Here is a 57,182-nt window from a genome sequence, read left to right on the forward strand (position 1 = left end):
CGAATCGGCAGGCGAGGCCGGCCAGCGGCACTGACGCCGGCACCGGCCACTGCCAGTGTCGGACCAAACAAGTCCTCGCCGACCACAGTGCGTCCATCCTTCCCCTTGCGCGCAAGCACCGGCGCCAGGGCCGCCTCAATGTTGTTCCATGGCATCCGGGTCGCCAGCACTGCGAGCGGATGCCGTAGATCAATCATCCCGTCCAAGCGGCTGCGAAAGAAGTCCGGTGTGCTCATCAGCAAGGCCCTCAAATCTCCCAGGATTTAAATCAGATTCCTATTCGATCTGGGAGTTCTGCACGCAGCACAATTCTTCCGACGCCTTGCTGCGCCTTACCCTTCAACATTCTGCAGGCCGGACTTACTAACCTTCTGCGTTTTTGCACGGAGAAGCGATGCCCAAGCCCCCATGACGATACGCATGATCAAAGACGTGTTACGACTCAAACACGAATCCAGACTGTCGCACGCCAGCATTGCCGCGGCGCTGCAAGTCTCCAAAGGGTGGTGTCCAAGTATGTGTCGCTGGCCGTTGAGGCCGGACTGGCATGGGACCAGCTACAACGCGACCTCGACGAGGCGGCGATCGCCGCCCGCTTGCTCCCAGCGCACGCAACAACGCCTACGTGCCGCCGGACTATCCCGCATCCATCAGGACCTGCGCCGCAAGGCGTCACGCTGACCCTGCTGTGGTAGGAATATGTCGAGGCTCATCCCGGCGGCGGCCGAAGGTCTGCAATGAGCCCTCAAAACAAGCAGAAAATACCGCGCTGCGTGCCGAAGTGGCCGCGTGGCGGGAATGTGCCGCCGCCAAGAGCGAATACCCTTTGAGGGGCAGCTCATTCGAGCCGGGCTATGCCTGCTGCCTGCTGCAGTAGACATCGCCACCTTTCAGCCTTCAGAAGACTGTGATCAATCGGGCTGCACCGACAGGCGGCGCAGGCCGATGCCGATCTTGCGTTGGTCGCCGCCGATTCCCAGTTCGTAAGGCGATCGGGGATTTCCTGCGGCAATCGTGATCTCCCTGGATCCCTCTGCGGGCGCGAAGTGCAGGGAGAATTGCTGCATGCGCGCAGTGGGCATGAAGGTAGAGGACTGTCCTCCGATGCTGACCATGACCGGATTGCCAGCGTTCGGGCCGAAAGCTTGCGCTTCGATATTCAGGACAAACTGCTTGGGTAGCGCGTCTGCAAAGCTCACCTTGACGGCGCGTGCTAAGTTGGCATCTGACCATCGTCCCCAGCTTTCGAGAATTGACAGCCCTTCCACGGAGGAGACGAACCTGGGCCAACCGGAGCGGCTGAAATCGATGCCTTGCTGCAGGGTGCCGCGATACCGCTCGCCGTCTGTGTCGGCGACAAAGTCGACGCGTTCCATGATGTCTTTGTCGCTCAGGCCGGTGAGGGAAGCGGCATTCGCGGGGTTGCTTGCCAGAGCGAAGAACGCTTGTTGCCCATCGTTGCTCACTAGCGTGGCGGGTTTGCCCAGCAACTGAGTCAGCTCTCGCTCAATTGCCGCTCCTTGATCGATATATCCGCGGCGGTCGATGTAGATGCCGGCGAATCCCAGGCTTTCCAGAATCGAGAGTTGTCGAGATGTCGGTTGTTGTGCCAAGGCGCGGAAGAAGAGATCGCCGGGGCGCCCTTTCATGCCGCCGTAGCTCCACTTGAGTGACGAGGAATGAAGGTAAGCCCGCCCCAAATCGTAAGTACCCAGCTTGTGCTGGTGTGGCACCTCGGGAAAACCGATATATGGCAACTGATAGATCATGCTCCCTTGAGGAACCTGCTTCTCAATGTTTGCCACGAACTTTGCGTCGTTCACCCAGGCCGCCTCGTTTGCCACGAGGCACGCGGTGCAAGCATTGGTCGTCTGATCCCATAGTGCCAGTGCGCATAGCGCGACGGCAATGATCGAGCGGCGAGGCGCGACTCGTGTGCCGAGATACTTGACGCCAATCATGGCGGCGCACACCGAGGTGAATGCAATGAAAATACTGACCCGGTTCCAGCCGCGGATTGCTGGACTGATCAGCAGGCTGAAGAGAGATGAGAATCCGCCGATCGTCGATGCCAGCAGTAGAACCAGCGTCAGGCCCGCAAGCACATGGAGCAGCCGTCCATCTTCCCCGCTGGGCTGCGGTATCAGCAGTCTTGTGAGAAGGAACAGCAGGCCAATGCTGCCAATGAGTCCAAGCGCCGCGAAACGGTTCTCGTAGACCAGCGGGAAACTGTTCGAATACTGGGCGTTTAATGACGCGAATTTCGGAAGGCGATGTTCGGGGCGCGGCAATAGCAGTTGCACGAGCTTGAGCCCGTGGATTTCGGCTTCATATGCAAAACGTTGCACGGCTTCGGGATTGGCTGCGTGCTTGCTGCGGTCCAGCAGATTCGGCGCGACGTTTGCGGCGATTCCGAGCGTCACGATACCGACAGCAAGGAGGCTAGGCAGGAGTGCACTAAATTTCCGGGTGCTGAGGCTGCGTATGATTCCACCACCCAAGAATGCGATCAAGCCGAAGAGCGCGTAATAGACACCAAAGCATGATGCAGCGAGCACGGCGCAGACATCTATGACCAGCGTGGACTGCTTTCCTTTCCCCTTCTTCCACCCAAACGACCCCGTGGAGATTCGGTATGCGTACCAGACGAAAATGGGCGCAACAAAGTACCAGGTGTAGAAGAGATGCGGCAGCCGCATGAAGTGGAATGGCGCGATTGTATAGATCAGGCCTCCGGCGAAGCTGAGGGTACGGCTCAGGTTGAACTTGCGCAGCACGAAATACGCTGCCAACGCGTTCAACGGAAAACCCAGCAGATAGTAGAAGTTCAGTGCCGCGGCTGGCCCACCGAATAACGAGCCGAGAATCTTGAGCGCCAGCAGACTACCCGAGTCCGGCATCGGGTAGTCATAAAGGGATGAGCCGAAGGGCGTGCCCATGAGGTCGGTGTGGTAAATCCACTCGTTCTCGATGACTCGCTTGATGACCGTGAGCATCAGCAGGCCGTCACCCTCGTAGATCAGCGGTACCCCAAGTTTGACAACAGGACCTCCAGCGAGCACCCAGCCGACCAGTGCCGTTACTAAAGTAAGCGCGATCGGCGTGATGAAACACAAGCGCCCCGCACTGGCACTTGCGGTGGCTGCCGATGAAGGTTGGGCAGTGAAGTTTGTCACGGCGTTTGTCTACGAAGAAAGTTATTGGACGGGGTTGGTGTGCTGTGTCTTTCCCGCGCGGGCAAGTGCTCCGCCAACACGCCCCATTTGGGGGCGGCAGGAAAAATTCTCGTCATCAGAGCCAATTTTTCTGAGCGAACACGTCTTATCACTCTGAACGCACCAATTCACGCGGCTTGTTCAGCATAGCCCTAACTGTCGGACTCAGGAGATAGCGGTGGCGATCGGGCTGCCGCGATGTACACACTCATCGGCACCGCCCGGCTCAATGAACCCGGAAGCGTACTTGCGCCATGTGCTGGGCCGCATCGCCGATCACCCCATCAATCGGATCGCCGAACTCCTGCCCTGGGCCGTCGCTGACGAACTGCCGTTCCTCGACACGCCCGCTCCCTAACTCCTGCTACGCCAACAGCGATTCATTCGATTGTGCTGACCGGGTCGTTACGCCTGCTCGGCGAGCCCGCGCAGTAGTTCGGCCTGGCGCCCGCCGTAACTCAATCACTCTTGGCGAGTCGCCAAAATGCAGGATGGCGGCCCTTGCCAGGATCTGCACGATGACTTCGGAGCCAATATTCGCCGCTAGTTTCACTCGATTGCACTAGGAATCAAAATTTATGCGTTCAGCTTCGATCACTAGGGGCATGTTCCGAACCTGCGTATGTATTGATCCTATGTATTCGCCAAGCAGTCCAATGAAAAACGTCTGAATTGCACCAAAAAAGAAAATACCAATCAGAACTGGGGCAATCCCAAGCTGAAAGGAGTCCCAAAAAATAAATTTAGCAATCAGAAAGCCGATAGCGGTAAATAGGCTGAGAATGGATAGGAGAAAACCACCCATGGCCATAAGTCGTAATGGCACCTTTGAGTGATTCGTGATTCCTAACATTGCTATATCATACAGCGTGTAGAAGTTGTTCTTGGTTATTCCGCGCTGGCGCCTCGGTTGCTTGAAAGGCACGGTTGCGATCGGAAACCCTATTTCACATAGCAGACCTCGAAAATATGGATAGGGATCCTGAATTTTTCGCAAAATATCGATGATGACGCGGTCGAAAAGACCTGCTCCTGTGGCATTTTTGACGAGAGGAACCTCCGATATTCTGGAAATAAACCGGTAATAGGTTTTCCGAATAACAAACATCAGGGGGGATTCTTCGCTCTCTGGCTTGACGGCCAATACGGTTTTATATCCATTTTCCCACGCCTTTAGAAACTCCGCTATCATCTCCGGCGGATCCTGCAAATCCGAAGCTATCAGGATGCAGGCGTCGCCGCTAGATTGTAGCAAGGCATGATAAGGGGACCTGATGTGACCAAAATTTCTTGCATTAATAATAACCTTAACCCGCTTGTCCCTGGCAGCAATTTCCCTGAGCTTTCCGACAGTGCCATCCGTGGAGCAATTGTCGATACAAATATGCTCGTACTCATACGGAAGCTTGGACATCACCTCAGCGATCCGCCGATGCAGTTCTTCGATATTTTCTTCTTCATTATAGCACGGTGTGACAATGCTTATCAGCTTAGTCATAGTTGAAAACAAATCGCTTATTTAGGATAAATGCCAGCGAAGCCATCGGAAGAATGAGAATTGCACCCCCGACGTAAGGGGTGACTTCGATGAGAGAAAATGCCTTGATTCCGGCTGCGTTCACTATGTAAACCACAACATAGGAGCCAATAAAGCGATATATAAGGCGGTTGTTGCGAGAGCCAAATACGAGGGCGCCAGTACTTTTGAAGTTAAAAATTACTCCGAAAATCGTTGCCAAGAACAGGGCAAAGGTGAAGTGCAGCCCTGCATACACAAGGACTGCAAAACACCCATATCCGAATGCGGAATTCAAGGCGCCAACGAAAAGAAATTTTACAAACTGGTGTTTAAGCAATTCGTGGCAAATATTCAATGTGAACTTCTGCACGGTTGGCTATATTCGTTTGCTTATCAGACGAACTTCGTTCAAAATACTATCCATTGAATTTCGCGTTGGATAGAATCCGAAAATCTCCGCTTCGCGATTCATCGAATAGTAATTCATCTTCACCCCGGTCGCGTTGACGCCTGCCGGTGCATTTCTGACTTCATACGCCAAACCAAACTGTTCTTTCAGTGCTTCCAGTAACGTCATCTTGGCTACTGGCGCGAGGGTGTAACAATCCACTACCTTATTCGAAGGGGGGGCCTCGAGAATGAGGGAGACCAATCGCGTAAAGTCGTCCGGTCCAATGTAGTCTCGTACAATATTGTCCGGCGAAGTAATTAACGTCTCGCCTGACTCTATCGCGCGCAAGAGATCTGTAATAAAGAATCGCGCTGAAGGATTCTGCGTGTGGCTGAAATAGCTGAATACCCGAACATCCACAATCGAGAGGGTCGGGTGTGCACGATGGCGGCATTCAGCATACAACTTGGCAACGCCATACCAGTCCTGCGGCTGGAGGTTGTTGATTGCAATCACAGCCCTGGTATTTGCGTCCACCGGCTCGGCAAAATTTGAACCGTACGCGGCGCCACTGCTCAGAAAAATGTATCGGCAATCTGGGTAGTGCCTTAAGTAGTCCATTGCCAGGTCGTCGTATTTCAATGTGACATCGAGGATGGACGCTCCCATTGCCGCAGCCGTGGCTGGATTGCCAACGCCGACGAAATTCACAATGGCGTCGAAACGCTCATCTATGTCGAAGGCGCCGAAGTCCGCAACGCTATGACGGTTCGACAAGCCTGCCCCCGCCAGCCAATGTTTCATGGTCTCTGGGCGACGTACAAACAATGCTAACTCGTGATTGCGTTGCCCAGAGAAGGCCAGCACCAGATCTCCCGCGATTTGGCTGGTGGCACCAAGGATAGCTATTCGCATAGATTCGCTCGAGGCAGGGAGGCGAGGTAATCGCGAATTCGTTGCTCAATTGCCTGGCGATCTAGTTCGTGTTCCTTCAGCAGATACTCGTAGGTACCGCAATGATGCGAAAAACGATCGCGAACGCCAATTCTCAGAATTCGTAAAGGTGCAGATTCTGATGCAATTTCACATATAAGGGAACCTAGGCCCCCCAGTATGGAGTGTTCCTCAAGGACTACGATTGCACGACTATTCTCGCAGATGGCGGTCACCTTTGCGCTATCAATAGGCTTGATGAAGGGAGCGCTCCAAACTGCTGCATCGGGGTATCTCTGCGCAGCGATATCCTTGGCTGTGCGCACCAGAGAGCCTGTGGCGATGAATGTGATATCGCCGGGTTTTCCGGATTTGACTTCCAATAACGCCCCGATCCTTGCTTCTGGTTCGGCAAGATGGACGTCGCCGCGGTCAGATTTCCCCATGCGCAAGTAGACGGCAGACCTTGATTGATACGCCAATTCCATGCAGGCACTTAGCTCGAAACGATCCGCGGGCGAATAGACCGACAAGTCTGGAATCGCTCGTGCACAAGCAATGTCCTCGGTGGCCTGGTGACTCGTACCCAGATGGCTATAGACAAACCCTGCTCCATCGCCGATGAAAACGACAGGCAATTTGTCGTGAGCCACATCAAGTTTTATTTGCTCGATAACCCGTAACGGTATAAAGGCACTTAGACCGTAGACGAAAGGCCTGAAACCGGCCCGCGCCAGTCCTGCGGCCATCCCGACCATGTTTTGTTCGGCAATACCTGCATTGATGTATTGCGCGGGACACTCTTTGCGGAAAGCATCGAACAAGGCATATCCATGATCCCCGGTTAGGAGCAGCACATTGGGGTCGGCTTTTGCGAGGCGAATCAGTGCGTCAGAAAAAGCAGCTCTCATTGTGCACCCCCGGCAACGGCGGATGCAGCCTGTGCATAGGTTTCCGCATTTAGGCGTGTGTAATGCCAAATATTATTGTGTTCCATGAAAGGCACACCTTTGCCTTTGACCGTCTTGGCAATGACAGCTTTTGGCGACCTCGAATCGCTTTTCCAGAGATCGGTGATCGCGCAGTCAATGGCAGTCTCATCATGACCATCGATCGTTACCGCTTCAAAGCCGAAACTCTCGAACTTGGATTGGATCGAACCAAGCTTGAGGACTTCCTGAGTACTCCCCATTGCCTGGAAGCCGTTCTCGTCCACGATGACCATGAAGTCCTTTAGCTCGTGGTGGGCCGCGAAAAGTGCTCCCTCCCAGATAGGGCCTTCATTTAGCTCGCCATCGCCCACCAAGGCATAGGTCTTTTGACCAGTGCCACGTAGCTTTGCTCCGGTCGCGAGACCTACGCCGACCGAGAAGCCGTGGCCCAATGAGCCCGAAGTCACTTCGAGACCTCGTATTCTTGAATCGGAAAGGCCTTTCAGGTCGCTGCCATCGGAAAAATACCGCGACAGTGCCTCATCCTTAAGCCAGCCCAATTCGTGCATGCAGGCGTACTGTGCCATAACACCATGGCCCTTGCTGAGCACGAGATAGTCGCGGCCAGGATCAACCGGATTGTTGCCCGGATACCGCAAATGGTTTCGATATAAAACCGCTAGGAGCTCAATAATTGAGAACGCACAACCAATGTGCACCGTGGAACCGGCATAGGCCATATCCAGTACTTTTTTTCGGAGTACACTGGTATCGAAGGCTTTCGTCGGGAGGCTCATTGGAGGCACCGCTTAAAAATTCACGCCCAAATAGGCTTCGATCTTGCTGGCGGAAAATTCCAGCATGTCTTGCGTCAGCGCAGGCTGCACGCCGATCCAGAACGTGTTGTTCATTACTTTGTCGCTATTAGTCAGCTCGCCGCTTATCCGGAAATTTCGTCCGATCATATAAGGTTGACGAACTAGGTTGCCAGCGAACAGTAGACGGGTGCCGACCTTGTTCTGGTCAAGATATTGAAGCAGTTCGACGCGAGTGACCGGAGCGTTTTCCTTGAGGGTAATCGGGAAGCCGAACCAGGACGGGTCTGAATTAGGGGTGGCTTTCGGCAGGATCAGAAATTCTTCGCATGCAGCCAGACGCTCCCTGAGGAAGGAAAAGTTATTCTTCCGCTGCTGGATAAAGGTAGGAGCCTTTGCGAGCTGCGCCAAGCCACAGGCAGCTTGCATATCGGTAATCTTGAGGTTATAGCCGAGATGGCTATAGGTGTATTTGTGGTCGTAACCTTCGGGCAAGCTGCCGAGTTTTTGGCAGAAACGGCGACCGCAGGTGTTGTCCTTGCCAGGCGCGCAATAGCAATCGCGGCCCCAGTCTCGGAAGCTCTCAGCGATCAGTTTGAGTTCGGCATTGTTGGTGAAGACTGCGCCCCCTTCACCCATTGTGATGTGGTGGGCAGGATAGAAGCTCAGGGTGCCAATGTCGCCGAAAGTGCCGACGAGCTGACCGTTGTACGTGGAGCCCAGCGCGTCGCAGCAGTCTTCAACCAGCCAAAGGTTGTATTTCTTGCAAAGGGCGGTGATGACTTCCAGGCTGTATGGATTGCCCAGCGTGTGGGCCAACATGATCGCTTTGGTTTTGGGGCTGATGGCAGCTTCGATCTTGGTGGCATCGATATTGTACGTGCCTAGTTCGACGTCGACGAAGACGGGCACGGCACCAAATTGCAGAATGGGGTTGACAGTGGTCGGGAAGCCAGCGGCGACACCAATGACTTCGTCGCCGGGTTTGATTGCGCGCTCACCGAGCTTGGGCGATGTCAGCGTGGAAAATGCGACCAAGTTGGCGGAAGAGCCGGAATTGACAGTGATAAGGAATTTGACGCCGAGGAAGGCGGCAAGGCGCTGTTCAAATTCGTCGTTGAAGCGACCGGTCGTCAGCCAACCGTCGAGCGAGGCTTCGACCATGAGTTTAAGTTCGGCGGCGTCGAGGACTTTGCCGGACGGCGGCACGACGGAGGCACCGGGCAGGAATGGCTGTGGGGCCAGCGCGATAGCGGCGTACTCGTCGACCAACTTGGCGATTTGTTCGCGGAGTGCGTGGGTATTGGCGTTTTGCATGGTGTTCTTTAGCTTTTGATCAATGTTTGATAGCCGTGGATCTGGGCGAGGGTCAGTTGGCGGATGTCAGTACCGGCTTGGCGTTGCTTTGCCCAGTCTACGATTAGCTTCAAAGCATCGTTCAGGCGCAGGATCGGCCGCCAATTAAGACGGCTTCGCGCCTTGGATACATCCAGCTTGAGATAAGTAGCTTCGTGCGGATGGTGGCCAGTGTCGATTTGCCATCTGGCGCCGTTACCCCACATCTCAGCCAGTTGCTCCACAATCCACCCAACTGGCTTGGCGTCTTCGTCGCTGGGGCCGAGATTCCAGCCCTCAGCGAAGGCGGGGCCTTGTTCGTGAAGACGCTCTGCCAGTATCAAGTAGCCTCGCAGAGGTTCCAGGACGTGCTGCCAGGGGCGGATAGCGTGGGGGTTACGAATGCTGACGATCTTGCCCTGTTCGAAGGCGGTTAGGATGTCCGGAATCAAACGGTCTTGCGCCCAATCGCCAGCGCCAATGACATTGCCAGCCCGAACAGTAGCTAGGGCAATACCGTGTTGAGCATGCGAGGTAGCGTTAAAGAAAGACGAGCGATAGGCGGCACTGACTAATTCCGCGCATCCTTTACTGTTGCTATATGGGTCATAGCCGCCCATGGGTTCGTTTTCGCGATAGCCCCAGACCCACTCCCGGTTCTCGTAGCATTTGTCGGTGGTGATATTCACTACGGCTTTGACGCCAGGCGTGTTACGCACGGCTTCAAACAAATGCACTGTACCCATCACGTTGGTGGCATAGGTCTCGACCGGATTTTGGTACGAATAGCGCACCAGCGGCTGGGCTGCCATGTGGATGACGATTTCTGGTTGAGCGCTGTGCATGGCTTGTCGCAGCGCAGGGAGGTCACGAATGTCGCCAATGATTGATCGCATGCCGCCTGAGACATGAGCCTCATCAAACAGGCTGGGCCGCGTTGGCGGCGAAAGGGCGAAACCGGTGAGCTCTGCACCGAGACTTTGCAGCCACAACGACAGCCAGCTTCCCTTGAAGCCGGTATGACCGGTAAGAAAGACGCGTTTGCCGCGCCAGAAAGCTGAATTCATTACCAGATCATCCAAGGAGCTTTGCCGGACTGCCAGAGTTCTTCGAGGTAATTTTTGTCGCGCAGGGTATCCATTGGCTGCCAGAATCCATGATGCTGAAAGGCCGCCAGTTGCCCATCTTCTGCCAATTGTTCTAAAGGCTCGCGCTCCCAGCTTGTATCGTTATCCTTAATTAGGTCGATTACCGCAGGCGAAAGAACAAAGAATCCTCCGTTTATCATCCCCCCATCGCCCTTTGGCTTTTCTTTGAAAGAGAGGACGCAATTGTCGGTATGGATGTCTAGTGCGCCGAAGCGGCCTGGCGGGTAGGTGGCTGTCAATGTTGCCTTCTTCCCGTGCTGTCGGTGAAATTCGATGAGCTGGCTGATATCCACATTGCTGACACCGTCACCGTAGGTGAAGCAAAACGCTTCCTCATTTTCGACGTATTGTCGGACGCGCTTGAGACGACCACCGGTCATGGTATTGTCGCCAGTATCGACCAATGTTACCTTCCAGGGCTCCGCATAGCGATGGTGGACTTCCATTTTGTTGTGCCGCATGTCGAAGGTCACATCCGACATATGAAGGAAATAGTTTGCAAAATATTCCTTAATGACATAGCCTTTGTAGCCACAACAAACGACAAAATCATTGATACCGTGTGACGAATAAATCTTGAGTATGTGCCATAGGATAGGCTTACCCCCGATTTCGACCATGGGTTTGGGGCGGGAACTAGTTTCTTCACTGATTCGGGTGCCGAGTCCACCAGCGAGGATCACTGCCTTCATTCCAATCTCCATTTCTTATTTTCGGTCTTCATTGTTCTTCCGCTCGTCAATCACATCTGTAGGAGCCAGCTTGGACCCGTGTGTGGGTTCGAGCATAACAACCACCGCAAAAGGGGCGGGAAGTCTCCGGAAAGACTGCATTCTAACCCGCAGTCGGGTGAGCGTCTTCCCTTATGTGGCTTATGCTGCGCGTGTAGGGCTTGGAAATCCTCAGATAGCGGAACAATGTTGCCGGCCAACCACCGACATACCCTCCCACACGCTTGAATTCCGGTTGCTTCTCCCGATCGAGCGGCTCAGAGGTGCACCATGCGGCAGCCTAAGAAGGTTGGTGAGCAAGCCGATGCCGAAGGATGGATATGCCTGACGGCCAACAACATTTGATTCCCGGGCGACAGGGACTGTAGACCCAGAGAGAAATCCGGGCGAGGCTCCTGCGGCACGTAAGACACGCCAACAAGCTTTGGCGCAAGTCCCGCTTCCATGACCGCATGAAGCGCTGGCAGCCTGCTTGAATAGTGGCGGCGAACACGCCGCTACGATGTGCACGCTCATCAGACCACGCTGAGGGGATCAGTCAAGAAGTGCGCCATGCACTACGTGTGCATTGCCGAATCCCATCAACTGCCTCCCAAGCTTGTGCGTTCGACTGGGTGGACCTATCAATGCCTCCTTACCCTCGCACGCGTTTTCAGTGCGGCTGATCGTCTGCGTCGTCAAATCAACATTTCCTCGGGAAGTTACAATTTAGCAGATGTTGGGGGTGAGGTTAAATTAGTGCATACTAACAAGTTTTCCAGGCTCCATGAGCGCCCGAAGCCATTCCCAATGAATGGAGTAAACCGACGGAGCAACTGGCAGAAAAAGTGGAAATGTGAGGGAGAGTGATCTGTTGTGAGACGCGTTGCTAAAGGAGTTTTCGATGTCCCTTGCCCGACCTGGGCCGCTGCAGCAATTGCGTTGGCCGTTGCGACCGCTTACCTCGCATACGTCTACCCGTTGGATTTTTTTCGCGGCATCGGATATTACTTTTCTGATGGAGACGCCAGCCAACATGTGAGTGGATGGCTCTTCTATGCGCGAGACAGTTTGCATTTTCCCCTGCTTCGCACTACGCGCCTAAATAATCCCGATGGCGTAAGCATTGCATTGACCGATAGTATCCCTCTGTTAGCCCTTCTTCTTAAGCCAATAAGTGGCTTGCTGCCCCAGGGCTTCCAATATATTGGTTTGTGGCATGCGGTCGCGTACCTAACCCAAGCACTAGGGGCTGCAGTGTTAATACGGGTACTCGGTTGTCGGACACTTTTTGCCGCATGTATTGCTGCTTCAGTCGCTGTCTCCTGGCCGGCACTAACAAATCGCCTAGGACACACGTCGTTGATGACCCACGGGCTGATATTGTTTGCCCTAAGTGCATATTTCGCGGGTGTCAAGGACGCGAGAAAAAGCGGGCTTGCGGCTCGGTGCTTGATTGGTTTGATCGGTCTTGCGCTGTTGGTACATCCGTACCTTATGGCGATGATTTACGCGATTTTTCTTGCCTACGTGCTCGACAAGCGAGTCGGAGGCGAGAGCTGGCGTGTACAAGGGCTGCGAGTCGCGGCATCGCTAGGCCTGGTCGGGGCTTTGATGTACCTTTTCGGCTATATCGGTTCGGCGGGTGGTGCGGGGGGGTTTGACTATTTTTCGATGAACCTAGCATCCCCCTTCTGCGGTGGCCTCTTTCTGCATTGCCAAATTGACGCCACAGGGGGGCAACAAGAAGGCTTTAATTATTTTGGTGCGGGAGGGCTCTTGATTCTGGCCGCGGGCACACTGTCATTCATGCGCAAGCGTCAGCCATTGGGCGTGAAAGTCAAGTATCCTTTTTTGATACTGATGGCGATGGTCTTGACTCTGTATGCACTCTCAACTACGTGGTATCTGGGAGATAGCAAGGTACTCAGATACTCGCTGCCATCGGTATTCAAAATCATTACTAGTTCGTTTCGGGCGAGTGGTCGTTTTTTCTGGGTGGTTGGATATCTCTTGATGTTTGTTATGCTGGCCCGCTTGCTGAGGAGCAAGGCGCGCCTAGTACCGGTTGGCGTCTTCGCAGTTGCACTCCCGCTACAGTGGTTTGACACATCCGCTATCCGAAACAATGTAATCAACGCGGTGCATCGTCCTGAGCAAGTGGACCGAAAACCATGGCCATCCATTCTGGCTGACGCGCGTCACTTGATTATGTATCCGGCATTTGGTTGTGGTCATGTAGGCGCAGAACAGTATCTGTACTTCCAAAATCTCGCGGCGCGACAGGGATTGACGTTCAATACCGGTTACATTGCACGACTAAAGAGGTCGTGCGGCGTTGCAGGGGCGGGTCTGCCAGCCGAGTTTGACTCTGATACGGTCTTTGTTATGCCCGAGAGCGAACTAAAGTTCATCCGGTTTGACCTACCCCCTGCTCTTGTGACGGCAGCCAAACGTGGTGAGTGTGCGGTGGTCGATAAGATTCTTGTGTGTCGACGCAAACTGCTAAAGAGCGTCGGCGAGATTAAGTGGGAGCGGGCGCCTGTCAACGGCCTGATGCTTGAGGAAAAGGCAGAATACGCAGCTAAGGAACTGCCTACCGTAGTAGGGCGTCTGGAAGGCGGGCGCATAGTCAGCGAACCCAGTCGAGCTGGTATCCTAAGTTATGGCCCTTATGTCGATCTTGCGCCGGGCAAATACCGGGCATCGATCGAATATTCGTGTTCGTCGGCAGCCGACGGTCAATGTGGTACCTGGGATGTGGTGGCCGATGGTGCCAATAGATTGCAGAAGGTTACCCAGGGCGTCCTGCGTGCGACCGATGGCTCTAGCGTTAGCCTGAGTGCGGATTTCGCATTCGAAAGGCCTTTACCCGCGCTGGAAATTCGAAGCATATACGACGGTGATGGCGTCATGGAAATTCATAAGGTCACAGTTGAAAGAAGGTTTTGAAAGATGACAATGATTTCGATCGTAGTTCCGCTGTACAACGAGGAGGCAATCGTCAAGCGCAATCTCCAGATCATTGCGCGTGAAGCTGAGGCAAAAGGCCATACTCTAGAGATCATTGCTGTCAATGATGGCTCTGCGGATGGCACGTGGGCTGAAATCTGTGATGCCGCCATATCCGATGATCGAATTCGAGGGGTCTGCTTCACTCGCAATTTTGGTAAGGAGGCTGCAATTCTGGCGGGATTGATGGAGGCTCGCGGGGACGGCGTAATCGTGATTGACGCAGACCTGCAGCACCCACCTGCACTTATCCCTGAAATGATCCGCCTTTGGCAAAGTGGGTTTCCGGTGGTGGAGGCGGTCAAAGCGAATCGCGGCAAGGAAACTGTGGCCAATCGTGTGTTTGCCAAGCTTTTCTATAAAATATTTCACAACTTATCTGAACTCGATATTGCGGGCCACTCGGACTTCAAGCTGCTTGATAGGTCCGTTGTCGACGCCTATATCAGGCTGCCAGAGCGCAATCGGTTCTTCCGCGGTTTGATCCACTGGGTCGGGTTCAGAAGTGCCCGTATTCCGTTCCAAGTGGCCGAGCGTGACATTGGTGGGTCTAGATGGAACAAACTTAAGTTGTTGAAATACGCGATCAACAACATTACCATGTTTTCCAGTTTTCCCCTGAAATCTATTACATGGTTGGGAATGTTAATGTTTGCTCTCGGAGGTATAGTGGGAACGGTGAGTCTGATTCAAAAAGCGGAAGGTACTGCGCTCGATGGATTTACGACTGTAAACCTCCTTATTATTATGACAAGCGGCATATTGATGGTGAGTCTAGGTATCATCGGCCATTATCTGAGTCGTATATATGATGAGATAAAAGGGCGCCCTCCCTTCGTCCGTGAAACTCAGAGGAAGGACGTTCAATCATGAATGCCCCATTGCTAGCTCTTGTGTCGGTGCTGTGCAACGTGGCGGCACAAGTAATGATTAAAGTTGCCGGACGCCACGGCGTTGGTAACGACGGCATGGCGTCCTGGTTTTCGCCATGGCTGTTGCTCGCCATTGCCCTTTATGGATCCAGTTTCTTGTTGACCGTGAAGGTATTCGCGGTAAACCCGCTTTCCATGGCGGCACCTTTGATGGCGGGCGCAACCTTTCTGCTAGTCGCGATAGCAAGCACGATTGTGTTTGGGGAAAGCATTTCGCTTGGCAGGGCATTTGGTATATGTCTTATCGTTGGCGGCATCTTCGTGCTCGCAAGAGGCGCGTAGGGCGGTTCGCGGCTGTGAGGGTCCTGGCGAACCGAGAGGCGTTGCTAGAGATTGCTACCACAGGCCTTGTCGGGAAGAACGTAAGCTCAGTAGACATGCAGCTCCGAGAATGCGGCCTGGAGAGAGTAACCAGACGCAATGTGGAAGAGCGTAAAACGCAGCCCTTCTCCGAATGGACCCATTATGCTGTCGGTTCCGACTTGAACGAGAATCGAAGATGCGGCGCGAGTGGGGAAAGTAAGCCGCCGCCGGAACCGCAGGTGGTCATCCAGACTCGGGTGGTGGACACACTGCCTGCGACTGAATGAGGCCAATCTACGTTGACAATGCGGACGAACTATCGGACGGACGACACCGCCAAGGCCATCTTGCCCCCCAACCGCGCTTGGGCGAACATCTGTGGCTGGAGGCTTAGGTCGAAGTGAAATCTTGATGTCGCTCAGCTTGGCACAGCGAACAAGAGTAGTGGCTGACTACGACACCTTCCCCGCATCGCCGGGCAGCCTGCGAGCGCTGGAAGAGGTCAGGATTTGCGCACGCCACACTTTTGGACGTGGCCGCTGGATGGGGTAGCGCGCTAAAATCCTTCCAAAAAAAAGCAAATGAGAGGAACGGGATGAGCTGCAATAGTTGCTGGTGTCCGTGCGGCCAAACGGAAGCTATGTGAGGCCGAGTAAATGACGGAATTCCTGTCGGATTTGGCAATGGCCCTGGCGGCTCCGTGGAAGGGCGTCGCAATTGCTGCGATTGCCTGTGGGATTGTGTGGATATTTGAGGTATGGAAGCCAGCGGCTGCAGATCCGGGCGCACACGGTAGATTGCATAATCTCGCGATGTATGCGGCGCTCTTGCTAGGTATGGCGGCGCTGGGTCCGCTCTATGGCTGGGTGGGGCTGCAACTACCGAATGTCGCGTTGATTGATCGGTTGTCCGTGCAGTGGCCGACGAATGGTTTTCTTCGTGCGATCCTGGCAACCTTTGTATATGCTTTCGTATGGGACTTCTTCCAGTACTGGAAGCACCGGGCCGAACACACTTTCCGCATACTGTGGATTTTTCACAGAACTCACCACGCCGATTCCGCGATGAACGCGTCGACTGCCGTAAGGCATAGCTTCGGCGGGCTCGTGCTGGGTTTCGTACTTGTACACATTCCGACCATGGTCATATGCGGTGGGGGGACTCTTGCCGTTTGCCGGTGCGATCGTACTTTTCAGCGGATGGGGTTACTTTAACCATGCAAATGTAAGGCTGCAGCTTGGGCCTTTAATGAGGCTGGTTTCCGGGCCTCAGCTTCACCGATTGCACCATGGGCGCGATAGCCACTACTACAATTCGAACTACGCGGCTTTCTTCCCAATCTTCGATTTGATTTTTGGCACGCTGCGACTCCCCAAGAAGCGGGAATGGCCCCAGACCGGTCTCAACAGCTTCCATCCGTCTGGTGGGTTGCTTGCTCATGTCTTCTTCCCTTGGAAAGACAACGAACGTGTTGAGCCGCGTGCGACGGATATGGAAACCGCTGCGGAGGGTAGAAGGCTGACATGACGGGCGGGCCTGCGAGAAGGGCCCATGACCGCCATCCTCAAGCGGACTTGCCGCGCCTGATCAGCGCGATCGCCTTCATATAGATATCTATCACGCGGCCCTCGCTGAAGCGCGCATCCATATCCAATCGTCCTGCCTTGCCCATTTGTCGCAGCGTTTCGTCTTCGCTTTGGCAAAGCTCGAGCAGGACTTTCGAGAGATCCTCTGCACTGCGTGGGCGGCACAGTCTTCCTGTTACCCCATCGCGCACGACGTCCCGGCATCCCGGCACGTCCGTGGCCACAATCGGCCTTTCCATTGAGGCAGCTTCAAGCAGTGTGCGAGGCACGCCTTCGCGGTACGAGGGCAAGACGATGCAGTCGGCCTGTGCGATGGCGCCTCGGACATCCGTTGCTGTGCCAAGATATTCGATGAGCCCTTGGTCCTCCCACGCCAGGAGTTGCGTCCTTGAAATGGCGCTGGGGTTCTCGACATCGGCGGGCCCGAGAAGCTGAAACCGGACTGTGGGATAGACGGCACGAATGCGGCGTGCAGCCTCGACATATTCACCGATCCCTTTGTCCCATAGCATTCGCGCAATCAGGAGGAAGTGGAATGTGTTGTTTTCTCTGGGCGGCCGCTCACCCGGTGTGTAGTGCTCGAGATCAATCCCCTCGCTGGGAAGCACAAAGGTTCGTTGCTCGCTGACCAAGCTCCGCTTGACGAATTCGCGACGGTCGTCTTCGTTGAGGAACCAGACTTGATAGGCTGAGCGCAGCGCCAGACGATACAGCCCGCGTCCGATTCGTGCGACAAAATTATTGTTGATGAAAACGAAGCCAAGCCCTGTTGTCACTGCAATACACGGGACGCCGGATAACCTTGCAGCCAGCGAGCCATAGATGTTCGGCTTGATCGTGTACTGAAACGCGCAGTCAGGTTTGAGTTGCCTATACAACCTGGTCAACTGGCTGAAACATTTCCAGTCAGCTAACGGATTGGCGCTTTTGGCCGACAGTGTCAGGGGGTGGAAGTCGCAGCCAAGTGCCTGTAATGCTTCAGAGCTGCGATCCACAGGTGCAATGACACTGACCTTCGCTCCGTGCGCGAGTAAAGCACGCACGACCCCGCCACGGTACTGCTGGACAGACCAACTCGAATTGGCGACGAATGCTATATGGGTGCCGTCCAGATGCAGCTTGCCGGGCTGATGGGCCACCTCTTCAAATCGCTTTGGTACCGCGTGGGCCGGATGTTCGTCAATACTGTTCAGCATCCTTGTCACATGCCAATTCGGCGGTCACACAGGCCCAATATGTTGCGGTTGTGCTCCGTCTAGCATTCCTGATTTCGTTGCACAGTGAAGGCAATAGATTTTAGCAGAACCCCAACAAGGGCCGTCTTGCGGGCCACTGTATCACCGCACAACGAGGAGAAGGCGCTCCGGGCCGCTACGAGCGATGTAGCAGCGGTATCGCTATCACCTCATGCAGCTTGCTTTACGGCATCAGGCTCCCGAGCCAGAACAACGAACCCCAAGCTCACAACAACCGCCAGTGCATTGGCCGCTATATATCCATAGACCGCGCCTTGCACACCATACTTGGGGATCGTGAACAGGTCGACAGCGGCAGTTGCGACCAACACGAGCAGCGATTTGCCTACCAGCCAAGCGGGCTTGCGCAGATGGACGGCAAGCAAAGCCAAGCCCGTATCCGCGAAGGCCAGTCCAGAGGCCATGGCGCCTTGCTGCAGAAGGCTCACAGTTGCCTCAAAACGCTCACCATACAGAAGTTGCACAATCCATGGTGCGCCGACAGCAATGAGGATACCCCCCACCATCCCGATCGCCGCCATGCCTCCCGCCACACGTGCGACGTTGTAACGCGCCTTGGCCAGGGTCGGCTGCGCATAGACCGCAAGCGGTGCAACCGCGCTCGCGATGCTGGTGGCCAGCAGGGAAAAATTGTCAAGTACCTGCATGCAGGCCGCATAGGCCCCAAGGTCGATCAACGGCACGCGGGGTTTCAGCAGCAACTGGTCGATACGGCGCGCGCTGAACAGCAGGATCATGCTGACCCAGAATACCGAGCCGTCTCGCACCAGGCGCACCAGCAAGTCACGATCAAACGAATTCCAGGTGCGCGGGCGGCGGCGGGCGTAGTACCAGGTGAGCAGCGTCGCTAGCAGCATGGACTCCATCGCAAACGCCCAGGCATACTCGTGGACGGCGTGCACTGCCGAGAAATAGAGCGCCGCGATCAGGGCAGCCTTGAACGCCAGCGCGGATAGGCTGAAGACCACGCCAGGGCGGTTGTCGGTGTGCGCCTGCATCCAGGCTGTCACGACGCCGAACGGCTCGCGCAGCAAGATGGAAATACCCAGAATGGCTGCGATATGCACGGTGGTGGTATCTTGCCCGGTCAGCACGCTGCTCGTGAGCAGAGCCAAGTAGCCAGCAATGGAGGCAAATGCACGCAGGCCGAAGGCATGTGCGATCAAATGGGACTGGGCATCCGGTGATGGATGCGCGACCAGCCGCGGCACAACAACTTCAGCGCCACAGATCAACCCAATCGACGCCGCAATCAGCACCAGCGACTGCGCATACTGAAAATGCGCAAAACCTTCCGGTCCGACGCCGCGTGCAATCAACGCCACGATGGCGATGCTGACAGTGATCTGAAGAGCCCGCTCGCCCAGCAGCCAGACGACGTTGCGCGCGATCTGCCTACGCATGGTCGGCCTTGCCGGAGGCGTGGGGCAGGGCGGCTCCCCGGCGCTGCACGAGCTCCCGGTACAGGTCGATCCAGCGCTGGGCGACGCTGGCCAGGCTGTATGCGGCAACAGCGTGGACGCGGCCTGCCGCGACATCCTGCCGGCCCAGCAGGGCCGCACGCATGCCGCGCGCAAGCGCATCGGTGTCGCCTGCCGGCACGATGCTGCCCGACGCCGCCAGCAGCGCGCGGATGCCTGATACGTCGGTGGCCACCAGCGGCGTCTCGCAGGCGAGCGCCTCGGCTACCACGAGGGGCAGGCCTTCGCGCATGGAGGACAGTACGAACAGGTCGGCGGCGTTCATCAGCGCCGGAACGTTGTCGCAGGGTCCGAGCAGCCGCACGGCGTGCGAAAGCCCGAGCGCGGCTGCGTGCTGTATCAGCGTTGCCTTCAGGGGACCGTCGCCGGCAATCAGCAAGCAAATGCCTGCGCCGGTCTCCGGATCGTCTGCCAGTTGGCGGAATGCTTCGATCAGGCGCCGCTGATCTTTCTCGTGAACCAGCCGGCCGACATTGAGCACGACCCTGGCATCGGGGCCGATTCCCAGTGCCTGCCGCGCCTGCACACCTGCCTGCGGGACGCGGCGGAACTGGTCCGTATCGATGCCGTTTGGCATCACGCTGATTCGCCCGGTCTTCGTGGCGCCGACGTCCAGCATGTACTGCATGCCTTCCGCGCTGACGTGGGTGGTCGCTGCGCACAAGCCATCGGTCAGCCGATACGCCAGCATGCGCAGTTTGCCTCCCTCGCGTGAGCTGTGCGCGGTGCAGAGGACGGGGATACGCGCCCCGCCGGCGCGCCGCGGCCGCAGCAGCCGAGCGAAGATATTGGCGTGGAACATGTGCGCATGGACGATGTCCGGTTGCCAGTGCCCCACCCACTTGCGCACGGAGTGCAGGGTGAAAAGGAATCGCAGCGGATCCTTGTGCAGGTCCACGCGATGCAGCATCACCTCTGCGGGTAACACTACCTCTTGAGCAAGTGTCAGGCTGATCACCGCCACCTCATGCCCGAAGGCAACGAACTGACGCGCGAGGTCCGCGACCTGGCGCTCGGCGCCGCCAAGCCGAAGTCCTGTCGTCAGCAGCAGGATGCGCATCTGGCGGGGAGGCAATTCATGCGGGCCACGCCGAGCATCTCAGCGCGCGCCGTAGCCCGTTAGCAGCGTGCGCATGGTCTTGCCGGCGATCAGCAGGTCCATTGCCATCGAGCAGTGCTTGACGTAGTAGAGGTCATAGCAAAGCTTGGTGATGGTTTCCTCGTGGCTCGCGGCATAGCCTTGCTGGACCTGCGCCCAGCCCGACAGGCCGGGGCGCACGAGATGGCGGTAGGGATAGAACGGGATCGTCTCGGAGAATGACTCGACCATCAAGGACTGTTCGGGACGCGGTCCGATCAGGCTCATGTCGCCCACCAGTACATTCCACAGCTGAGGGATCTCGTCGAGCCGGTACTTCCGGATGACGCGGCCCACACGCGTGACGCGGGGGTCGGAATGTGCAGCGAACTGGGCCTCGGTGTCCGGTTCATCGGCCATGCTGCGGAACTTCAGCATCGTGAACACCTTCCCGTAAAGGCCCACGCGTTCCTGGCGGAAGATGGCCGGACCGCTCGATTCCATGCGGATGGCCACGGCAACGGCCAGCCCGATGGGGATGGCCAGCGGCGCCAGCAGCAGCACCGCGGCGATATCGCCCAGGCGCTTGAATGGCGCATAGATGAAATTCTGTGCGTGGTCGTCCAGAAAGTTCTCGTCGATGTGCGTCAAGGCCAGGCGGCCGGTCAGCAGCTCCGCGATGCGTTCGACCGAATAGACGTGGACGTGGCTGAGCTTGTAGCGCGCCAGCGTCCGGGTGCGTTGCGGGTCGACAGCAGCGCTACGGTCCATCATCAGGCCCTCGCAGTCGGCTGCTTCCGCGAGCGTGTTGATGCGGTGGAACTCGGCGTGTGCGCTGCGCGCCGCGCCAGGCATCGCCAGCAGTTCATCCAAGTGTTCGAGCGCCTGGGGGTCGGTATAGCCGAATTTCGGTACGTAGCGACGCACGAAGCGGAGATAACCGCTCCACAGCCAGACCATTGTGATCGTCATGCAGAGCAGCATGGCGCCCCGCGAATAGTCGATGCGGAATACCGCGCAGGTGGCCAGAAGGATGGCAAAGGGAACCAGTGTCGCAAGCGCCACTATGCTGTTGCCTTCAACTGGCGGAATATAGATAGTGCGGTCCAGCAGCATGCAGGCGATGGCATACGGCACCACGGACATGCCGATGGTATTCAGGAAGATCTGCGTGACCCAGCCATGGCGTGTGGCTTCATGTCCCCCAAGGGCGGCCAGTCCGTAGAGCAGGAGGCCCAAGGCACCCCATGCGAGCATGCGGCTGCGGCGGCGGGTGGTTTCTGACGATATACGCGTTGGCAGCTTCATCTTGTGACGCTCGGCTGGCGCCAAGGTTTGACCAACTGGCTCTGGGGAGTACGACATACGGACGGGAACAGGCTGGCCAGGAACAAAGGCGCCGTCGGCACCAGAAATCGTTGGCCTGCAAGGCCGGGCGGGTCTGTCGGGGTAGTATCGGCAACGGGCATACGGCCACGAGCAAACCAGCGGAGCGCATTATAAACCCCCCGGGAAGCCGCCCTCGATTTCAAATCCGGCACAATAGCGGCTGAGTTGACTTTTTGCGACTGCGACAGACCGTCGCGCTGTCGCGTATATGGGAAAAAATATGGCAATCGACCCCTCCATTTTTAAAGCCTATGACATCCGCGGCATCGTGGGCAAAACGCTCACGCGCGAGGTCGCACGCCAGATTGGTCTGTCGTTCGGCTCAGCGGCTGTGGAACTGGGTGAGAACTCCATTGTGGTCGGCCGCGACGGGCGGCTTTCGGGGCCTGAGCTGATCGACGGCCTGGTTGAGGGGCTGCGCTCCGCAGGCCTCGACGTGATCGACGTCGGCATGGTCGCCACCCCGATGGTCTACTTCGGTACCAACATCGAGCTCAATGGCGTCCGTGCCACCTCGGGCATCATGGTCACTGGCAGCCACAACCCCCCCGACTACAACGGCTTCAAGATGGTCCTCGCCGGCCAGGCCATCTACGGCGAGCAGATCCAGGGCCTGAGCCAGCGCATTGAGGCGAGTGACTTCACCAGCGGTGCAGGCACCTACCAGAAAGTCGATGTGCGTCAGAAGTACCTCGACCGCATCACGAGCGACGTCAAGCTCGCCCGTCCGATGAAGATCGCCCTCGACGCCGGCAATGGCGTGGCCGGCGCCTTCGTTGGCGACCTGTTCCGCGGCCTGGGCTGCGAAGTGACCGAACTGTTCTGCGACGTGGACGGCAATTTCCCCAACCACCACCCCGATCCGGCGCATATCGAGAACCTGCAGGACCTGATGAAGACCCTGCGCGAGACCGATTGCGAGCTGGGCCTGGCCTTCGATGGCGACGGCGACCGCCTGGGCGTGGTCACCAAGGACGGCCAGGTGATCTTCCCGGACCGCCAGCTGATGCTGTTCGCCGAGGAGATCCTGTCGCGCAATCCCGGTGCGCAGGTGATCTACGACGTGAAGTGCACCGGCAAGCTGGCCCCGTGGATCCGCGAGCACGGCGGCGAGCCGCTGATGTGGAAGACCGGCCATTCGCTGGTCAAGGCGAAGCTGAAGGAGACCGGTGCGCCGATCGCCGGCGAGATGAGCGGCCACGTGTTCTTCAAGGACCGCTGGTATGGCTTTGACGACGGCCTGTACACCGGCGCGCGACTGCTGGAGATCCTGTCGCGCCACGCCGACCCGAGCGCGGTGCTGAATGCGCTGCCGAACGCCAACAACACGCCGGAGCTGCAGCTCAAGTGCGCCGAAGGCGAGCCCTTTACGCTGCTCGACAAGATCAAGGCGAACGCGAAGTTCGAGGGGGCGCGCGAGGTGAACAAGATCGATGGCGTGCGCGTGGAATACGCCGATGGCTTCGGCCTGGCGCGTCCGTCGAACACCACGCCGGTGGTGGTGATGCGTTTCGAGGCGGACAACGACGCCGCGCTGGGGCGCATCCAGGCCGAGTTCAAGCGTGTGATCCTGGCCGAGAAACCGGATGCTCAACTCCCGTTCTGAGCGCACGGCGGTGCCGCCGACACCGCCACCTTCGCCCGATGCGGTCGGCGCGGCCGGCGTGGCGCAGTCCATGCCGGCCGCGGTGCCGTTCGCGCTGCCGCTTACGTTGCCGGATAAGCCGCGCATCCTGCTGGTCAAGGTGTCGTCGCTCGGCGACGTGGTGCACAACATGCCGCTGGTGCACGACCTGCGCGCGCGCTGGCCCGGTGCCGAGATCGACTGGGTGGTGGAAGAGGGCTATGTGGAGCTGGTGCGCCTGTTGCCCGAGGTGCGGCGGGTCATCCCGTTCGCGCTGCGGCGCTGGCGCAAGCGCATCCTGCAGGGCGCGACCTGGCAGGAAATGGGCGCCGTGCGCGACGCCTTGCGCCAGGAGCGCTACGACGCCGTGATCGAAAGCCAGGGCCTGCTCAAGACTGCGGTGGTGGCGCGCGTGGCGACGCGCGCGCCGGGTGCGCCGATCATCGGGCTGGGCAATGCGACGCAGGGCTCGGGCTATGAGCCGGCGGCGCGCCTGTTGTACACCGATGCGGTGCGGGTGCCGCGGCAGACCCATTCGGTGCGGCGCTCGCGTCTGCTGGGCGCGGCGCTGACCGGGATCGCGCCGGCGGAGCCGCCGCAGTTCTTCGGGCCGGCGGCGCAGTCGCTGCATGCGGACGATCCGTTGTGGGCGGACCTCCCCGCGCGCTATGCCGTCTGCTTCCACGCGACAGCTGGGGCGCGCAAGAAGTGGGCGGTGCAGAACTGGCACGCGCTGGGCAACCGCCTGGCTGCTGAAGGGTTGACGATGCTGCTGCCGTGGGGCAACGACAAGGAGCGCCAGGCCGCCGAGGAGATCGCCGCGGGCGTGCCGCAGGCCCGCGTGCTGCCGAAGTTCTCGGTGATGCAGGGATTTGGCCTGATCAACCGTGCCGAAGTGGTGATCGGGGTCGATACGGGTCTGGTCCATATCGCCGCGGCGCTGTGCCGGCCGACGGTGGAAATCTATACCGCCACGTGGCGCTGGAAGACGGAAGGGTATTGGTCCGGCCGCATCGCCAACGTCGGCGACGACGGCGTGGTGCCATCGGTCGATGAAGTCTATGAGGCCGCCCGCCGCGTGCGCGGGGTGGCTGCCTGATGCTGCGCCTGATCTATAGCCTGCTGTGGGTGGCGGTGCTGCCGCTGGCGCTGTTGCGGCTGGCATGGCGCGCGCGCAAGGAGCCCGGCTACCTGCACCATGTCGGCGAGCGGCTGGGCGTGTATGGCAGCCTGCCGAACCAGGGGCCATGGCTATGGGTCCACGCCGTGTCCGTGGGCGAGACCCGTGCCGCGCAGCCGCTGATCGAGTCCTTGCTCCGCGCCTATCCGCGCCACCGCCTGCTGTTGACGCACATGACGCCGACCGGGCGCCAGACCGGCGCGCAGCTGTTCGGCAACGAGCCGCGTATCGTGCAGTGCTACCTGCCGTACGACCTGCCCTGGCTGGTGCGGCGGTTCTTGCGGTATTTCCGGCCCGAGGCGGGGATGCTGATGGAGACCGAGGTGTGGCCCAATGTGGTGCACGGCGCGCGCAAGGCGGGTGTGCCGTTGTACCTGGTCAATGCGCGCCTGTCGCCGCGCAGTTTCCGGCGCACGGCGCGCTTCGGACGCGCGGCTTCGGCGATGTACCGCGACTTCGCGGGTGTGCTGGCGCAGACTGCTGGCGATGCCGAGCGCTTCCGCGCGCTGGGCGTGCCGGCGGTGCAGATCACGGGCAACCTCAAGTTCGACATGCAGCCGCCAGCGGCGGGCATGGCGCTGGGCGAGCGGCTGCGCAAGGTCTTCAATGGCCGCCAGGTGCTGGCCGCCGCCAGTACCCGCGAAGGCGAGGAGCCGCTGCTGCTCGACGCCTTCTCACGCTGGCAGTCGCTGGCCGGCGACGTGCCTCGCCCGGCGTTGCTGCTGATCCCGCGCCATCCGCAGCGCTTCGATGAAGTGGCGGCAATGGCTGGGCGCGCCGGGTTCTCGGTGGCGCGCCGCAGTGCGCTGAATCTCGATGGCGAGACGGCACCCGTGGACGCGGATATCCTGCTCGGTGATTCGATGGGCGAGATGGCGATGTACTTCGCCGCATCGGACCTCGCCTTTATCGGCGGCAGCCTGTTGCCGCTGGGCGGACAGAACCTGATCGAGGCGTGCGCGGTCGGCACGCCGGTGCTGATCGGCCCGCATACCTTCAACTTTGCGCAGGCGACCGAAGACGCCATTGCCGCAGGCGCCTGCCTGCGCGTGGACAATGCCGATGAACTGGTGCGCAGCGCCGGCAGCGTGCTGGCGGACCGCGCGCGGCTGGCGGATATGCGGGCGCATGCGCAGACCTTTGCCGGGCTGCATCGCGGCGCTACCGTGCGCACGCTGGCGGCGCTGGCGCCGGTACTGGAAGACTAAGCGGCCAGGTCAGGGTTCCGCCGGAGCCGGTGGCGTCCTGACCAGAGCATCCCACTGCAGCGCGATCCGGTCGAGCGCAAAGCCGGCTGCCTTGCGGCGGCCGGCGTCGGCGAGGCGGGTAGCGGTCGCCGGCTCGCGGATCACGGTCAGCAGCGCTTGCGCAAGCGCATCCGCATTGCCTGTCGCGACTACCAGCGCGTCTTGGCCGGGCGTCAGCAGTTCGCGCGGGCCCGTTTCGCAATCCGTCGAGACGATGGGCAAGCCGAACGCCATGGCTTCGATCAGCACCAGCCCGAAACCCTCGTATCGCGAACTCAGGCAGAACACCGACGCGCGCCCGTACGCTTGCTGCGGATCGTGGCAAATGCCCGGCATGCTGACGCGACCCTGCAAGCCCAATTCAACGATCAGCGCGCACAGGGCAGGGCGCTCCTCGCCCTCGCCGTGGATCAGCAATTGCCATCCCGGCGCCTGCGCGGCGACCTGCTGCCACGCATGCAGCAGCACATCGAACCCCTTGGCCGCAACCAGCCGGCCCATGGCGAGCACCGTCTTCTGCGTGCGCGGCGCAGATGCGGGCGGCATCGGGAATGGCAGGGGGTTTGGCAGGCAGACGATATCGCTGCGCGGCTGCAGCGCTTCGCGCCAGCGCTGGCGGTCCCGTTCCGTCAACACCACGACCTGCCGGCAGAAGCGTGCCGCGAGCCGCCGCGCCACCGTGCGCGCCGGCTTGCCGAGATTCTCGTCGAAGTGGCAATGCTCCCAGGCGATATGGTGCAGGCCGAGGCCAGCGGTGGCGGGCAGCACGAACAGCGCGAGCATGGTGTCGACCTGCACCAGCACTTCGGTCCGGTGCGCGCGGCAATGGCGGCGGATGCCTGCAACGGTGGCCAGGTACGCCCGCTTGAAAGAAGGCCGTTGCGCAAACAGCGCTTCATGCCGGATGCGCGGATCGAGCGCGAACTGGCTGGCCTGGTCCCACAGGCTCAGAATGTTCACGTTATGGCCGAGCGCGGCCAGCGCATTGGCGATCGTCGCCGTCATGCGTTCGGCGCCGGCCATGGCGTTCAGCGTGCCGGTCAGGAAGCAGATATTGCGGCCGGATGCCGAGGGATGCGTGGTGGTGGGCAAGGTGATCTGGGCGATCCGAGGTGTTCTGATGCACTCGGGGACACGAAAGACCACGGCTGGCATCCGCCGCGGCGAGACATGGGGCGCACGTTACACTGATATGTATGGACCGTGTCAAGTACCAAAAGTGTGGCCCCCCAAAGTTTGACGGGTCAAGGGCGGGCATCAGCCCGGCGTAGCGCACCCTTGACGCGACGTCGGTTTGTACGGCATGCGCAAGTACAATAAGCAGATCAAGGAAGACTATCCGGGTAGCAAGGAACCAAAAGCCATTCTGGAATGACTACCGTCACCCGCACTCTCTATGCGACATCGTCGCACGTGGCCGCGCTTCGCGGGACGTGCAAGGCAATGGCATTTGTACGCGCAGACCTTTGGCGTCGCTACGGCGCCCTGGGCACCGTCGGCAAGAGTGCGGTTGACATCCGCAAGGAAGTCACGGCTGCCGGTTGGTACGCGAACCTCGCGGTGGACGGCACGATCCGCGCCGAGACCACGAAGGATGTCGTCAACGACATCCTGACGTACAAGGCAGCCGCATGCGTGAAGGTGCGACAGGCCATCGCAAAGCGAACCGCCGACGAGGCTGAGCGAAAGCGGCTCTATACGCTGCTCAAGCGCGACAAGTGGCTCGAAGACAAGTACCTGCACCGGATAATGCGCAAGTACTTTCGGCACGGTGTTTCGAGTTGCGACAATCAGTTCATCGTCCGCTCGGACAAGCATGAGAGCCGCGTCAGAGACGGGCGGCTTGTCAAAACCCTGCACATCGCCAGGCAATACGGCCATCCGATCGAGCTCACAACCAACAGCAACGGCAAGAGCGTGAACCTCAAGGGCTGCAACCTACGAGTGATCGTGAAGGGCGATGCGATAGAGATCCACTACGCTACCGAGAAGGCCAAAGGGCGCCTTTGCGGCACTGGGGAAATTGGGGTCGACAAGGGCTATACCGAGGCCTTCACGGACTCCGACGGCGGTCATCATGGCCAGTCGTTTGGCCCCGTTCTGAGCGCCTACAGCGAGCAGGTTGCGAAGACCGGCAAGGCCCGAAACCGGCTGCACGCGCTCGAGAAAGCTTACCGGGAGTCCGGGCGCATTGCCAAGGCTGATCGCATTAGGAAGTGCAACCTCGGACGCGTGAAGCTGCAGGCACGCCGGGACCGCGCGAAGCAGCGGTTGCGCACGATTGCCTATCAATCGGCTCATACCATCGTGGATAAAGCGGCGGTGGTCGGCTCGGAAGACCTAACGTCCCCGATCAAGGGGAGGAGTCAGTGGCGGTCCTACAACCGTCGCATGAGCGCATGGGCCAAGGGTGTACTGGCTCAAGCGATCGATGAAGTTTGTGCGCAGCGCGGAGCGACGCATGTCGTCGTGAACGCCGCCTATACGTCGCAAATGGACTCGTTCACGGGCTTGCTGGAAGGCAAGCGCGTGGGTGACAAGTTTTACCGTGTCAACGGGGACGTTCTTCAGGCGGATACTAATGCTGCGCGGAACGTGCGGGACAGGATCCGCGACCGGGACATCACCCGGTACATGCCTCACCTCCAGGTGAAGCAGATTCTGTTCGCGCGCTCCTCCGGCGCAACTGAGCGTCAGGTGGCTTCAGTTGGGCGGCGCAAGTCGCGTCAACGAAGTGCGGATAAATCCAATGCTCAACTTTGAGCAGATTTTATGGAACAGCTTACCGAAATGCAGACACCCCTTCGCGGCATATGTCGGAACCTCGGCCGGAACATTGGCCAGCGCAGCGCAGCCGTTGCGCTTGCCACCGCCGCCGCCACCCTTGCCGCCTGCGCCACCGCACCGGCCCCCGGCCTTCCCAGCGCCGGCGCCAACCTCAACCAGACGCAGCCATCCGGTCCCAGCCGCTGGGAACTGGTGCGCTGGCAGCAGGCCGACGGCACGCTGCGCGACATCCCGCATGGCGACAACGGCGAGCCCATCATCTTCGAGTTCAGCGAGGGCATCGATGCCGCGCAGGGCACGGTCAGCGGCACCAGCGGCTGCAACCGCTTTAGCGGCAGCTACGGCAAGACGGCTACCGGCATACGCTTCGACCGCGTCGCCGGCACGCGCATGGCCTGCCCGCCGCCGCGCATGGAACTGGAGTCGGCGCTGCTCAAGGCAATGGAGGGCTCGTTCACCACCGTCGGCACGCAGCCATCGGTGGCCACCACCGGACGGCAGGTTATCTGGAAGATCGCCAGTGGCGATCTGCTGCAGTTTGCCGAGCGTGAAGGCGTGGGCAGGCGCGGCGCGGCTGCCGCAGCGGGCGGCGTGGAGAAGATCGTCTATATCGATTCGCAGCGCGTGGAGTGTGCGGGCGTCGGCAAGATGATGTGCTACCGCTGGCGCGAGTCGCCGGACGCGCCGTGGCAGCTCTGGTACGGGCCGATCGAGGGGCTGGATTTCGAGCAGGGGGTTTCGTACAAGCTGCGCGTGCGCGAATACCAGGTGCCGAATCCGCCGGCGGATGCGTCGTCGATCAGGTGGCAGCTGTTGAAGGTGGAGTCGCGGACGCGGGCGCAATAGCAATGCGCTTTGCCGTGCGGCAGGTTTCCTCCAGCATCACTGCATAAAGAAAACGGGCCGCAGTCGCGGCCCGTTTGCATCGTGTCAATTGGCTCAGGAGCGCGGCGTACCGCCATCGCGCCGCACACCGCGGCGATCCGCGGTGGCCGCCTTTGCCGGCGCCTTGCCCGCCTGCCCCGGCACCGGCAGCTTGTACATCGACCCCGGCGTCGAAGTCAGCAGCGTATTGATCTGCACCACATCCGCTTCCTGCAGCACCCCCGTGGAAGCCTTCAGCCGCAAGCCGTTCATGATGGTGTCATAGCGCGCCTTGGCCAGGTCGCGCCGCGTGGAAAACAACTGCGCTTCGGCGTTCAGCACATCGATATTGATGCGCACGCCGACCTCATAACCCAGCTGGTTCGATTCCACCGCGCTCTGCGCCGAGCGCTCGGCGGCTTCCAGCGCCTTGACCTGGGCCAGGCCATTGGAGACGCCGGAGTAGGTCTGCCGCGCCGTCTGCGCGGCCGTGCGGCGCGCGAACTCCAGGTCGCTGGCGGCCTTGTCGGCCAGCGCGATGGTTTCGCGCACGCGCGACTGGATCTGGCCGCCGGAGAAAATCGGCATGGTCAGCTGCACGCCGATCTGCGACGCGTTGTAGTGCGTCGAGATCGCCTGCGTGGCGCTGCCGGTCTGGTTGTTGAAACCGTACGACGCCACCAGGTCGACCGACGGCAAATGCCCGGCCTTGGCCTTGTTGGTCTCGCGCTGCGCGGTTTCCAGGTTATAGCCGGCCAGGTTGACCTGCGGGTTGCTGGTCTCGGCCTGCGCGGCCCAGGCGTTGACGTCGGGCGGCTGCGGGCCGGGGATGGGCGCCTCGGAGCGCAGGCCCATCAGTTCGTCGACCGGCTTGCCGGTGATCTGCTGCAGCGTGGCGCGCCGGATCTCCAGGTCGTTCTGCGCGGCGATCTCGGTCGAGGTGGCCAGGTCGTAGCGCGCCTGGGCGTCGTTGGCATCGACGATGGTGGCGGTGCCGACCTCGAAGTTGCGCTTGGCCTGCTCCAGCTGCTCGCCGATCGCCTTCTTCTGCGCGCGTGCCAGGTACAGGTTGTCCTGCGCGGCGAGCACGTCGAAGTAGGCCTGCGCGCTGCGCGTGATCAGGTCGAGCTCGGCCTGGTGGAAGGTGACTTCGCCCGCCATCGCGGCCAGCTCGCCCTGCTTGTAGGTTTCCCAGCGGTCCCAGCGGAACAGCGGCTGGCTCAGCTGCAACTGCCAGTTGTTGTTGTTGAAGAAACGCGTGCCCGAAGCGCTGGGCGAGCCGGCGATCGGCAGCGAGGCGGTCTGGTCGAGCTTGGTGCGGTTGGCGCCGGCGGTGCCGACAATCTGCGGCAGCAGCCCCGCGCGGCCCTGCGGCAGCTTCTCGCGCGTGGCGAGCAACTGCGAGCGGGCGCTGGCGAACTGCGCGTCATTGGATTGCGCATCGCGATAGACCTGCAGCAGGTCGGCCGCGCCTGCCGGTGCCGCGGGCAGCATGGCAAGCAGCGGAGCAAGCAGGGTAGCCGCGATCGCCAGGCGTGTCCGGATCGCTCCGGGCAGGGCGTTGGGCGCAAACGTCATGACACCTCCAGGTTGCCGGGCGCGGGCCGCGGCTACGGTCGTTTCTTCTTCGGAATGCTGCTTGCGGTGCGAGTGAAAGCGGCCGGCCCGCGTGGGCCGGCCGCGGCTCGCTTCAGTACTTCGGCATCGCCGGGTCCACCTCGCTGGCCCAGGCGTCGACGCCGCCGGTCAGGTTGTAGACCTTGGCGTAGCCCTGGCGCTCCAGGAACGCGGCCACCTGCATGCTGCGCATGCCGTGGTGGCAGATGCAGACGATGTCGGCGTCTTCATCCAGTTCGGCGGCGCGTGCCGGGATGTCGCGCATCGGGATATGGGTGATGCCGGGCATGGCGCAGGTCTGCACCTCCCAGCCTTCACGCACGTCCAGCAGGACCGGCCTGGCGCGGCTGGTATCGGCCATCCACTGGGCCAGTTCGGTCGGCTTGATCACCTGCATGATGGAACGGTCCTCAGAACTGGAACTGCGACGGACGGGCCGCGCCCTGCAGGGGCTTGACCGCCGTCTCGAACAGGTTGACGACCTGGTACTCGGTCTCGGACACGCGCGTGATGAGGCGCGCTTCCATTACCGGCAGTTCGCCTACGAAGGCCGCGATGCGGCCGCCCACCTTGACCTGCGACAGGATCGACTGCGGCAAGGCCGGCAGCGAGCCCGAGATGCAGATCACGTCGTACGGCGCCGCGGCGGCCCAGCCGTCGGCGGCATTGCCTTCGGCGACGTCGACGTTGGTGACGCCGGCGTTGGCCAGGTTGGTGCGGGCCAATTCGACCAGCTCGGGCACGATGTCCACGGTCAGCACGTGGCGCGCGCGGTTGGCCAGCAGGGCGGCCATGTAGCCGGAGCCGGCGCCGATTTCCAGCACGTTCTCATGCTTGCGCACGGCCAGGTCCTGCAGGATGCGCGCTTCGACCCGCGGCGGCAGCATGTTCTGCCCGGCGGGCAGCGGAATCTCCATGTCGACGAACGCCAGCGAGGCGTACGCGGCCGGGACGAACTGCTCCCGCTTGACCACCGCCAGCAGGTCCAGGATTTCCTGGTCCAGCACGTCCCACGGGCGGATTTGCTGTTCGATCATGTTGAATCGGGCTTTTTCGAGATCCATCTTGCCATTCCTTACCAAGGCCAACCGCTGTCGTTCTGTGCGCCGGCCGCGCGGTGCCCACGGCCGGACAGTCTTGTCTAACCCGCTATTTTAACCTTGCGGACGCCGTCGGGTTCATTCCGCGCTGGCCTCCGTGGGCCCCGGCAATTCCTGCGTGGCCGGGCGTGCGGCGGCGGCCGCGACGTGGGTCGGTGAGGGCGCGGGCGCCTTGCCTTGCCACAGCCGGCGCAACCACGCGCCAAAATCATCGAGATACGTATAGATCACAGGCACCACCACCAGCGTCAGGATCGACGAGGTAATGATCCCGCCGATCACCGTCTGGCCCATCGGCGCTCGCTGCTCGGCGCCTTCGCCCAGGCTGAAGGCCAGCGGCACCATACCGAAGATCATCGCCAGCGTGGTCATCAGGATCGGACGCAGGCGCACGCGCGCGGCTTCGACCAGCGCGGCCTCGCGCGACAACGGCTGGCGGCCATCGGCGCCATCCACATGCCCTTGCCGCGCCTGGTTGGCAAAGTCCACCAGCAGGATCGCATTCTTCGTCACCAGCCCCATCAGCATGATGAAGCTGATGATCGAGAACATGTTCAGCGTCGAGCGGAACAGCAGCAGCGCAGCGAACACCCCCACGAGCGTCAGCGGCAGCGAGCTCATGATCGCGATCGGCTGGAAGAAGCTGGCGAACTGAGAGGCCAGGATCATGTAGATGAAGATCACCGCCAGCGCCAGCGCCGACACGGCGTAGCCGAAGGACTCGTTCATCGACTTGGTCGAGCCGCCGAAACGGTACTTGTACCCAGCCGGCCAGTTCATGCCGTCCAGCGTGGCCTTGACGTCGCGCGCCACTTCGCCGGCGGAGCGCCCGGCCACGTTGGCGGTCAGCTCGACCTCGCGGTTCAGGTCGCGCCGGCTGATCTGGTTGGCGCCGGTGGTCGGCACCAGCTCGGCGATCTGGCGCAGCGGTACCATCTTTGGCGAGCCGTCGGCGTTGGCCTGGCTGCTGGCGATCATCAGCGCGCTCAGGTCGGCCATGCCGGTGCGCGCATCTTTTGGCAGGCGCACGCGCACGTCGTAGTTCTCGTCATCGGGCGCGCGCCAGGAGCTGATCGCGTCCCCCGCCAGCAGCGGGCGCAGCGCATTGCCGATCTGCGCCACGCCCATGCCCAGGTCAGAGGCCAGCTCGCGGCGGATGCGGATCTCGATGGTGGGGCGGTCGTCCTTCATGCTGGAGTCGAGGTCGGCCAGGCCGGGGATTGCGCGCATGCGCTTGCCGGCTTCCTGCGACAGCCGGCGCAGCTCGCTGAGGTCGTCGCCCTGGATCGAAACCTGGATCGCCTTCTGGCCGCCGGCGCCATCGGGCATGCCGACCATCGTCAGCGTGATGCCCGCAATGCCCGCGAGCCGCTCGCGGATCAGCGGGTTGAGCTGCGCGGTCGAGAGCTTGCGCGCGCGCCGCTCGGTCAGCCGCACCGAAACCAGCGCGTTGTTGCGCCCCGAGGCGTTGCCCGAGTTGATGGTGGCATAGGTGTAGGCGACTTCCGGGAATGACTTCAGCGCGGCTTCCACCTGCCGCACCTTGGCCTCGGTGACTTCGAGCGATGTGCCTACCGGCGTGGTGAAACCGACCTGTGTCTCGCCCAGGTCGGCATTGGGCACGAATTCCGTGCCGATCAGCGGCACCAGTGCAAAACTGCCGAAGAACGTCACCGCCGCGATGATCGCGGTCGCCAGCCGGTGCTTCAGCGCCCAGCCGAGCATCGCGGCGTAGCCGTTGCCGAGGCGGTCCATGCGGGCCGAGAACCAGTCGAGCATCCGGCCGATGGTGCGGCCATACCAGCTCTTCTTGTTGCCGGTCCCGTGCAGGTCGGGGTCTTGCCAGACCGACGACAGCATCGGGTCCAGCGTGAACGACACGAACATCGAGATCAGCACCGCCGCCACCACCGTAATGCCGAACTGGTGGAAGAAGCGCCCGATGATCCCGCCCATGAAGCCCACCGGCAGGAACACCGCGACGATCGAGAAGGTGGTGGCCAGCACCGCCAGCCCGATCTCGTTGGTGCCGTCCAGCGCCGCGCTGCGGTGGTCCTTGCCCATCAGGTTGTGGCGCACGATGTTCTCGCGCACCACGATGGCATCGTCGATCAGCAGGCCCACGCACAGCGACAGCGCCATCAGCGTGATCACGTTGAGCGTGAAGCCGCACATATACATCACGCCGAAGGTGCCGATCAGCGCGATCGGCAGCGTCAGGCCGGTAATCACCGTGCTGCGCCACGAGCCGAGGAACAGGAACACGATCGCCACAGTCAGGAACGCGCCTTCCAGCAACGTGGAGCGCACCTCCTTCACGCTGCTGCGGATGCCGCGCGCGGTGTCGTTGACGACGTTGAGCTGCACGCCGGCGGGCACCAGCCTGCGGACCTCGTCGGTCATGCGCACCAGGCCGTCGACGGTATCGACGGTGTTCTGGCCCTGCGCCTTCACCACCGACAGGAAGAGGGCGCGTTTGCCGTCGAGCAGCGCCAGGCTTTCCTGCTCTTCCTGGCCGTCGCGCACGTCGGCGATCTCGCCCAGCGTGACCGGCTGGCCGGCGCGGCGCGCCACGATGATCTGGCGGAAGGCGTCGGGCGTGGGCACGCGGCCCTTGATCTGCACCACGGTCTCGGTGGACGACGAGCGCAGCTCGCCCGCGGGCAGCTCCTGGTTCTCGTTGCGGATCGCGTTCATCACCTGGTCGACGCCGATGCCCAACGCCTCCAGCTGCGCGGGGCGGATGCGGATCTCGACCTCGCGTCTGGTGCCGCCGACGAGATTGATCGCGCCCACGCCGCGCACCGTCTCCAGCCGCTTGCGCACGATCTGGTCGGCGATGGTGGTCAGCTCGCGCTGGCTGCGGCTGGCGCCCGGGGCGTTGGACACCGACAGGTAGAAGATCGGCGCGTCGGACGGGTCATAGCGCAGCACGCGCGGATCCTTGACCTCGTCGCGGAACTGCGGCCGGATCAGCGCGATCTTGTCGCGCACGTCCTGCGCGGCCTGGCCGACATCGACGCTCAGGTCAAACTTGATGACGACGACCGAGGTGCCCTGGTACGAGTGCGAAAAAATCTCGTCGATGCCGGAGATGGTGTTGACGATCTCTTCGACCTTGCGCGTGACGTCGGATTCAACCGATTCCGGCGCGGCGCCCGGGTATTCGGTCTGCACCACGACCACCGGGAAGGTGATGTCGGGGAACTGGTCGACCGGCAGGCGCTGGTAGGAGAACAGCCCCACCACGATGAAGGCCATCATCATCATGGTGGCCAGTACCGGGTTGCGGATGGACAGGCGAGTGAACCACATGGGGCGCGTTCCGTGTCGGGGCTAAACGTCAGGCCGTTACGTCGTCAAGCCTTCACGCGCCGCACCTGGCTGCCGCTGCGCAGCGTGCCGAGGTTGGTGCGCACGATCTCGGTGCCGGCATCGAGACCGGAGACGATCTCCACCAGCCCGCTGCTCTCGTCGCGCACGCCCAGCTGCACCGGGCGCTCGGCCAGCACGTCCTTGTCGATGGCGTAGACGAAGGCACGCTCGCCTTCCCTGCGCACCGCCGAGGCGGGCACGGCCACCACGCCCGACCGCTGGCCCAGCACCAGTGCGCCACGCGCGAACATGCCGGCGCGCAGCCTGGTGTCGCGGTTCTCCACGCGGACATAGACCATGATGCTGCGCGTGCCCTGCATGACGGCCGGGTTGATCCGCACCAGCTTGCCGGTAAAGCGCCCGGCGCCTTCCACGTCGAGCTCGACCGCCTGGCCGACGCTGGCGCGCGCCACGTCGGCCATCGGCACCGGCGCCTCCAGTTCCAGCACGCGCAGGTCGACCACGTCGACCAGGCGCGTATCGGGCGACACCTTCTCGCCCGGCTGCACCGCACGCGCGGCGACCATGCCGTCGAGCGGAGCCTTGACCACGGTGTCGGCCAGCGCCTTCCGCGCCACCGCCAGGCCGCCCTGGGCGGCATCGAGGTTGGCGCGGGCCACGTCCAGGTCGGACTGGAATTTGTCGAACGCGGTCTTCGAGATAAAGCCCTTGCCGACCAGCTCGCGGTTGCGCTCCCAGGTCTGGCGCGAGTTCTGGAACTGACCCTCCATGGCCAGCATCTGGCCGCGGGCCTGCGCCACCCTGGCCTCGTATTCGGTCGGGTCGATGCGCGCGATCACCTGGCCGGCGCGCACCGGCTCGCCTTCGCGCACCAGCACCTGCTGCACTTCACCCGAGACCTTGGCCTTGACCGACGCCTGGTTCAGCGCGCGCAGGCTGCCCGACAGCGGCAGCGAGACCTGCAGGTCCTGGCGGCCCACGCTGACGAGGTCGGTCTGCAAAAACTCCACTACGTTCGCGGCGGCCTGTGCTGGCGGTTGCGGCTGGCGCGCGCTGCCGGCCTTGCGCACGGCGGCCACGGCGCTCAGCACCGCGATGGCGCAGGCCACGGCGATCAGCAGGGTCTTTCGTTTCATGCTGGCTTTCCCGGGCGCGCGCCCGGGTCGTTGGCGGCATCGCCGTCCGCACCGCCGTCCGCACCGCCGTCCGCACCGCCATCGGCATCCCCGGCGCCTTGCGCCAGCATCTCGTCGCGGATGCGCTCCCATATGTAGGGGCCTTGCTGCGGCGGCAGGGGGCGCTCGCGCGCCTCGCCGGTGGTCAGGCCGAACAGCAGTGTGTCGAGCAGTTGGTCAAGGAAGACCTCGGGGTCGAGGTCTTTTCCAGAGGTGGCACGCAGTGAGCGCTGCCACAACATCAGGAACATCAGCGGGGCGCAGATCAGCGTGGTGGTGGGGTTGGCCGGCATCGGGCGGAATTCGCCGCGCGTCGCGCCGCGCGCCAGCACCCTGGCAAACAGCTCGTCGCCAGGCACCACCACCTCTTCGTTATAGAAGCGGGCGATGTCTGGAAAGTTGGCCGACTCGGCCATGATCAGCTTGGTCAGCCCCGCCACCGGCGTGGCGCCGATCAGGCCCCACCAGCCGCGCAGCAGTTCGCGCAGCAGTTCCGGCGTGCTGCCCTCGTAGCGGTCGACCAGCTCGGTGCCGCGCGACAGCGCCGGGACCAGGTTTGCGCGCACCACGGACTTGAACAGCTCTTCCTTGTTGGCGAAGTACAGGTAGACCGTGCCCTTGGACACGCCCGCGGCCGCCGCCACGTCTTCCAGGCGCGTGGCCGCGTAGCCGCGCTCCACGAACAGGTCGAGCGCCGCCGCCACCAGCTCCTGCGGGCGCGCTGCCTTGCGCCGGCTCCAGCGCGGCGCATCGGCCTCCTTGTGCGGTTCGGCGGGTGTTTTCATCGGTGTCTTGCGGGGACTGCAGGTCACGGTGGAGCAGGGCGGAATGTTAATAACTTGTGGGTCAGTAATGTAGGGTAGCGCCACATGAGGGTCAAGTGCGGCCGGGGCAGGCTAGGGTACACACGGAGGCGAATCCGAGACATGTGATGCCAGGGGCGCGTATGGCGCCCTTACGGGACAGGCCAGTGCGATCGCGCGCGCGGCGCTTTCCTTTTCTTACAGGAGGATGGCGGCCCTTCGGGCACAATGGCGTCTTGTTGTCAGCCGCCTTGCCTGCCATGGCAACCCAGCGGCCTCCCTGAACCACGCGATGAGTTGCCGGTCACACCTTTCCTGCCGCGCTGGCTGCGGCGCCTGTTGCATTGCCCCGTCGATTGCCTCGGCCCTGCCGGGCATGCCTGAGGGCAAGCCCGCGGGCGTGCCGTGCGCGCAGCTGCTGCCCGACATGCGCTGCGCGGTATTCGGCCGCCCTGACCGGCCGGCGTTCTGCGCCGGCCTGAAGCCCTCGGCGGAAATGTGCGGCGACTCGCGCGAAGCCGCGCTGCACTGGCTGACCCGACTCGAAATCCTGACCGCGCCGCAGGCCACGCCTGCACGGCCCGGCTCGCGCGGGTGACATCGGCAACCGTGCCGGCGCGTCCGTTCCAACTCCTGAACTCGGAGGCAACATGATCCGGACTTCCCGACGGCGCTGGCTGGCCGTCGCCGGCGCGGCCGCGCTGGCCGCCGGCCTCGCCGCCTGCGGCGCGTTCCGCAACGAGTACACGTTCTCGCAAAGCCAGCTGCAGGCCGCGCTGGAGCGCAAGTTCCCGTTCAACAAGCGCTATATGGAGCTGTTCGATATCCAGCTCACCAATCCGCAGCTGACGCTTGACCCGGCGCGCAACCGCGTCAACGTGCAATTCGATGCCGCCATCGACAACAAGCTGTTTTTCCGCCATGCGCTGACGGGGCGCTTCGCGCTGGACAGCGGGCTGCGCTATGACGCGCCGACGCGCTCGGTGGTGCTGCAGGATCCTGAAGTGCAGCGTTTCGACGTGCAGGGCATGCCGGCGCAGTTCTCGCGCCAGCTCAATGCGCTGGGCGGCATCCTGGCCGAGCAGTTGCTGCAGGACTATCCGCTCTATACGTTCCGGGACGACCAGCTGCGGGTTGCCGGCACGCAAGTCGAGCCCGGTACAATCACCGTTTTGCCTGACGGCATCAACGTCAAGGTCAACCGCCCCTGATCGCCCCAGCGTATCGGGGCTCGAACAACAAACCAGGCGGTCCGGCGCATTGCCGGGCAACGCCGATGACAACGTTTCTCCGTTCCGCATGGACATCGCACTTGCCCTGAAAGCCGTGATCCTCGGCATTGTCGAAGGACTGACCGAGTTCCTTCCCATCTCGAGTACCGGCCACCTGATCCTGGCGGGCCAACTGCTCGACTTCAACGACGAAAAGGGCAAGATCTTCGAGATCGTGATCCAGTTCGGCGCCATCCTGGCAGTCTGCTGGGAATTCCGTGCACGCATCGGCAGCGTGGTGCGCGGCCTGGGTTCGGAGCCGAAGGCGCAGCGCTTTGCCATCAATGTCGTGATCGCTTCCGCGCCGGCGATCATCCTGGCCTTTATCTTCGGCAAATGGATCAAGGCCCACCTGTTCAACCCGATCTCGGTGGCGCTGGCCTTTATCGTCGGCGGCGTGGTGATCCTGCTGGCCGAATGGCGTGACGCGCGCCGCGGCACGGTCTCGCATCCGCAGGGCAATGCGCTGCTGGAAGCGGCCAAGGCGGGCGCGCCGCGCATCGAATCGGTCGACGACCTGACCTGGGGCGATGCCCTCAAGGTGGGTGTGGCGCAGTGCTTTGCGCTGGTGCCGGGCACCTCGCGCTCGGGCGCCACCATTATCGGCGGCATGCTGTTCGGGCTGTCGCGCAAGGTGGCGACCGAGTTCTCGTTCTTCCTGGCGATCCCGGTGATCTTCGGTGCGACGGTCTATGAACTGTACAAGGCGCGTGCGCTGCTGAACGCCGACGACCTCGGCATCTTCGCAGTCGGCTTCGTGTTCGCCTTCCTGTCCGCGTTCCTGTGCGTGCGCTGGCTGCTGCGTTTTGTCGCCACGCACGATTTCAAGCCGTTTGCGTGGTATCGCATTGCGTTCGGCATCGTGGTGTTGTTCACGGCTTATTCCGGCCTGGTGTCCTGGCACGCATAAGCGGGGGACATCCGGACAACAAAAAAGCGTGGCACTTGCCACGCTTTTTTGTTTGCGCTTGCCGCTGCGTTCAGGCTCGCTTGCGGAACACCACGTCCCACACCCCATGCCCGAGCCGCACGCCGCGCCGCTCGAACTTGGTCACCGGCCGGTAGTCCGGCCGCTCGGCAAAGCCGCCCGGCGCGCCGGAGGTGTTTTCCAGCAGCGGCTCCCCCGCCAGCACTTCGACCATCTGGTGCGCGTACTCGTCCCAGTCGGTCGCGCAATGGATATAGCCACCCGGCTTCAGCCGCGCCGCCAGCAGCTTCACCAGCGGCGGCTGCACCAGCCGGCGCTTGTTGTGGCGCTTCTTGTGCCACGGATCCGGGAAATAGATATGCACGCCGTCCAGGCTGTCGTCGGTCAGCATATGGGCGATGACCTCGACCGCGTCGTGCTGCAGGATGCGGACATTGTCCAGGCCGCGCTCGTCGATCAGCTTGAGCAGGGCGCCGACGCCGGGCTCATGCACCTCGCAGCCCAGGAAATTGTCCTGCGGCCGCAAGCCGGCGATATGCGCGGTGGTCTCGCCCATGCCGAAGCCGATCTCCAGGATCGACGGCGCTTTGCGGCCGAACGTGGCTTCCCAGTCCAGCGGCTGCGGGGCGTACGGCACCAGCATGCGCGGGCCGACTTCGTCGATGGCACGCTGCTGCCCGGTCGACGTCCGCCCGGCACGGCGCACGAACGAGCGGATACGGCGCGGATGCGCGACGCCTTCGGGATCGGCAGGGGAGGGGGCGGACGGCTGCTGGGCGTTGTCCACCGGCGCGGCGTCATCGGCCGGCGTCGGTCCGGTGCTGGGGTCTTGGGGAAGCATGGCAACAAAAAAGCCGCCGGGCAGATCACCGTAACAGTGTTAACGGTGGCAAAGGCGGCTTGTCTCGACTTGAGGTGGAGCGGGCGATGGGAATCGAACCCACGTCTTTAGCTTGGGAAGCTAAGGTAATAGCCATTATACGACGCCCGCGGAGCCGTGATTCTATGCGGGATCGGCAAGGGAGCGCAAGCCGGGCGGCATCCCTGACTGGTGTCAGGGTGTCTTTTGTGCCACTCCCGCCTTGGGCGGTGTCTGGCGTGCGCGGCCGGCACGTTGCGCCGGCTTGCCAGCCGGCGGGGCGGGTTCCGCACCGGCGACCCTCTCCAATGCCTGCCTCAGCGCGGCCACTGCTGGCGGGTTCTCGGTGCCCGCCGGGGTGATGAAGACCATGCGTCCCGAGGCAAAGGGCGTGCGCAGCCGCACTTCCTGCACCATCGACATCGCTGCGTAGGGGACAAGCGCGCTTGCCGGCGCGACGGTAAGAAAGCCGCCGGCGGCCGTCATCGCCAGGTTGCTGTGGAAGGACGCCGATTCGATATGCGGCGTCGGCGGAAGTTGCCCGCCATTGAGGAAGGGCTGCTCGAACACGTCACGAGTGTGGGTGCCGCGCGGCGGCAGGATCCACGGTCCGGCGTGCAGGTCGGCCAGTGTGACATCGCGGCGCCGCGCCAGCACGTGCCCGGGCGCGCAGGCGACTGCCAGGTATTCGTCGCGCAACGGCGTGATGCGTAGCCCCGCGCTCAACTGGTCGGCGTCTTCCTTTTGCAGCCGCCCGATCACGCAATCGAGTTCGCCGTTGCCGAGCAGCGCGGTCAGGCCGCCCACGGTATGTTCGCGCACGGCCAGCCGTGGGAGCGTGCCCTGGCTGCGCAGCAGCGCGACCACTTTCGGCAGGACCTCGACGCCCACCAGCGGCAGCATGCCCAACCGCACCAGCGGCACTTCAGGGTTGGCCTGCAGCGCCTCGCCCGCGGCATCGATCGCGCCCAGGACGACACGCAGCCGCTCCAGTGCGCGTTCGCCAGCCGCCGTCAGGCGTCCGCCGCGCGTGGTGCGTTCGACCAGCCGGCAGCCGAAGGCCTGCTCCAGCTCCTGCAGCATCTTGGTGACGGCGGGCTGGCTGATGTGCAAGGCCTCGCCTGCCGCGGTCAGCGAGCCGCTGCGGGCGACGAGGTCGAGCAGCCGCAGGTGCCGGATGCGCAGCCGGTCGATGCGATTTGGCGACGCGGGTACGGAAGGCGCTTTGCTCATAACGAATCGTGATGACTCCATCAAAACTGGATAATTGTTTCGAATGATGCCGGGCCGGACAATCGGGTCAAACCAGTGAGGAGACCTGCGATGCAAACCAACCCCGGCGGGCGTATCCCCATGCGCCGCCTGCTGCTGAAGTCGATGCTGGCCTTGCCGGCAGCCGGCGCGCTGGGCCTGCCCGGCGCGAGCCGTGCCGCGCAGCCGTACCCCAGCCGGCCGATCCGGCTGGTCGTGCCGTACGCCGCCGGCGGCGGGCCAGACATCCAGACCCGCAAGCTGGCCGAGGTGCTGGCGCAGCAGCTCGGCCAGCCGGTCGTGGTCGAAAACAAGGTTGGGGCGGGCGGCATCCTTGCCGCCGAGTTCCTCGCGCAGCAGCCCGCCGATGGCTATACGCTGATGCTCGGTGCTTCCACCCACGTCACGCAAAAGCTGTTGCAGCCGGGTGCGAAATTCGATCCCTTGGCATTCACCCACATCATCCGCGTCGGCGTCAGCCCGGCGGTGCTGGTGGTCAGCGCCGGCTCGCCGTATCGGACCGTGGCTGACCTCGTCGCGGCGGCCCGGCGGGCGCCCGGCGCGCTGAACTACGCTTCCGGCGGGATCGGTTCGGCGGCGCATGTGTCGGGCGCGGCGTTCGCCGCGGCCGCGGGGCTCGACGTGGTGCACGTGCCATACAAGGGCTCGGTGGAGATCGTGCCGTCGCTGCTGAAAGGGGATACGCAGTTCGGCTTCCCCGTGGCGACGACGGCGCTGCCGCAGCTTGCCGCCGGCAAGGTCCGCGCGCTGGCGGTGACGTCGGCCAGCCGCGCCGCCGTGCTGCCGCAGGTGCCGACGCTGAACGAGGCGCTCGGGCGCAAGGACCTCGACCTCGATGCATGGAGCGGCGTGTGGGCGCCGCCCAACCTGCCGGCGCCGATCGTGGCGCACTTGCACGCCGCGATCCTGAAGGCGCTGGCCGATCCCGGCCTGCGCCGGCTCTACACCGAGATGGGCGCGGCGCTCGCGCCGACGCCGACGTCCGAGGCGTTCTCGCGGGTGGTCGCCGACGAGACCGCGCGCATGCGCCGCGTCATCGACAAGAACCGCATCACCATCGAATAAGGCCCGCCATGACGCTTACCCAACATACCGCCTTTGCGCCGCTGGCCGGCATCAGCGTGCTCGACTTCTCGCACGTGATTGCCGGGCCGTTTGCCACGTTCCTGCTGTCCCGGCTGGGCGCGCAGGTCACCAAGGTCGAGCATGCCGGCGGCGGCGACGTGATGCGCCGTGCGGGCCGTGGCCATGCCGCCTTTGTCGCGCTCAATGCCGGCAAGTCGTCGCTGGCGCTGGATCTTTCGGAAGAGGCCGGGCGCGAGCACGCGCTGGAGCTGGCCAGTCGCTGCGATGTCTTTGTCGACAACCTGCGGCCGGGCGTGCTTGAGCGCTTCGGCCTGGGCTACGAGGCGGTGCGCGCCCGCAATCCGCGCGTGGTCTATTGCAGCATCTCCGGGTTTGGCCGCGGCGCGCCGGACTGGCATGGCCGGCCGGCATACGACCACGTGGTGCAGGCGGCCACGGGCATGGCGTGGATGGGCGGTAGCGAAGGCGATCCGCCGCTGAAAACGGGCTTTCCCGTGATCGATTCGGCCACCGGCATGCTGGCGGCCTTTGCAATCCTGGCGGGCGTGCGCGAGAGCGAGCGCAGCGGGCACGGCATGTTGCTCGATGTGTCGATGGCAACCGCCGGCATGCAGCTGATGTACCCGATGACCTGTGATGCCATGACCACCGGCGCGGTGCCGGTCCGACAAGGCAACCAGGGCTACTCGGGCAGCCCGTCGGCGGATTTCTTTCGCACGCAGGACGGTTGGCTTGCCATTGGCGCCAATACGCCAAGGCAGTTGCTGGCGCTGCTGGATGTGCTCGGCCTGGGCGAGCTTGCGCGGGATCCGGCGTTTTTTGACACGCCACTCGATGCCGCCGCCTTGCCTGCCTTCGTGCGCTCGCGTGACCCGGCCGCACTGAAGCAGGCGATTGCGCGGGCCGTGGCCGGCAGCACGGCGGCGGAACTGGAAACGCGACTCAGCGCGGGCGGCATCCCGGCCGCCCGGCTACGCAACATCGCCGAGTTTGCGGCGGAGTCGATGGCGAACGGGAGCCTGCGGGCCGTGACCCTGGAGGAGGGGGAAACTGAGGTGCTGTCGCCGGGGCTGGGCTTCCAGGTGTACCGGTCGGCCGCTGGCGCGCGCGACGGCGTATAGTGGCCGGCAGCGCCGGCGCGCCATTTCGGGCAACCGGCGCCTTCGACTCGCAACGTCAGGACACCCCCACCTTGACCACGGACTTCTACGCCCGCTTTGAAGCGGAATGCCTGCCCCGCATCGCCGATGCCATCGGCAAGCAGCACCGGCGCGTGCAGCTGCATGCCTTGCCCGCCGAGGCCCCGAACCGCCCGCCGCGCCTGCGCATGACTGGGGACGGGCCGGCGGAATTGCGGCGCCATCCGTATGCGCTCGATGTCACGCTGGCGTGGGATGGGCTGGAAGTGCAGCGCCTGTTTGCCGCCGGGGGCGAGGCCCGCTTCGCCGGCTATCTGGCGGCGCTGCCAGCCAAGCTGCGCGCATGGCAGGAGCCGCGCGGCATCGATCTTGGCTCGTTGTCGCAGGCGGATCCGGCCATCCTGATCGGCGGGCTGGATTTCGAGCACTGAGCTGCCGCCCGGTCGCCATGGCTCAGGCCGTTACGCGCAACCGGCACACGGCGCTCTCCGACTGGCCCGGCGCCAGCCAGCGCAGCCCTTGGCCGTGGTGGATCGCATCGGGCAATCCCACCCATGGTTCCACGCAATAGAAATCAGACTGTTCGCTTTCGGACCACGTGGTAACGGCGTGCCAGCGCGCGCTGTCGGCAACGTCGAGTTCGAAGGCGATGGTGCGCGCCGGCATCGACAGCATGGCGCCGGCAGCGTCGCGGAAGACGTGGTAGGTGTCCTGCAGGCACGGGTCGTCGAGCCGGTAGGCGGGCTCGCCCGCTTCCGCCGGACCCGGCGCGCCGTCGGGCAACTGGCGCACGCGATCGGCCGGCGGCAAGGCCAGTGTCGACGCGGCACGCTGCGCATGCGGCAGCGCAAAGTAGAAGTGGTGGCCGGGATAGCAGGGAAGCGGCTGGTCCCCGGTGTTTGTGGTGCGCAGCGTAACCTCCAGCCCGTCGGGCAACAGGGCGTACACCACGTCAAACACAAAGGCATAGGGGTAGCCGGGCCGCGTCTGCGCGCTGTCGCGCAGCGTCATGGTGACCGACCCGGCGGCATCGACCGTGCTGACCTCGAATGGCAGGTCGCGCGCAAAGCCATGCTGCGCCAGTGTGTGCCCGGTGCCTTGCCGGTCGCGCCACTGCCCGGCGACGCCATCCACGAAGTGCCGGCCGATAAACGGGAACAGCAGCGGATTGCCTCCACGCACCTTGGCGGGGCGGGTCCAGTCAGCGTTGTCCGGCCAATGGAGAATGTCCTCGCCGCGGTGCACCCAGCGCACCAGGCGCCCGCCGTATTGTGGGGCGAGCAGCAGGAAGTTGTCGGCAGCGCCGATCCGGACCAGCGTCTGGCCCTGGAAGTCTTGTGTCGGAAGCAGTGGCATGGTGGTCCTGGGCGCCGTGCCGGCGCGGGCAGCCGCCATGATAAGCCAGCGCGATGCCAGGCCGTGACGGGGCGGAAGGCTCAGCTGCTCGTGTAGATGGTATTGCGCACCAGCGGGTACACCTGCGTTTCCCAGCGCTTGCCGTTGAACACGCCATAGTGGCCGACCCCGGTCTGCACGTGATGCATGCGCATGTAAGGCCGCAGGCTCGGGCAGAGGTCCTGGGCGGCCATGGTCTGGCCGATGGCGCAGATGTCGTCGCGCTCGCCCTCGACCGTGAGCAGCGCGGTGCGGCGGATGGCGCGCGTGCACACGCGGCGTCCGGCGACGTCGAGCAGCCCCTGCGCCAGCAGGAAGCGCTGGAATACCAGGCTGACGGTTTCCAGGTAGAACTCCGCCGTCAGGTCCATGGTGGCGAAGTATTCGACATAGAAGTCGCGGATGGCGTCGGCCTTCTCGTGCTCGCCCCGCTCGCGGCACGCATAGAGTTCGCGCAGCGCCTGCTCATGGCGCTCCAGGTTCATGCTCATGAAGGCCAGCAGCTGCACATGGCCAGGGTAGACGCGCCGCATGCCCCCCGCAAAGCGCAGCGGCACTATGCCGATCAGCGTGCGCTCGAACCAGTCGATCGACTGGCTGGTAGCCAGTTCGTTGACCCTGGTCGGGTTGACGCGCGCGTCGATCGGGCCGGCCATCAGTGTCAGGCTGGGTGGCTGGGCGGGATCGCCGTCCTCGGCCATGATGGCCGCCGCCGCCAGTGCGGCCACGGTAGGCTGGCACACCGCCACCACGTGCGTGCCGCCGCCGAGCGCCTGCAGGAAGTGGATCAGGTGCTGCACGAATTCATCGAAGCCGAAGCGCCCGGCCATCAGCGGGATATCGCGCGGGTTGTGCCAGTCGGTGATATAGACGTCATGGTCGGCCAGCATGGTCTGCGCCGTGCCACGCAACAGCGTGGCAAAGTGGCCGGACATCGGCGCCACCAGCAGCACGCGCGGCTGGCCGCCGATGCCGTGGCGGCGGAAGTGCAGCAGCGAGCAGAACGGCGTGCGCAGCACCACTTCCTCAGTGACCGGCACCGGCTGGCCGGCGACCATCGCGCTGTCGATGCCGAAGGCCGGGCGATGGTGCGTCAGGCGCCCGAGCGCGACGATCTCGCAGGCGGCGTGCAGCGTGCGTATGGTATCGAAGCCGCTCGCCCTGGGATGGGCGGCCAGTGTTGCCGCGGCCAGTTCCGCCAGCGTACATGCCGGCAGTATGATGTCCGCGTAAGTCTGGTACGCGTAGTACAGCATGGCTGGGCCCCCGCGGTTCTGGTGTCCCCATGCCGCAATATATATGCCATTGGTGCGCGCCTGGCATGCGCTTTGCGCGGTGCCACGCGCAAGGCAGCGATTCCTGCGCAAAGTTGTGCAAGCTGCGCCCGCCGCACCGGCTGGGCATCGTCTCATGCTGTGCGCGGGGGCGCAGGCATCAGACTGGTGCCCGATAGAACGAACGGTGCCGCACCAGCGCACTGTCCAGGTGCGCCGCTAAGGAGGCGTAATGAGCAAGACCACACTCACCATCAGCAGCAAGACCTATTCGTCGTGGTCGCTGCGAGGCTGGCTGCTGGCGCGCTTTGCCGGCCTGGAGTTCGAGGAAGTGCTGATCCCGCCGGACGACGCCGCCGCGCGCGCCGAGATCCTGCTGCTGTCGCCGTCGATCCTGGTGCCTTGCCTGCGCCACCAGGGCGTGACGGTATGGGACACGCTCGCCATCGCCGAATACCTGAACGAGATCCGCCCCAAGGCCGGCCTGCTGCCCGAGGACCGCGCCGCGCGCGCGCACTGCCGCGCCATCTGCGGCGAGATGCACTCCGGGTTTGCGGCGATGCGCTCGGCGCTGCCGATGAACCTGAAGGGGAATTTCCCGGGGATGAAGGTGTGGTCGCGCGCGCAGGCGGACATCGACCGCATCACGGCAATCTGGACCGAGTGCCTGACGCGCTACGGCGGGCCTTACCTGTTTGGCCAGCGCACCATGGCCGACGCCATGTATGCGCCGGTGGTGACGCGCTTTGTCACCTACGGCGTGATGCTCGACCCGGAGCCTGTCGCCTACTGCAAGCAGATCCTGGCGATGCCGGAACTGCAGGAGTGGATCGCGGCGGCGCGCGCGGAACCCGACGAGATCAGCGAACTGGACGTCGAGTTCTAGCGGCCGCCGCCGCGCCTACGCCGTGGCGGACTCGGCTTGCCGCGCCTGCAGGAAGCGCGCGGCGTGGTCGAAGTACCAGTCGAGCGTGTCCGGGTTCGCCATGGCATCGCGGTTGGCGATGCCGGCGGGCGCATGGCCGAGCAGCAGCTTCTTGATCGGCACTTCCATTTTCTTGCCCGACAGCGTGCGCGGCACGCCCGGCACCTGCACGATCTCGTTGGGCACGTGGCGCGACGACAGCGCCTCGCGGATGCGCGCGCGCAGGGTGTCGCGCAGGGCGTCGTCCAGCACCAGCCCTTCGCGCAGCACCACGAACAGCGGCATATAGGATTCGCGGCCCAGGTATTCCAGGTCGACCACCATGCTGTCGAGCACTTCCGGCAGGTCTTCCACCACGCGGTACAGCTCGCTGGTGCCCATGCGGATGCCGTGGCGGTTGATGGTGGCGTCCGAACGCCCGTAGATCACCGCGCCGCCGCGCGGCGTGATCCTGATCCAGTCGCCATGCCGCCAGGCACCGGGATAGGTGTCGAAATAGCTGTCGCGGTAGCGCTTGCCGTCGGCATCGCCCCACAGGAAGAGCGGCATCGACGGCATTGGCTCGGTGCAGACCAGCTCGCCGACCTGGTCGACCAGCGGCTGCCCGTTGTCGTCGAACGCCTCCACCTTGGCGCCCAGGCAGCGGCACTGCATCTCGCCCGAATAGACCGGCAGCAGCGGGCAACCGGCCACGAACGACCCGGCAAAGTCGGTGCCGCCCGACATCGGCACCAGCCAGATGTCTTCGCGCACATGGCGGTAGATCCAGTCGTAGGCCTCCACCGGCAGCGGCGAGCCGGTCGAGCCCAGGCCGCGCAAGCGAGACAGGTCGGCGATGCGCGCCGGCTCGATGCCGGCCTTCATGCAGTTGGTAAAGAATGCCGCACCCGCGCCGAACATGGTCACGCCGGCATCGTCGACAAAGCGCCACAGCACGCCGGCGTCGGGCCAGGCCGGGTTGCCGTCGTAGAGCGCGATGGTGGTGCCGAGCAGCAGCCCGGCAACCTGTGCGTTCCACATGATCCAGCCGCTGCTGCTGTACCAGTGGAAGACGTCGTCCGGGCCGAGGTTGTTGTGGAACGCCATCAGCTTGAGCTGCTCGATGACGATGCCGCCGTGGCCATGCACGATCGGCTTGGGCATGCCGGTTGTGCCGGAGGAGTAGACGATCCACAGCGGATGGTCGAATGGCACCGGCTCGAGCGCCAGCGGCACGCCGTGCGCGAGCACGTCAGGCCACGCGTGGGTGCGCACGCCGGAAAGCGCCTGGACGTTGGCACCGATTTGCGGCACCAGCACGAGGTCAGTCAGCGAGGGCAGGGCGGCTACCAGCTCCGCCACCACCGGCCAGCGGTCGTAGGCCTTGCCGCCGTAGCGGTAGCCGTCCACGGCGACCAGCACCTTCGGCTCGATCTGGCGGAAGCGGTCGATCACCGCTACCTGGCCCATGTCGGGCGCGCAGCCGGACCAGACCGCGCCCAGGCTGGCGGTGGCGAGGAAGGCGACAATGGTGGCGGGGATATTGGGCAGGTAGCCGGCGACGCGGTCGCCGCGCTGAACGCCCATCTGGCGCAGCGCGTGCGCCAGCGAGGCGACCTGCGCTTCGAGCGTGGCCCAGCTCATTTCCGCCAGCGGCTGCGCCTCGCCCGCGTAACGGATGGCGGTGCGCTCGCGGGCCGCGCCGGTGCCGGCATGACGGAACACCTGCTGCACGTAGTTCAGCGTGGCGCCCTCGAACCAGCGCGCGCCCGGCATGGCGCGCCGGTCCAGCACCTGCGCCGCGGGCGTGTCGAAGCGGACATCAAAATAGGCGCGCACCGCTTCCCAGAAGGCTTCCAGCTCGGTGACCGACCACTGCCAAAGGTTGTCGTAGTCGTCAAAGGCGAGGCCGCGCTCGGCGCGCAGCCAGCGCATGAAGGCGGCGATCTGGCTGCTGTCGCGGAACGCTTCGGACGGCGTCCACATCAGGTTCCCTTCGGTCAAAGGGGCAGTGCTGCGCATGTCTCCTCCTTGGGCCCGTCTGTCGCGGGCATCGGATGGTGGTCGATGGGATCCCGGGCGCCTGTGGCGGCACCCGGGCATCAGCGTGACATGATAGCCGGGGATGGGGGCGGCTGCGGTTCAGGGCGTCGCGGACCGGTCGAACAGGCTTTCCCACATGGTGTCGACCCTGGCCCTGACCGCCGCGTCCATGGCGATCGGCGTGCCCCATTCGCGCGTGGTTTCGCCGGGCCACTTGTCGGTGGCGTCGATGCCCATCTTGGAACCCAGGCCCGACACCGGCGAGGCGAAGTCCAGGTAGTCGATCGGCGTGTTGTCGACCAGTACCGTGTCGCGGCTTGGATCGACGCGGGTGGTAATGGCCCAGATCACTTCCTTCCAGTCACGCACGTCGACATCGTCGTCGACGACGACGATGAACTTCGTATACATGAACTGGCGCAGGAAGCTCCAGACGCCGAACATCACGCGCTTGGCATGGCCGGCGTACTGCTTCTTCATCCGCACCAGCGCCATGCGGTAGCTGCAGCCTTCGGGCGGCAGGTAGAAGTCGGTGATTTCCGGAAACTGCTTCTGCAGCAGCGGCACGAACACCTCGTTCAGTGCCACACCCAGCACGGCGGGCTCGTCGGGCGGCTTGCCGGTGTACGTGGAGTGGTAGATCGGGTCGCGCCGCATGGTGATGCGGTCGATGGTGAACACCGGGAACCAGTCCTGCTCGTTGTAGTAGCCGGTGTGGTCGCCGAACGGGCCCTCCAGCGCATGCTGGTAGCCGGACGGGTGGTTCGGGTCCGGCTGGATATGGCCTTCCAGCACGATCTCGGCCGACGCCGGCACGTTCAGTTCGGACAGGGTCGGCGTCACGCAGCCGGCCAGCGCGGTGCGGCTGCCGCGCAGCAGGCCGGCGAACTGGTACTCGGACAGCGTATCGGGCACCGGCGTCACCGCGCCCAGGATGGTGGCCGGGTCGGCGCCCAGTGCCACCGCGATCGGGAACGGCTTGCCGGGGTTGGCCAGCGCATGCTCGCGGAAGTCGAGCGCGCCGCCGCGGTGCGCCAGCCAGCGCATGATGACCTGGTTGCGGCCGATCACCTGCTGGCGGTAAATGCCCAGGTTCTGGCGCTTCTTGTGCGGGCCCTTGGTGACGACCAGGCCCCAGGTGATCAGCGGCGCGGCGTCGCCGGGCCAGCAGGTCTGGATCGGCAGGCGCGCCAGGTCGACGTCATTGCCTTCCCAGACCACCTCCTGGCAGGCGGGACTGCTGACGCGCTTTGGTGCCATATCCCACACAGATTTGACGAGCGTGAACAGCTTGCCCGCCTCGCGCAGTCCGCGCGGCGGCTCAGGTTCCTTCAGGGCTGACAGCACGCGGCCGATGTCGCGCAGGTCTTCCATCGATTCGGCGCCCATGCCAAGTGCGACCCTGTGTGTCGTACCGAACAGATTGGCCAGTACCGGGACGCTATAGATACCGTCACCGGCCCCCGCGCCGGCGGGCCGCTCGAACAGTACGGCGGGGCCGCCGGCACGCAGCAGCCGGTCGCAGACCTCGGTCATTTCCAGGTTGGGCGAAACCGGGCGGGACACCCGGCGCAGTTCGCCCATCTGCTCGAGCTGGCCGATAAAGTCGCGCAAGTCTTTGTATTGCATAGTGAATTCGGTTGTGGCGCGGGCCGTGTGCGGCCGGCGTAAGGCGGCATCCAGGTCGGTGACGATACACATACACCGGCGCCCCGGCAAAAAAATCAGCAAATCGGGGTGGGGGAAATTGTAAGTTTTTTGTCGTCGCAAGCGTGGCGTCAAGGTCGACAAGGCTAGGCCAGGACTACGTTTGCGGGTCCGCGAGTGATGCGGGCACGACAAGATAAGGCTTGTTACAAATAACCAAAAGTAGTGTGAATCGTTATTCTTATTCTTGACGAGGTATAACACCGTTCCTACAATCCGGTCTTGCTGATGGAGTGTTGCGTTGCAACATAGATTTCACCCTTGTGTCAAGGGGTGCACATAGAAAAAGTGCGGGGGGATCGCACGATTCGCTCCAGTCAGATCGAACAGACCGAGGTTACCGGCCCGATGCAATAGCGGGCCGAGGCGGTTGCCTCCGGCAGGGAGCCGGAGCGTTTTGCGGTTGTCGAGATTAGTCGTGGCAGGGTGGGCTCCCCCAGAGTCGACCCTGTTTCCAGTTGGGCGCATGGGGAGCGCCTGCCAACAGATGCTTGGCTGTCACTGCTAGACGGCGCGGCATCCTTACTTGAGTACGTTGAGATCGGGCGTATGCCGCAGTCTGGCATGCGAAGCGGGCAACGGATGGAGGTAAGCATGAGCGGTTGGAAAACCCTTCATCTTCCCGGCATAGGACGCGCCTTGCAGGTTCGCCTCCGACAGCCGGTACCCGGAGTGAGTCGGGCATTGCAGGTCCGTCTCGCGCATCCGGTCGCGGGCCGCGCCTTGCGCGGTGGCCGCACAACGCTGAAGTACGCGCTGAACAGCCTTGGCGTGGTGGCGGTCGTCTCGGCCGTGTCGCTGTGGCTGAGCCAGGAATGGCGCACCACGCTGGCGGCACTGCTGGCTGGCGACGAAGCACCGGCGGTGCTGGTCAGCGCCGCCATGCCGGCAGCTGAAGCTACGCCGGCTGTGGCCAGCGCAGCCGTGCCGGCCCTGTCGGCCGACGCTGCTGCCGCCCGGCTGGCGCGCGGCAAGGGCGGCCTGCCGACGGTTTCCGGCGTGGACGAATGGGGCCTGGCGGCGAACGCCAAGGTGCCGTCGGTCGCGCACCTGGCCGAGCGGATCCCGGTTACGCGCGTGGCGGCGGACGCCCGCAACAGCGCCACGCTCGGCACCGCGCGCGAGCAGGCGGCCGTGGCCGACTACATCGCCCGCAAGTACCGCGTGGCGGCGCAGGCCACCGCCCAACTGGTCAAGGCGGCCTACCTGACCGGCCGCGAGGTCGGCATCGACCCGCTGCTGATCCTGGGCGTGATCGCGATCGAGTCCAGCTTCAACCCGTACGCCGAGAGCGGCGTGGGCGCGCAGGGCCTGATGCAGGTCATGACCAAGGTCCACCAGGACAAGTACGAGGCCGTGGGCGGCGTCGCCGCGGCGCTGAACCCGTACGCCAATATCAAGATCGGTGCGCTGGTGCTGAAGGATTGCATCGCCCGTGCCGGCTCGCTCGAGGGCGGCCTGAAGTACTACGTCGGCGCCACCACGGCGACCGATGGCGGCTACGGCGCCAAGGTGCTGGCCGAGCGTGCCCGCCTGCGCCAGCTGATCGGCGTGCGCGCGGCGCCGGCCGGCAACGGCAAGGCGGGGGTCGACAGCAAGGCGCCGGCCGAGCAAGTGGCCCCGACCCAGAAGCTGGAAGCCAACAACGGGCCGCACAACGCCTGAGGTTTGCACCAGCCTGTAAAGAAAAAGCACCCCGCGGGGTGCTTTTTCTTTACCTGGAGCCCTTTGGAGCCCTTGTCCGGGCACTGGCTCAGCGGAACAGCCTGGCCAGCCGGGCCATTGCCTCTTCGATGTTCTCGCGCGAGGTCGCATACGAGATGCGGATGTAGTCGCTTGCTGTATGCGGCCCGAAATCCTGCCCCGGCACCATCACCACGCCCGCATCGTGCAGCATCGCCTGCGTCAGCCGGTCGGCGTCGCCGGCGGCCGGGTGGTTGACGCCGCGGCAGTCGGCATAGACATAGAAGGCGCCGTCCGGGCGCACCGGCACGCGCAGGCCCAGCGATTCCAGCACCGGCACGATCAGGTCGCGGCGGCGGCGGAACTCGGCCTTGCGCTCATCGTAGATGGCAAGCGCCTCGGGCGTGAAGCAGGCGAGCGCCGCGTACTGTGCCACGGCGGAGGCGCAGATAAAGAGGTTCTGGGCGACCTTCTCGAACGCCTCGACCAGTGCATCCGGCACCACCAGCCAGCCCAGCCGCCAGCCGGTCATGTTGAAGTACTTGGAGAAGCTGTTCACCGTGACCACGTTATCGTCCAGGCTCAGCGCCGAGACCGGCGTCGCGTCGTACGACAGGCCCTGGTAGATCTCGTCGACGATGGCGAAGCCGTTGCGGGCGCGCACCGCCTGCAGGATGCGGTCGAGCTCGTCGGGCAGGATCGAGGTGCCGGTCGGGTTGGACGGCGTGGCCAGCAGCACGCCACGGGTCTGCTCTCGCCAGTTGGCCTCGACCTGTGCGGCGGTGAGCTGGAAGCGCTCCGCCGGGCCGCTCGGGATCATGCGCGCCGCGCCGTCGAAGGCGGCGACGAAGTGGCGGTTGCACGGGTAGCTGGGATCGGGCATCAGCACTTCGGCGCCAATCTCGACCAGCACCGCGCACGCCAGCAGCAGCGCGCCGGAAGCGCCCGCCGTGACGATCACGCGGCGCGCCGGGATGTCCAGGCCGTAGGCCGTCTTGTAATAGCCGGCGATGGCCTCGCGCAGCGGGTGGATGCCGAGCGCACCGGTGTATTGCGTGACGCCGCGGCGCATCGCCGCCTCGGCCGCGCGCACCACCGGCTCGGCGGCGGTGAAGTCCGGCTCGCCGATGCCCATGTGCACGATATGGCGGCCGGCGCGCTCAAGCTCGGCGGCCTGCTTGGCCAGTTCCATCACGTGGAAGGCATTGATGTTGGCGACGCGGGCGGCGGTGGCAAGACGTTGCATGTCCATGGCGATGGGGAGAGGCGGGCGGAGCCCGATCACAAAAAAAGAATACGTTTAAACGAAAACACCCGCCGCGGCGGGTGTTTCGTCAGGTCCTGGCCGGCGCGGAAGCCGGCCGGTGACCGCCTTAGCGGCGCGCCGCGACCTCGGCCGCGCGCACCTGGGCGGCGAGCTTGTCCAGCACGCCGTTGACGTACTTGTAGCCTTCGACGCCCCCAAAGGTCTTGGTCAGTTCGACCGCTTCGTTGATCACGACCTTGTACGGGATGTCGATGCAGTGCACCAGCTCGTAGCTGCCGACCAGCAGCGCGGCGCGCTCCACCGGCGACAGCTCGTCCACGGTGCGGTCAAGGAACGGCTCGAACGCGGCGGTCAGGCGGGCCTCTTCGCGCACGGCGCCGTTGAGCAGCGCGTCGAAGTGCTCGCGGTCGGCCTTGTTGAAGCCTTGCGCGTCATGCAGGTGGGCCTGGATCGCGCCGATGTCGTTGCGGTTCAGCAGCCATTGGTACAGGCCCTGCAATGCCAGCTCGCGCGAGCGGCGGCGCGCGCTCTTGGGCGGTGCCTTGGCTTCGGTGCGGGCCGCGGGCTTGTTGCCAGCGTTATTGCCGGCGGGCTTGCCGCCGTCATTGCCGCCCGCGTTGTCGGGGGCGTTGGACGTATCACTCATCATCGTCCTCATCGTCTTCCTGGCCGCGCAGCGAGTCCAGCGCATCGACCAGGTTAGCCATCTCCACCGCGGCGCGGGCGCAGTCGCGGCCCTTTTCGCGGGTGCGGGCATGGGCCTGCTCGTCAGTATCGACGGTCAGGATGCCGTTGGCGACCGGCACGTTGAAATCCAGGCCGACGCGGGTGATGCCCGCGCCGGATTCGTTCGAGACCAGCTCGAAGTGGTAGGTCTCGCCGCGCACCACGGCGCCGAGCGCGACCAGCGCGTCGAACTGGCCGCTCTCGGCCATCTTCTGCAGTGCCAGCGGCACTTCCAGCGCGCCGGGAACGGTCACCACCAGGGTGTCCTCGCCTTCGACGCCGAGCTTTTCCAGCTCGGCCACGCAGGCTTCGAGCAGTTCGGCGCAGACAGGCTCGTTGAAGCGGGCCTGCACGATGCCGATACGCAGGCCTTCACCGTCGAGGTTGCTGGGGTAGAAGCCGTGATCCATTGTTCAGTTCTCCAGTTTTCGGGGCGGCCGCGGCGGCGTGGCGCCGCGGCCGGGGTATTGGGGGAAGCTTAGTCCGGGAAGGCTCAGTCGGCCTGGCCGTTCATGGGTTGGTAGCCGGTCACTTCCAGGTCGAAGCCGGTCATGCTGGGCATGCGCTGTTTGGCGGCCAGCACGCACATCTTGCCGACGCCGACATCCTTCAGGATCTGCGCGCCCATGCCGTAGGTGCGCAGGTCCGGCTTGCGGCGGGGGCGGGTTTGCGGCGCGTCCAGCGCGGTGAACTGCGTGAACAGCTGCTCGACGGTGTCGCCGCAGTTCAGCAGCACGATCACGCCGCTGTCGGCCTGGTCGATGGCCTGCATCGCCGCCGGGATGCTCCACGAGTGCGTCGTGGACTTCACTTCCAGCAGGTCCAGCACCGAGAAGGGCTCGTGCACGCGCACCAGCGTTTCCTTGTCCGGCGTCGGCGTGCCGCGCACCAGTGCCAGGTGAGCCTGGCCGGTCGGCTTGTCGCGGTAGGCGATGCTGCGGAAGGTGCCGTATGGCGTCTGCATGTCGCGTTCGCCGACGCGCTCGATGATGCTCTCGGTACGGCTGCGGTAGTGGATCAGATCGGCAATGGTGCCGATCTTCAGGTCGTGTTCCCGGGCGAACTCGATCAGGTCGGGCAGGCGCGCCATGGTGCCGTCGTCCTTCATGATCTCGCAGATCACGGCGGCGGGCGTCAGGCCGGCCAGCGCGCCCAGGTCGCAACCGGCCTCGGTATGGCCGGCGCGGATCAGCACGCCGCCGGGCTGGGCCGTCAGCGGGAAGATGTGGCCGGGCTGGACCAGGTCAGCCGGCCTGGCGTCGCGGGCCACAGCGGCCTGCACGGTGCGGGCGCGGTCGGCGGCCGAGATGCCGGTGGTCACGCCTTCGGCGGCCTCGATCGACACCGTGAAATTGGTGCCGTGCTGGGTGCCGTTGCGGGTGACCATGGGGTGCAGGTCCAGCTGGCGGCAGCGCTCGGCGGTCAGCGTCAGGCAGATCAGGCCGCGGCCATGCTTGGCCATGAAGTTGATCGCTTCCGGCGTGACGAAGTCGGCAGCCAGCACCAGGTCACCTTCATTCTCGCGGTCTTCCTCGTCGACAAGGATGACCATGCGGCCGGCACGGATGTCGGCAATGATGTCTTCGGTACGGGCGATTGTCATGGCGTGCAGGACGGCAAATTGAGGCGAAACGAGCGAAATGCCGCGAATAAGGCGGACGGGAACGGTGGCCGCGTCGGAAGGCGGCCGGACTGAGGCGGGGCGTCGGGCCGGCCGGCCTTGGCATATACGCCCGGCAGGGTGCCCAGTCAAGCCCGCTATTGTACGCCAAGGCAGGCTGCACCGGCGGCCGTGCCGCGGGAAAGTGCGGCGCGGGGCCGGGCCTGGTGAACTCAGGGACTTACTTGCCGGCGTCGGCG

Annotated in this window: 49 protein-coding genes, 1 tRNA gene and 2 pseudogenes (1 of these 52 running past the window's edge); 19 read left to right on the forward strand and 33 right to left on the reverse strand. The window is 63.2% G+C overall.

The annotated features are described in order from the left end of the window. Window positions 1-236 (reverse strand): annotated as a pseudogene (locus K309_RS0105075) (IS5/IS1182 family transposase); the annotation flags it as partial. 675 nt (window positions 237-911) lie between these two features. After that, a complete protein-coding gene (locus K309_RS0105080; protein ID WP_198030787.1) occupies window positions 912-3,176 on the reverse strand; it encodes a DUF7024 domain-containing protein in 2,265 nt (754 codons plus the stop codon). Window positions 3,177-3,386: 210 nt separating this feature from the next. On the opposite strand from K309_RS0105080, the pseudogene K309_RS39750 reads away from it, so the two are divergent. Next, window positions 3,387-3,573 (forward strand): annotated as a pseudogene (locus K309_RS39750) (transposase domain-containing protein); the annotation flags it as partial. Window positions 3,574-3,777: 204 nt separating this feature from the next. Here K309_RS39750 and K309_RS0105090 read toward each other — a convergent pair. Genes K309_RS0105090 through rfbF form a run of 8 tightly spaced genes read right to left on the reverse strand, consistent with a single transcriptional unit; the run spans window position 3,778 to window position 10,980 of the window. Next, a complete protein-coding gene (locus K309_RS0105090; RefSeq protein WP_029045408.1) occupies window positions 3,778-4,713 on the reverse strand; it encodes a glycosyltransferase family 2 protein in 936 nt (311 codons plus the stop codon). After that, window positions 4,706-5,104 (reverse strand): GtrA family protein, encoded by a 399-nt coding sequence (locus tag K309_RS0105095; RefSeq protein WP_084402357.1) that lies wholly within the window; start codon window positions 5,102-5,104, stop codon window positions 4,706-4,708. Before K309_RS0105095 ends, K309_RS0105090 begins: the two co-directional genes overlap by 8 nt. Before the next feature lie 6 nt (window positions 5,105-5,110). Beyond that, the gene (locus K309_RS0105100) at window positions 5,111-6,040 is read right to left on the reverse strand and encodes an NAD-dependent epimerase/dehydratase family protein (RefSeq protein ID WP_029045410.1); all 930 of its coding nucleotides are present in this window, start codon (window positions 6,038-6,040) and stop codon (window positions 5,111-5,113) included. Further along, window positions 6,031-6,969 (reverse strand): transketolase family protein, encoded by a 939-nt coding sequence (locus K309_RS39755; RefSeq protein ID WP_084402358.1) that lies wholly within the window; start codon window positions 6,967-6,969, stop codon window positions 6,031-6,033. The genes K309_RS0105100 and K309_RS39755 overlap by 10 nt, the downstream gene beginning before the upstream one ends. Then, on the reverse strand, window positions 6,966-7,787 hold the full coding sequence (locus K309_RS0105110; RefSeq protein WP_029045411.1) for a transketolase: 822 nt from the start codon (window positions 7,785-7,787) through the stop codon (window positions 6,966-6,968). The genes K309_RS39755 and K309_RS0105110 overlap by 4 nt, the downstream gene beginning before the upstream one ends. 12 nt (window positions 7,788-7,799) lie before the next feature. Further along, window positions 7,800-9,122 (reverse strand): lipopolysaccharide biosynthesis protein RfbH, encoded by a 1,323-nt coding sequence (gene rfbH, locus K309_RS0105115; protein WP_029045412.1) that lies wholly within the window; start codon window positions 9,120-9,122, stop codon window positions 7,800-7,802. A gap of 8 nt (window positions 9,123-9,130) precedes the next feature. Beyond that, entirely contained in the window at window positions 9,131-10,207 is a 1,077-nt protein-coding gene (gene rfbG / locus K309_RS0105120) for a CDP-glucose 4,6-dehydratase (RefSeq protein ID WP_029045413.1), read from the reverse strand. Then, window positions 10,207-10,980 (reverse strand): glucose-1-phosphate cytidylyltransferase, encoded by a 774-nt coding sequence (rfbF, locus tag K309_RS0105125; RefSeq protein ID WP_029045414.1) that lies wholly within the window; start codon window positions 10,978-10,980, stop codon window positions 10,207-10,209. The genes rfbG and rfbF overlap by 1 nt, the downstream gene beginning before the upstream one ends. Window positions 10,981-11,874: 894 nt before the next feature. Between rfbF and K309_RS0105130 the strand changes: the two genes are divergently transcribed. The 5 genes from K309_RS0105130 (at window position 11,875) to K309_RS43920 (ending at window position 16,772) form a co-directional block, all read left to right on the forward strand. Further along, window positions 11,875-13,950, forward strand: coding sequence for a DUF6311 domain-containing protein (locus K309_RS0105130; protein WP_255360096.1), 2,076 nt, complete (start codon window positions 11,875-11,877; stop codon window positions 13,948-13,950). Window positions 13,951-13,959: 9 nt separating this feature from the next. Further along, complete coding sequence (locus K309_RS0105135; protein ID WP_029045416.1) at window positions 13,960-14,883, forward strand: glycosyltransferase family 2 protein; 924 nt, start codon at window positions 13,960-13,962, stop codon at window positions 14,881-14,883. Continuing rightward, window positions 14,880-15,224, forward strand: coding sequence for a DMT family transporter (locus tag K309_RS36005; RefSeq protein WP_051320342.1), 345 nt, complete (start codon window positions 14,880-14,882; stop codon window positions 15,222-15,224). The genes K309_RS0105135 and K309_RS36005 overlap by 4 nt, the downstream gene beginning before the upstream one ends. 677 nt (window positions 15,225-15,901) lie before the next feature. After that, window positions 15,902-16,459: a sterol desaturase family protein gene (locus K309_RS36010; protein ID WP_051320343.1), complete on the forward strand. Its 558-nt coding sequence runs from the start codon at window positions 15,902-15,904 to the stop codon at window positions 16,457-16,459. Next, a complete protein-coding gene (locus tag K309_RS43920) occupies window positions 16,398-16,772 on the forward strand; it encodes a sterol desaturase family protein (protein ID WP_369796394.1) in 375 nt (124 codons plus the stop codon). Before K309_RS36010 ends, K309_RS43920 begins: the two co-directional genes overlap by 62 nt. A gap of 37 nt (window positions 16,773-16,809) precedes the next feature. Here K309_RS43920 and K309_RS0105150 read toward each other — a convergent pair whose 3' ends face one another. From K309_RS0105150 to K309_RS0105165, 4 genes are all read right to left on the reverse strand, one after another. Then, the gene (locus K309_RS0105150) at window positions 16,810-18,027 is read right to left on the reverse strand and encodes a glycosyltransferase family 4 protein (protein ID WP_084402361.1); all 1,218 of its coding nucleotides are present in this window, start codon (window positions 18,025-18,027) and stop codon (window positions 16,810-16,812) included. Window positions 18,028-18,236: 209 nt separating this feature from the next. After that, the gene (locus K309_RS0105155) at window positions 18,237-19,490 is read right to left on the reverse strand and encodes an oligosaccharide flippase family protein (protein WP_029045418.1); all 1,254 of its coding nucleotides are present in this window, start codon (window positions 19,488-19,490) and stop codon (window positions 18,237-18,239) included. Beyond that, window positions 19,483-20,628 (reverse strand): glycosyltransferase, encoded by a 1,146-nt coding sequence (locus tag K309_RS0105160; protein ID WP_035876865.1) that lies wholly within the window; start codon window positions 20,626-20,628, stop codon window positions 19,483-19,485. Before K309_RS0105160 ends, K309_RS0105155 begins: the two co-directional genes overlap by 8 nt. 39 nt (window positions 20,629-20,667) lie before the next feature. Then, the gene (locus K309_RS0105165; RefSeq protein WP_029045420.1) at window positions 20,668-21,954 is read right to left on the reverse strand and encodes an exopolysaccharide biosynthesis polyprenyl glycosylphosphotransferase; all 1,287 of its coding nucleotides are present in this window, start codon (window positions 21,952-21,954) and stop codon (window positions 20,668-20,670) included. A 301-nt stretch (window positions 21,955-22,255) separates the two neighbouring features. On the opposite strand from K309_RS0105165, the gene K309_RS0105170 reads away from it, so the two are divergent. Genes K309_RS0105170 through waaA form a run of 3 tightly spaced genes read left to right on the forward strand, consistent with a single transcriptional unit; the run spans window position 22,256 to window position 26,047 of the window. Then, complete coding sequence (locus tag K309_RS0105170; RefSeq protein ID WP_029045421.1) at window positions 22,256-23,641, forward strand: phosphomannomutase/phosphoglucomutase; 1,386 nt, start codon at window positions 22,256-22,258, stop codon at window positions 23,639-23,641. After that, complete coding sequence (gene waaC / locus K309_RS0105175; RefSeq protein WP_029045422.1) at window positions 23,622-24,758, forward strand: lipopolysaccharide heptosyltransferase I; 1,137 nt, start codon at window positions 23,622-23,624, stop codon at window positions 24,756-24,758. The genes K309_RS0105170 and waaC overlap by 20 nt, the downstream gene beginning before the upstream one ends. Continuing rightward, window positions 24,758-26,047 (forward strand): lipid IV(A) 3-deoxy-D-manno-octulosonic acid transferase, encoded by a 1,290-nt coding sequence (waaA, locus tag K309_RS0105180; protein WP_029045423.1) that lies wholly within the window; start codon window positions 24,758-24,760, stop codon window positions 26,045-26,047. The genes waaC and waaA overlap by 1 nt, the downstream gene beginning before the upstream one ends. Before the next feature lie 9 nt (window positions 26,048-26,056). Here waaA and K309_RS0105185 read toward each other — a convergent pair whose 3' ends face one another. Further along, entirely contained in the window at window positions 26,057-27,109 is a 1,053-nt protein-coding gene (locus tag K309_RS0105185) for a glycosyltransferase family 4 protein (RefSeq protein ID WP_051320354.1), read from the reverse strand. A 348-nt stretch (window positions 27,110-27,457) separates the two neighbouring features. Between K309_RS0105185 and K309_RS0105190 the strand changes: the two genes are divergently transcribed. After that, window positions 27,458-28,849: a transposase gene (locus K309_RS0105190; RefSeq protein ID WP_029045425.1), complete on the forward strand. Its 1,392-nt coding sequence runs from the start codon at window positions 27,458-27,460 to the stop codon at window positions 28,847-28,849. A 27-nt stretch (window positions 28,850-28,876) separates the two neighbouring features. After that, window positions 28,877-29,719, forward strand: a complete 843-nt coding sequence (locus tag K309_RS0105195) for an META and DUF4377 domain-containing protein (protein WP_051320355.1) — start codon at window positions 28,877-28,879, stop codon at window positions 29,717-29,719. A 93-nt stretch (window positions 29,720-29,812) separates the two neighbouring features. On the opposite strand, the gene K309_RS0105200 is transcribed toward K309_RS0105195, so the two are convergent. The 6 genes from K309_RS0105200 to K309_RS36015 all read right to left on the reverse strand — a co-directional run bounded on the left by K309_RS0105200 (window position 29,813) and on the right by K309_RS36015 (window position 37,750). Further along, window positions 29,813-31,315, reverse strand: a complete 1,503-nt coding sequence (locus K309_RS0105200) for a TolC family outer membrane protein (protein ID WP_029045427.1) — start codon at window positions 31,313-31,315, stop codon at window positions 29,813-29,815. Window positions 31,316-31,427: 112 nt separating this feature from the next. Then, window positions 31,428-31,751 carry a rhodanese-like domain-containing protein gene (locus K309_RS0105205; protein ID WP_029045428.1) on the reverse strand — a complete coding sequence of 108 codons (324 nt, stop codon included), beginning with the start codon at window positions 31,749-31,751 and terminating at the stop codon, window positions 31,428-31,430. Window positions 31,752-31,764: 13 nt separating this feature from the next. Then, a complete protein-coding gene (locus K309_RS0105210) occupies window positions 31,765-32,418 on the reverse strand; it encodes a protein-L-isoaspartate O-methyltransferase family protein (protein ID WP_029045429.1) in 654 nt (217 codons plus the stop codon). A 114-nt stretch (window positions 32,419-32,532) separates the two neighbouring features. Then, window positions 32,533-35,769, reverse strand: coding sequence for an efflux RND transporter permease subunit (locus K309_RS0105215; protein WP_029045430.1), 3,237 nt, complete (start codon window positions 35,767-35,769; stop codon window positions 32,533-32,535). Between the two features lie 44 nt (window positions 35,770-35,813). Continuing rightward, window positions 35,814-36,926: an efflux RND transporter periplasmic adaptor subunit gene (locus K309_RS0105220; RefSeq protein ID WP_029045431.1), complete on the reverse strand. Its 1,113-nt coding sequence runs from the start codon at window positions 36,924-36,926 to the stop codon at window positions 35,814-35,816. Then, complete coding sequence (locus tag K309_RS36015; RefSeq protein ID WP_084402362.1) at window positions 36,923-37,750, reverse strand: TetR/AcrR family transcriptional regulator; 828 nt, start codon at window positions 37,748-37,750, stop codon at window positions 36,923-36,925. Before K309_RS36015 ends, K309_RS0105220 begins: the two co-directional genes overlap by 4 nt. Before the next feature lie 310 nt (window positions 37,751-38,060). Here K309_RS36015 and K309_RS0105230 point away from each other — a divergent pair, with 310 nt between their 5' ends. The 3 genes from K309_RS0105230 (at window position 38,061) to K309_RS0105240 (ending at window position 39,949) form a co-directional block, all read left to right on the forward strand. Then, window positions 38,061-38,366 (forward strand): hypothetical protein, encoded by a 306-nt coding sequence (locus K309_RS0105230; protein WP_029045432.1) that lies wholly within the window; start codon window positions 38,061-38,063, stop codon window positions 38,364-38,366. Window positions 38,367-38,418: 52 nt separating this feature from the next. Beyond that, entirely contained in the window at window positions 38,419-38,979 is a 561-nt protein-coding gene (locus tag K309_RS0105235) for a DUF1439 domain-containing protein (RefSeq protein ID WP_029045433.1), read from the forward strand. Between the two features lie 88 nt (window positions 38,980-39,067). Beyond that, window positions 39,068-39,949: an undecaprenyl-diphosphate phosphatase gene (locus K309_RS0105240; RefSeq protein WP_029045434.1), complete on the forward strand. Its 882-nt coding sequence runs from the start codon at window positions 39,068-39,070 to the stop codon at window positions 39,947-39,949. 70 nt (window positions 39,950-40,019) lie between these two features. Here K309_RS0105240 and trmB read toward each other — a convergent pair whose 3' ends face one another. The 3 genes from trmB to K309_RS36020 all read right to left on the reverse strand — a co-directional run bounded on the left by trmB (window position 40,020) and on the right by K309_RS36020 (window position 42,059). Next, window positions 40,020-40,808, reverse strand: coding sequence for a tRNA (guanosine(46)-N7)-methyltransferase TrmB (trmB, locus tag K309_RS0105245; RefSeq protein ID WP_029045435.1), 789 nt, complete (start codon window positions 40,806-40,808; stop codon window positions 40,020-40,022). Between the two features lie 75 nt (window positions 40,809-40,883). Continuing rightward, a tRNA-Gly gene (locus K309_RS0105250) sits at window positions 40,884-40,958 on the reverse strand. Between the two features lie 63 nt (window positions 40,959-41,021). Next, complete coding sequence (locus K309_RS36020; RefSeq protein ID WP_156914308.1) at window positions 41,022-42,059, reverse strand: LysR family transcriptional regulator; 1,038 nt, start codon at window positions 42,057-42,059, stop codon at window positions 41,022-41,024. Window positions 42,060-42,149: 90 nt separating this feature from the next. Between K309_RS36020 and K309_RS0105260 the strand changes: the two genes are divergently transcribed. The 3 genes from K309_RS0105260 (at window position 42,150) to K309_RS0105270 (ending at window position 44,754) form a co-directional block, all read left to right on the forward strand. Next, window positions 42,150-43,163, forward strand: coding sequence for a Bug family tripartite tricarboxylate transporter substrate binding protein (locus K309_RS0105260; protein WP_029045436.1), 1,014 nt, complete (start codon window positions 42,150-42,152; stop codon window positions 43,161-43,163). A gap of 8 nt (window positions 43,164-43,171) precedes the next feature. Then, window positions 43,172-44,305 carry a CoA transferase gene (locus tag K309_RS0105265; RefSeq protein ID WP_029045437.1) on the forward strand — a complete coding sequence of 378 codons (1,134 nt, stop codon included), beginning with the start codon at window positions 43,172-43,174 and terminating at the stop codon, window positions 44,303-44,305. Window positions 44,306-44,376: 71 nt separating this feature from the next. Then, window positions 44,377-44,754, forward strand: coding sequence for a DUF5594 family protein (locus K309_RS0105270; protein WP_029045438.1), 378 nt, complete (start codon window positions 44,377-44,379; stop codon window positions 44,752-44,754). A gap of 22 nt (window positions 44,755-44,776) precedes the next feature. On the opposite strand, the gene K309_RS0105275 is transcribed toward K309_RS0105270, so the two are convergent. Together K309_RS0105275 and K309_RS0105280 are read right to left on the reverse strand one after the other, a co-directional pair. Continuing rightward, the gene (locus tag K309_RS0105275; protein ID WP_029045439.1) at window positions 44,777-45,679 is read right to left on the reverse strand and encodes an aldose epimerase family protein; all 903 of its coding nucleotides are present in this window, start codon (window positions 45,677-45,679) and stop codon (window positions 44,777-44,779) included. Window positions 45,680-45,759: 80 nt separating this feature from the next. Continuing rightward, window positions 45,760-46,974 carry a polyhydroxyalkanoate depolymerase gene (locus tag K309_RS0105280; protein ID WP_029045440.1) on the reverse strand — a complete coding sequence of 405 codons (1,215 nt, stop codon included), beginning with the start codon at window positions 46,972-46,974 and terminating at the stop codon, window positions 45,760-45,762. A gap of 250 nt (window positions 46,975-47,224) precedes the next feature. On the opposite strand from K309_RS0105280, the gene K309_RS0105285 reads away from it, so the two are divergent. Beyond that, complete coding sequence (locus K309_RS0105285) at window positions 47,225-47,878, forward strand: glutathione S-transferase family protein (RefSeq protein ID WP_029045441.1); 654 nt, start codon at window positions 47,225-47,227, stop codon at window positions 47,876-47,878. A 15-nt stretch (window positions 47,879-47,893) separates the two neighbouring features. On the opposite strand, the gene K309_RS0105290 is transcribed toward K309_RS0105285, so the two are convergent. Then, entirely contained in the window at window positions 47,894-49,918 is a 2,025-nt protein-coding gene (locus tag K309_RS0105290) for an acetoacetate--CoA ligase (RefSeq protein ID WP_029045442.1), read from the reverse strand. A gap of 120 nt (window positions 49,919-50,038) precedes the next feature. Beyond that, on the reverse strand, window positions 50,039-51,568 hold the full coding sequence (ubiD, locus tag K309_RS0105295; RefSeq protein ID WP_029045443.1) for a 4-hydroxy-3-polyprenylbenzoate decarboxylase: 1,530 nt from the start codon (window positions 51,566-51,568) through the stop codon (window positions 50,039-50,041). A gap of 672 nt (window positions 51,569-52,240) precedes the next feature. Here ubiD and K309_RS0105300 point away from each other — a divergent pair. Beyond that, window positions 52,241-53,311, forward strand: coding sequence for a lytic transglycosylase domain-containing protein (locus tag K309_RS0105300; RefSeq protein ID WP_029045444.1), 1,071 nt, complete (start codon window positions 52,241-52,243; stop codon window positions 53,309-53,311). 88 nt (window positions 53,312-53,399) lie between these two features. On the opposite strand, the gene K309_RS0105305 is transcribed toward K309_RS0105300, so the two are convergent. The 5 genes from K309_RS0105305 to K309_RS0105325 form a co-directional block, all read right to left on the reverse strand. After that, window positions 53,400-54,581: a pyridoxal phosphate-dependent aminotransferase gene (locus tag K309_RS0105305; RefSeq protein ID WP_029045445.1), complete on the reverse strand. Its 1,182-nt coding sequence runs from the start codon at window positions 54,579-54,581 to the stop codon at window positions 53,400-53,402. 121 nt (window positions 54,582-54,702) lie between these two features. Next, window positions 54,703-55,242, reverse strand: a complete 540-nt coding sequence (gene nusB / locus K309_RS0105310; RefSeq protein ID WP_029045446.1) for a transcription antitermination factor NusB — start codon at window positions 55,240-55,242, stop codon at window positions 54,703-54,705. Beyond that, window positions 55,235-55,732 carry a 6,7-dimethyl-8-ribityllumazine synthase gene (gene ribH / locus K309_RS0105315; RefSeq protein ID WP_029045447.1) on the reverse strand — a complete coding sequence of 166 codons (498 nt, stop codon included), beginning with the start codon at window positions 55,730-55,732 and terminating at the stop codon, window positions 55,235-55,237. Before ribH ends, nusB begins: the two co-directional genes overlap by 8 nt. 83 nt (window positions 55,733-55,815) lie before the next feature. Continuing rightward, window positions 55,816-56,925, reverse strand: coding sequence for a bifunctional 3,4-dihydroxy-2-butanone-4-phosphate synthase/GTP cyclohydrolase II (gene ribBA / locus K309_RS0105320; RefSeq protein ID WP_029045448.1), 1,110 nt, complete (start codon window positions 56,923-56,925; stop codon window positions 55,816-55,818). Window positions 56,926-57,163: 238 nt separating this feature from the next. Further along, window positions 57,164-57,182, reverse strand: the end of a protein-coding gene (locus tag K309_RS0105325; RefSeq protein WP_029045449.1) for a riboflavin synthase. 602 nt of this gene lie beyond the right edge of the window; only the last 19 of its 621 coding nucleotides appear in the window; its start codon lies off the right edge, out of view; it ends in the stop codon at window positions 57,164-57,166.

Origin of the sequence: Cupriavidus phytohabitans, from assembly GCF_000426345.1 — a bacterium.
Taxonomy (GTDB): Bacteria; Pseudomonadota; Gammaproteobacteria; order Burkholderiales; family Burkholderiaceae; genus Cupriavidus.

Bases quoted from the DNA above. Each gene is read 5' to 3' on its own strand.
- K309_RS36010 (WP_051320343.1), top strand. From the start codon at position 15,902: ATGACGGAATTCCTGTCGGATTTGGCAATGGCCCTGGCGGCTCCGTGG.
- K309_RS0105275 (WP_029045439.1), bottom strand. From the start codon at position 45,679: ATGCCACTGCTTCCGACACAAGACTTCCAGGGCCAGACGCTGGTCCGG.
- K309_RS0105165 (WP_029045420.1), bottom strand. From the start codon at position 21,954: ATGAAGCTGCCAACGCGTATATCGTCAGAAACCACCCGCCGCCGCAGC.
- waaC (WP_029045422.1), top strand. From the start codon at position 23,622: ATGCTCAACTCCCGTTCTGAGCGCACGGCGGTGCCGCCGACACCGCCA.
- K309_RS0105090 (WP_029045408.1), bottom strand. From the start codon at position 4,713: ATGACTAAGCTGATAAGCATTGTCACACCGTGCTATAATGAAGAAGAA.
- rfbH (WP_029045412.1), bottom strand. From the start codon at position 9,122: ATGCAAAACGCCAATACCCACGCACTCCGCGAACAAATCGCCAAGTTG.
- K309_RS0105290 (WP_029045442.1), bottom strand. From the start codon at position 49,918: ATGCGCAGCACTGCCCCTTTGACCGAAGGGAACCTGATGTGGACGCCG.
- K309_RS0105110 (WP_029045411.1), bottom strand. From the start codon at position 7,787: ATGAGCCTCCCGACGAAAGCCTTCGATACCAGTGTACTCCGAAAAAAA.
- K309_RS0105305 (WP_029045445.1), bottom strand. From the start codon at position 54,581: ATGGACATGCAACGTCTTGCCACCGCCGCCCGCGTCGCCAACATCAAT.
- K309_RS0105235 (WP_029045433.1), top strand. From the start codon at position 38,419: ATGATCCGGACTTCCCGACGGCGCTGGCTGGCCGTCGCCGGCGCGGCC.
- K309_RS0105200 (WP_029045427.1), bottom strand. From the start codon at position 31,315: ATGACGTTTGCGCCCAACGCCCTGCCCGGAGCGATCCGGACACGCCTG.
- K309_RS0105280 (WP_029045440.1), bottom strand. From the start codon at position 46,974: ATGCTGTACTACGCGTACCAGACTTACGCGGACATCATACTGCCGGCA.
- K309_RS0105150 (WP_084402361.1), bottom strand. From the start codon at position 18,027: ATGCTGAACAGTATTGACGAACATCCGGCCCACGCGGTACCAAAGCGA.
- nusB (WP_029045446.1), bottom strand. From the start codon at position 55,242: ATGAGTGATACGTCCAACGCCCCCGACAACGCGGGCGGCAATGACGGC.
- rfbG (WP_029045413.1), bottom strand. From the start codon at position 10,207: ATGAATTCAGCTTTCTGGCGCGGCAAACGCGTCTTTCTTACCGGTCAT.
- K309_RS0105230 (WP_029045432.1), top strand. From the start codon at position 38,061: ATGAGTTGCCGGTCACACCTTTCCTGCCGCGCTGGCTGCGGCGCCTGT.
- K309_RS0105220 (WP_029045431.1), bottom strand. From the start codon at position 36,926: ATGAAACGAAAGACCCTGCTGATCGCCGTGGCCTGCGCCATCGCGGTG.
- waaA (WP_029045423.1), top strand. From the start codon at position 24,758: ATGCTGCGCCTGATCTATAGCCTGCTGTGGGTGGCGGTGCTGCCGCTG.
- K309_RS0105215 (WP_029045430.1), bottom strand. From the start codon at position 35,769: ATGTGGTTCACTCGCCTGTCCATCCGCAACCCGGTACTGGCCACCATG.
- K309_RS0105285 (WP_029045441.1), top strand. From the start codon at position 47,225: ATGAGCAAGACCACACTCACCATCAGCAGCAAGACCTATTCGTCGTGG.
- K309_RS0105135 (WP_029045416.1), top strand. From the start codon at position 13,960: ATGATTTCGATCGTAGTTCCGCTGTACAACGAGGAGGCAATCGTCAAG.
- K309_RS0105240 (WP_029045434.1), top strand. From the start codon at position 39,068: ATGGACATCGCACTTGCCCTGAAAGCCGTGATCCTCGGCATTGTCGAA.
- K309_RS36005 (WP_051320342.1), top strand. From the start codon at position 14,880: ATGAATGCCCCATTGCTAGCTCTTGTGTCGGTGCTGTGCAACGTGGCG.
- ribBA (WP_029045448.1), bottom strand. From the start codon at position 56,925: ATGACAATCGCCCGTACCGAAGACATCATTGCCGACATCCGTGCCGGC.
- K309_RS0105210 (WP_029045429.1), bottom strand. From the start codon at position 32,418: ATGGATCTCGAAAAAGCCCGATTCAACATGATCGAACAGCAAATCCGC.
- K309_RS0105205 (WP_029045428.1), bottom strand. From the start codon at position 31,751: ATGCAGGTGATCAAGCCGACCGAACTGGCCCAGTGGATGGCCGATACC.
- K309_RS0105265 (WP_029045437.1), top strand. From the start codon at position 43,172: ATGACGCTTACCCAACATACCGCCTTTGCGCCGCTGGCCGGCATCAGC.
- K309_RS0105100 (WP_029045410.1), bottom strand. From the start codon at position 6,040: ATGCGAATAGCTATCCTTGGTGCCACCAGCCAAATCGCGGGAGATCTG.
- K309_RS0105155 (WP_029045418.1), bottom strand. From the start codon at position 19,490: ATGCGTAGGCAGATCGCGCGCAACGTCGTCTGGCTGCTGGGCGAGCGG.
- K309_RS0105260 (WP_029045436.1), top strand. From the start codon at position 42,150: ATGCAAACCAACCCCGGCGGGCGTATCCCCATGCGCCGCCTGCTGCTG.
- K309_RS36015 (WP_084402362.1), bottom strand. From the start codon at position 37,750: ATGAAAACACCCGCCGAACCGCACAAGGAGGCCGATGCGCCGCGCTGG.
- K309_RS0105160 (WP_035876865.1), bottom strand. From the start codon at position 20,628: ATGCGCATCCTGCTGCTGACGACAGGACTTCGGCTTGGCGGCGCCGAG.
- rfbF (WP_029045414.1), bottom strand. From the start codon at position 10,980: ATGAAGGCAGTGATCCTCGCTGGTGGACTCGGCACCCGAATCAGTGAA.
- trmB (WP_029045435.1), bottom strand. From the start codon at position 40,808: ATGCTTCCCCAAGACCCCAGCACCGGACCGACGCCGGCCGATGACGCC.
- ubiD (WP_029045443.1), bottom strand. From the start codon at position 51,568: ATGCAATACAAAGACTTGCGCGACTTTATCGGCCAGCTCGAGCAGATG.
- K309_RS0105195 (WP_051320355.1), top strand. From the start codon at position 28,877: ATGCAGACACCCCTTCGCGGCATATGTCGGAACCTCGGCCGGAACATT.
- K309_RS39755 (WP_084402358.1), bottom strand. From the start codon at position 6,969: ATGAGAGCTGCTTTTTCTGACGCACTGATTCGCCTCGCAAAAGCCGAC.
- K309_RS0105300 (WP_029045444.1), top strand. From the start codon at position 52,241: ATGAGCGGTTGGAAAACCCTTCATCTTCCCGGCATAGGACGCGCCTTG.
- K309_RS36020 (WP_156914308.1), bottom strand. From the start codon at position 42,059: ATGAGCAAAGCGCCTTCCGTACCCGCGTCGCCAAATCGCATCGACCGG.
- K309_RS0105185 (WP_051320354.1), bottom strand. From the start codon at position 27,109: ATGGCCGGCGCCGAACGCATGACGGCGACGATCGCCAATGCGCTGGCC.
- K309_RS0105170 (WP_029045421.1), top strand. From the start codon at position 22,256: ATGGCAATCGACCCCTCCATTTTTAAAGCCTATGACATCCGCGGCATC.
- ribH (WP_029045447.1), bottom strand. From the start codon at position 55,732: ATGGATCACGGCTTCTACCCCAGCAACCTCGACGGTGAAGGCCTGCGT.
- K309_RS0105190 (WP_029045425.1), top strand. From the start codon at position 27,458: ATGACTACCGTCACCCGCACTCTCTATGCGACATCGTCGCACGTGGCC.